Origin of the sequence: Klebsiella sp. CN_Kp100 (assembly GCF_040065315.1) — a bacterium.
In the GTDB taxonomy this organism is placed as follows: domain Bacteria; phylum Pseudomonadota; class Gammaproteobacteria; order Enterobacterales; family Enterobacteriaceae; genus Klebsiella; species Klebsiella oxytoca.
This window is the reverse complement of sequence record NZ_JBEAIJ010000040.1, coordinates 1-56,580: the sequence shown is the minus strand read 5'-3', so window position 1 is coordinate 56,580 and position 56,580 is coordinate 1. Positions and strand designations below refer to the sequence as shown.

Below are 56,580 nucleotides of genomic sequence, written 5' to 3'. Positions count from 1 at the left end.
TCATTCTTTATTCTGCAAACATATCTTCTACAGCGGAGCTGTTTTCTCTTCCTGTCATTCAATAAAAATGCCCGGCTAAGGGCTATGCCGATTTAGCCGGGCGTAGGGTCATTAATTTGGCACAACTCCAGAATAGAATGTTCCAGCCAGATATTGCGTATTGGTTACCGCATAGGCTTGTGTCATCACGCTTGAATCGACATCATCAAACGGGTGACGGAAATAGGCATCGTGCTCTGATTTTGCTTTATCAAAAAACATCACACGCCCGGAAAAATAAAGAACACCATCATCAATATTGCGAAAAACCATCTGAAAGACCGGCGTAATATTGACGCGATCGGCACTTTCATTAGAGGGGTCCCAAAGGTTAATGAAGTTCCCTGCCACACGGACATATTTCCCTTCAACAACCTCACCATTTTTTGCTCTGTAGATAGCCTGCAAAGTTGCCCACGGCAGTGCTATGAATTGCATATTTTCATCCTTAATAAAATTTAGTAATCTGGTTTTCTTGATAGATTAATCATCGACAGATTAACCTTGGGTTATATCATAACGTTGCGATACATTATCGGCTCATCTGCTATTAAAAAAATGAAATTAGCATGGCATACCCTCCATTTGCTGTAGTATAAACTTTGTGCTTTAAGGTAATTCCTGTAAAAGGGAATATTCTGCTTTGGATTAGCAGATTTTATTGTCGGTCAACTCATTACTCGAACCCTGAGCCAACCATATATAAATGATTCATTAGCATCGTTTCTTTCAGCCAACTCCAGATAATATTGCCCTTGACTACAGTTTAATGCTCGTAATAGTACCGTCTCACCTTCACTGCCTCTGCGAATAAGATACTGGCTTAAGGCGTTAATCGTTCTGGGGCCGATAGCACCATCGACCATGAGGTCCGGATACAGCACTCCGCGATGATTAAAGGCATTTAGCCATCGCTGAAGCCACTTACCCGGCAGAATAGTGCCCATATTGACCCCGGCATCACACAGTTTTTCAGCAAGCGGGGTAGATATCTCAGCAACATGGTCGAACCGGGGCGCAATCCAGTAGTCCGCGGTGAGAATATCCAGCGCCTGCTGGCGCGTCAGTTTTTGCATAGGTCCATCATAACCATGCGCGCGGGCAGTGGCCTGAGTAATCCCCCAATTTGTTGGGCCACCTCGATCGTCCGGATGATTTACATAGCCGCCCTCCTTATCCAAAATGGCGTTAAAAATCTCATCTTTATTCATACATCCCTCATTTATCGATTAAATGCGCGATATTCCCCCTGACGAGGAATACGGTAATAAGTATAAAAAAATTGACGCTGACGACTAACCAATGGGTCGATTCATACAGGCCAAAAAGATAGCGAAACGGTATGCTGGCATAGGTAAGTACCAGTAAATATGCCGTGTATGATATCCATGGCCGATGTCTTCGGTAGCACGCGCGGCGATAAAACATCAAGTTCAGAGTGATCAAAGCGCAGACAATTGCGTTAATCAGCGCCGGCAGTTCATTTTCCATTTGGCCGTTCACTATTGTTGCGAGTGAGTATTTTGTACAATTCGGTGAGATCTTGATTATTCAGAAATGTGAGTATCTTAATAATCAGCGCGGATAGCAGTACGGCGCCTAACGCGTCTAAAGACCGTTCACTGTATCCGGTCCAGATTGCCAGCTTCGTACCAATTAACCCGGCGCCCAATACGCCGACAATAAAGGAAGTCATAAAATAGGCAGCCAGTCTGAAACGTGAAATATTTACTGCGGTCGCCACATAAAACACGGCGCCAGCAAATGCGCCGAACACAACGCCATAATCAATACCTGCGATCAGGCCAAATAGACTCGCTGCCATTAATCCTCCAGTAACAATTGCCGACGTACCGGAAACAGGATCGGACATTCACCCTCCCTTCTTTCACTGACATTCCTGATGGTCATAACAAATGGCGAAGGAAAGCAGCATCATGCTAATGCTTTTACTTTGCCGTAATCTTTTTTCTTTTTTGCAAACCCAGCGCATAGATGGCCCTGTGACAGAGCCAGGCCCCTGGTTGCGCATAGTGGTGTGAAAATTCTTGCTGATAAACAATGGTGGCACGCGCAATTTGCCGTTTATATTCCTCAAGCTGCCAAAAAATATCCTGGGCAACAAAGTTAATGGGCAATGCGTCCTCGATACGCGCTGGCGTATGGTGCTTTCCCTTAGCCTGAATCTGAGCGCGAGAAGGCGTAGGCCGGTGGAGGCGTTCTGAACTGAGGGCTTGTGGATTTTGTAAGTGCGAGCGCTGCGCACGGCGACGACCGGCAGCGGAACCATGAAACGCGGTTTTACGGGACATTGCGGTCTCCTTAATGAGCTTTGACGGTGCGTCGGCGATGAATCCTCTCCCGCTGGCTTCACCCCAAAGCGCATTGCGTTATGGTGCTGGCTTTTCAGCCACGTAGATTCATTTTCGAATCGTTGTATTTCACCGACGATAACGCGATGTGTTTCAAGTCGATGAAGAAAGAATACCTCAGGGTTAATTAAAAATAAATACCTGCAGGTATATTTTATGATGCGATTAGAATAACCCTCTGAAAATATTCAAAATTTAGTTACAAGGCAGGGTTTCGGCGGGTGGGAAACGATGCAGGCGGGCGATGCGCCAGATTGCCAACATAAAAAGGGCTGCTGGACATGATTTCTCGCATCCAGCGCAGGTAAACCCGGTGCTTAAAAAGCCTGCCGGGAAATTTTACCTGCTGGACTTGATACTTAAGGCTGGAACGGGAGGAGCGTTTGAACGCTAGTAAAGCGTTAAACAAACCGTTTAACGCTATGGCTGTAGATCACGCGGCCAATAATTTTCAGATACTGTTCATGGCTTTCGCCGATCGTCCAGTCGGCATATTTGCGGTTATCTGAATGCACAAGCAGGCCATCCGCCGTGAATTGAAGACGCTTCACCAACACCGCCCCTTTGAACGAAAAGACATAGATACCGTCACCTTCAAAGTAATCTTTTGAGACATCAACAAAGATGTAATCACCGGTCTCGATGGTGCCGGACATGCTATCGCCGGAAACCGTAATCACCTTGATATGCTCTGCGGGCCGGTTACCAAAAAGCCTCAGCGCGCCGGCAGTGTCATAGGTGATACTGTTGACCGTTTCATCAACCTCGCTTGAGACAATACATCCTGGTCCCGCGCTGGCCTGAGCGTCCAGAACCTCAATGACGTACTGCATCTGAGGTGTGTCTTCCACCGGTTCTCGTTCGATATCAATACTTCCGCTAATGCCGTCCATCCAGCCGCGGGGCAAATTGAAAGAAGATTCAATAAGATCGACCATCTCGTCAGCTATCCTTTTCTTTTGTTTCTTGCCTTCCGGGTAGAGCATCCTGGAAACGTAAGAAGGCTCCCGCCCAAGGGTTCGGGCTACATCAACAGCTTTACCGCCGCATAAATTATCACGGATATAGAGCAAGCGCTGACGTCTGATTTCGTATTTATCCATCGTAATCTGTCTAACACCAGTTACCAGCAGGTATCTAAAATATAGCAAAGTGCCATTAAATTACCTATAGGTAATGTACGCGAAATTATCGTTCTCAACGCTTTGCTCCCCCCACCGTCAACACTGCTACTTATGGAAAAATGGTGCCTGTGATTTTGGTGTAGGCTGTCGTTTATAAGCAAACAACGCTGTAATAAGTTGAATTAATTTATCTAAATTATGGATTTTATCGCTACCGGAGATCAAAAAAGCCTGTTGCTCAGGGGTCTATACTTAAACACGGTATCGCAAACCCTACGCCCTGCGCGAACTGAAGCGGGTCGCGTTTTGAGCGCGCTCAGGCTGATCAGAGATGCATTTTTAGCCAGCGACAGGATCGCGCCGAAAGCGGTTTTAAAGCAGAGATAAGCGAGTGCCCAAGTTGCATCACTGGGCATAAAAAGTTTTTTTCAAATATTTAGCAATGTGAGTATTGATATGATCACTATTGACGGTAATGGCGCGGTTGCTTCAGTCGCGTTTCGCACCAGTGAAGTTATCGCCATCTACCCGATCACGCCCAGCTCCACAATGGCGGAGCAGGCGGATGCCTGGGCTGGCAACGGGCTGAAAAACGTCTGGGGCGATGTCCCCCGCGTCGTCGAGATGCAGTCGGAGGCCGGGGCGATCGGCGCCGTACACGGTGCGCTGCAGACCGGTGCGCTCTCAACCTCTTTTACTTCATCGCAGGGTTTACTGCTGATGATCCCGACGCTGTACAAACTGGCGGGCCAGCTTATGCCGTTTGTGCTGCACGTCGCCGCCCGTACCGTGGCCACCCACGCGCTCTCTATCTTCGGCGATCACTCCGACGTGATGGCCGTACGTCAGACAGGCTGCGCGATGCTCTGCGCCAGCAGCGTTCAGGAAGCTCAGGATTTTGCGCTGATTTCACATATCGCCACGCTGCAAAGTCGCGTGCCATTCATTCATTTCTTTGATGGCTTCCGTACCTCGCACGAAATCAACAAAATCGCTCCACTGGCAGACGATACCATTCGTAGCCTGCTGCCGCAGGAAAGAATTGATGAACATCGCCAGCGCGCCCTGAACCCGGAACATCCGGTTATCCGCGGCACCTCAGCTAATCCGGATACGTATTTCCAGTCACGTGAAGCGACGAATCCGTGGTACAACGCGGTCTATGAGTGTGTCGAAACGGCAATGGATGATTTTGCCACCGCCACCGGACGTCAGTACAAACCCTTTGAGTTTTACGGTCATCCGCAGGCTGAGCGCGTAATCGTCATTATGGGCTCCGCCATCGGTACCTGTGAAGAAGTGGTCGATGAGCTGCTGAGCCGCGGTGAAAAAGTCGGCGTGCTAAAAGTTCGTCTTTACCGCCCCTTCTCTGCCGCGCACCTGCTTGAAGCCTTACCGCCGAGCACCCAAGCCGTGGCGGTGCTGGACCGCACCAAAGAACCGGGGTCCCAGGCCGAGCCGCTCTATCTCGACGTCATGACCGCCCTGGCCGAAGCCTTTAACCGCGGCGAGCGAGAAACACTGCCGCGCACCATTGGCGGACGCTATGGCCTCTCTTCAAAAGAGTTCGGTCCGGAGTGTGTCCTGGCCATCTTCAAGGAGCTGAGCGCCGCTAAACCCAAGCCGCGCTTTACCGTCGGCATCTACGATGACGTCACTAATCTTTCCCTGCCGCTGGTCGAAAACACGCTCCCCTCGGAAGCGAAACTGGAAGCCCTCTTCTACGGGCTCGGCAGCGACGGTAGCGTCTCGGCTACGAAAAATAATATCAAGATTATCGGTAACTCTACGCCGTGGTTCTCGCAGGGTTATTTCGTCTATGACTCGAAAAAGGCCGGCGGGCTGACGGTTTCACATCTGCGCGTCAGCGAGAAGCCGATTCGTTCTTCTTATCTGATTTCGCAGGCCGACTTTGTCGGCTGTCACCAGCTGCAGTTTATCGATAAATATCAGATGGCGGAACGTCTGAAGCCCGGCGGTATTTTCCTGCTTAATACGCCCTACAGCGCCGATGAAGTCTGGTCCCGTTTGCCACAAGAAGTCCAGGCCACCCTCAATCAGAAAAAAGCGCGTTTTTATATCGTCAACGCGGCAAAAATCGCCCGTGAATGCAGCCTGGGGGCGCGTATCAACACCGTTATGCAGATGGCCTTTTTCCACCTGACGCGGATCCTGCCGGGCGATAACGCGCTGGCGGAGCTACAGGGGGCCATTGCCAAAAGCTACAGCAGCAAAGGCCAGGAGCTGGTGGAGCGTAACTGGCAGGCGCTGGCGATGGCCCGCGAGTCGCTGGCGGAAGTGCCGCTACGGCCGGTTGACGGCAACAGCCCGAATCGCCCACCGGTCGTCTCCGACGCCGCGCCGGATTTCGTAAAAACCGTCACCGCCGCGATGCTGGCTGGGCTCGGCGATGCGCTACCGGTATCCGCTCTGCCGCCGGATGGTACCTGGCCAATGGGCACTACCCGCTGGGAAAAACGCAACATCGCCGAAGAGATCCCGATTTGGAAGGAAGAGCTTTGCACCCAGTGCAACCACTGCGTGGCCGCCTGCCCGCACTCGGCAATCCGTGCGAAAGTGGTCTCCCCGGAGGCAATGGAAAATGCGCCGGACAGCCTGCATTCCCTTGATGTCAAATCCCGCGATATGCGCGGTCAGAAATACGTTCTGCAGGTCGCGCCTGAAGATTGTACCGGCTGTAATCTCTGCGTCGAAGTTTGTCCGGCAAAAGACAGGCAGAACCCGGAAATCAAGGCCATCAATATGATGTCGCGCCTTGAGCATGTTGAAGAAGAGAAAGTGAATTATGACTACTTCCTCAACCTGCCGGAAATGTATCGCAGCAAGCTGGAACGTATCGATATCCGCACCTCACAGCTGATCAGCCCGCTGTTTGAATACTCCGGCGCCTGCTCCGGCTGCGGCGAAACGCCATATATCAAACTGCTGACTCAGCTCTACGGCGATCGAATGCTGATTGCCAACGCCACCGGCTGTTCATCGATTTACGGCGGCAACCTCCCTTCCACGCCCTACACCACCGATGCCAATGGTCGCGGGCCGGCCTGGGCCAACTCGCTGTTTGAGGATAACGCCGAATTTGGGCTTGGCTTTCGACTTACCGTCGATCAGCATCGGCAGCGCGTCATGCGTCTGTTGGCGCAGTTCGCCGATAAACTTCCGCCCGAGCTTAACGATGCGCTGCACGCAGAAGCAACGCCTGAGGTGCGCCGCGAGCAGATAGCCGAGCTGCGCAAGGTACTGGCAAATGAAGAAGGCGCGAAGGAGCTGTTAACCGATGCCGACGCGCTGGTGGAAAAATCGATCTGGCTGATTGGCGGCGACGGCTGGGCCTATGATATTGGCTTCGGTGGTCTCGACCACGTGCTGAGTCTGACCGAAAACGTTAATATTCTGGTGCTCGATACCCAGTGCTACTCCAATACCGGCGGTCAGGCATCGAAGGCTACGCCGCTGGGAGCCGTTACGAAGTTTGGCGAGCACGGCAAGCGCAAGGCGCGTAAAGATCTCGGCGTGAGCATGATGATGTACGGTCATGTTTATGTGGCGCAGATTTCGCTTGGCGCCCAGTTGAATCAGACGGTAAAAGCCATTCAGGAAGCGGAAGCTTACCCGGGTCCGTCGCTGATTATCGCCTATAGCCCTTGCGAAGAGCACGGTTACGATTTGGCGCTGAGCCACGATCAGATGCGTCAGCTGACCGCCACCGGTTTCTGGCCGCTGTATCGCTTTGACCCGCGTCGTGCCGATGAGGGCAAACTCCCGCTGGCGCTGGACTCCCGTCCGCCGTCAGATGCGCTGGCTGAGACACTGTTGAACGAGCAGCGCTTCCGTCGCCTGAACGCTCAACAGCCGGAAGTCGCGGAACAACTGTGGAAGGATGCAACGGCAGACCTGCAAAAACGCTACGACTTCCTCGCGCAGCTGGCCGGTAAGGCAGAAAAACCGACTACCGAAAGCTAATCTACTGACGTTTTTTTCAGCCCATAAAAAAAGCCCGAATATGAATTCGGGCTTGTCATTTTACCGATCAATAAAACCATTCTCAGGAACGGGCGGCAACATAAAAATTTGGATGACAATAAAAGGCATATAACGGGTGGATAATACGGCATTAACACCGATATGTATAATTTTTATTTTATATACATTACACGAATTCATTCATTATAATTATCACCATTTCATTCGAATTATTTATTTTAGATTTTACTTATATCGTAACAATTGATATTTACCAGATCTCAATCTGCTCCTTTAGCATGAGTTTACTTCCCTGGAGGAAGCAAAAACAAAAACAGTTAAAGGATTGTCTAAATGAAAAGAAAAGTACTGGCCCTCGTTATCCCGGCATTATTAGCTGCTGGCGCTGCACACTCCGCTGAGATTTATAATAAAGACGGAAATAAACTGGACCTCTATGGCAAGGTGGACGGTCTGCATTATTTCTCTGACGATGCATCAAAAGATGGCGATCAGTCATACGTCCGTCTTGGCTTCAAAGGCGAAACTCAGATTAACGATCAGCTGACCGGCTACGGTCAGTGGGAATATAACGTCCAGGCGAACAACACCGAAGGCGCGGACAACCAATCCTGGACCCGTCTGGCGTTCGCAGGCCTCAAGTTCGCTGATTACGGTTCATTCGATTATGGCCGTAACTACGGCGTGCTGTACGACGTAGAAGGCTGGACCGATATGCTGCCAGAATTCGGCGGCGACTCTTATACCCAGGCGGATAACTTTATGACCGGCCGCGCCAACGGCGTAGCAACCTACCGCAATACCGACTTCTTCGGTCTGGTTAATGGCCTGAACTTTGCCCTGCAGTACCAGGGTAAAAACGAAAATGCCGGCAGCGGAGAAGGCACCAACAATGGCGATCGCAGCGTACGTAACGCTAACGGCGATGGTTTTGGTCTATCCACTTCTTATGATTTCGGTATGGGTATCAGCGCCGCTGCCGCCTACACCTCCTCTGACCGTACCAACGATCAGATGACCCAGACCACCGCGCAGGGCGATAAAGCGGAAGCCTGGACCACCGGCCTGAAATATGACGCCAATAACATCTATCTGGCGACCATGTATTCCGAAACCCGCAATATGACGCCTTACGGCAACGGTAACGGCGTAGCCAACAAAACTCAGAACTTTGAAGTGACTGCTCAGTATCAGTTCGACTTCGGCCTGCGCCCGGCGGTCTCTTTCCTGATGTCTAAAGGCAAAGATCTGACCAATACCGATGGCGACAAAGACCTGGTGAAATATGCTGACATCGGCGCGACTTATTACTTCAACCGCAATATGTCTACCTATGTCGATTACAAAATCAACCTGCTTGACGAAGACGACAGCTTCTATTCCAACAACGGCATCTCTACCGATGACGTGGTTGCTTTAGGCCTGGTTTACCAGTTCTAAGCTGCGGGCCCGCTGGCAACGGCGGGCTCTCTTCCCTTGCCTCTGAAGCTGCATTCAAAGCAAAACAATATATCAATTGCTTTAAAATAATCGTCCGATGAATGATATATTACTGACAGGAACTGCCGTAGCCGTAGAGGACGCCTGCCATGCACCATCATTGCGTAAAATCATCCCGCATCCACTCCATCGCCTATGATGAATCCTCTGGCATTCTTGAAATCCGTTTCCGCGATAACCAAACGCTACAGTATCTCGGCGTCCCGCCACGCATTTTTCGCGATTTTCTCCAGGTTGTTTCTAAGGGCCGTTTTTACGACGGTGTGATTAAAGGCAAATTTACCGAACGCCGCCGCGCCTGATAGCGAAAGTGTGATTGGGTTCAATATACAATATTCGTCCGGATGGCCTACACTTTAAGTGGTTACTTAAACAGGAGGTTATATGAACAGAATGATTCTTGTGCCCATCGATATTTCCGATACAGAATTAACTGACCGTGTTATCAAGCACGTTGAGGCTGAAGCCAGAATCGATGATGCCGAGGTGCATTTCCTGACCGTCATTCCCTCCCTTCCCTATTACGCTTCGCTGGGAATGGCCTATACCGCAGAGCTGCCGGCGATGGACGACCTCAAAGCCGAATCGGAGTCGCGGCTGAAAGAGATTGTGAAAAAATTTACTATTCCGGAAGACCGTGTCCATTTACACGTTTCCGAGGGTTCGCCGAAAGATAAAATTCTCGCTATGGCGAAATCCCTTCCCGCCGATCTGGTGATTATTTCTTCGCACCGTCCCGATATCACTACCTATCTGCTGGGTTCTAACGCCGCCGCCGTTGTCCGCCATGCGGAATGCTCGGTACTGGTCGTACGATAAACCTATCCTGCCCGCCGCCGTGCGGGCTTTTTCCGCAATCTGAAACTTGGATCGTTCCCGAAGCGTCGCAGATAAGGCGATCATTCATCTGGTACTTTAAAAATTTGTACGTTGTGTCTTTTTCATTTTGCTGTATAAAACCCTTGCCCGAATGTGGGGATGTTTTAGAAAATTATAGGGATGAAATGAAAAAGTTAATTATGGTAGTTTTCGCCGCGGCCGCTATTTCTGGTTGCGCCCAGCAGAGCTTCTCGGTAAATCCTGGCGTCACCGTTCAACCTCAGCAGGTGACCACTCACCACTTCTTTGTCAGCGGCATTGGCCAGTCGAAACAGATTGATGCGGCTAAAGTCTGCGGCGGCGCGGATAAAGTGGTTCGTACTGAAGTGCAGCAGACTTTTGTCAACGGCCTGCTGGGTTTTGTGACCCTGGGTATTTATACTCCGCGTGAAGCGCGCGTGTATTGCGCTAAATAATTACCGGCGCATGAGGATAAGTTCCTCCTGCTTCCGGTTTTAAGCGATCCTTGAGCGATTAGCGCTTGTTGCGATATCCTTTTAAGCATTCGGGTATGTCGCGGCGAAAAATGTAGTGTCTCCCGGACAGGGAGACACTACACACTTATGATTGCACACCGTGGGATTAGCGAGTTTTTCTTGCTATATCCGCGGGACGTGATGATTTAGAATCGATATTGTAGACCGGCTGTAATGGTATAGTTTTTATTTGCAATGCCAGCCGCATCTCCTCCTATAGAAGCTGATTCACCGCTATAGGTATCAATAATTTGAGTGCCTCCTTTGCCCTCTTCATATTTGCTGTAGGTGAATTCAGCAAAAACTTTGGCATGAGGCGTGATGTAATATCCGGCATCAACCGTTGTACCGTAATAACGCGAATTAGTTGATTTCTCGCGGAAAGTCAGCTCACGCATATAGTGTTCGTCATTATCATGAGCTCTGACCCAATCACTGAACTTAAACAAGGCATTAAATTCAAAGTCGTTGATACGATACTGACCCGCCAGACCAATGTAGGGCATGGAGAATCGCTGGCTGTACCCAATACCTCGCTCGCCGGTTGGAAAATTGCCAGTCGTCGCACCGTTATCATAATTGTAAGAACCACCGGTAGCTGTCCAGCTGAAACGTGTTTCCTGATAACCCGCAATGACGCCTGCTTTATAATTTTCGTCCTGAAAAATCCATCCTTGTACGCTGAGATCGTATTCATTGGCATAATTGACATTAGTGCTGGGATGCGATGAATGATCTGTCCAACCGGACTGGTTATCGTTCATCCAGTCGTAGTCATCCATATGTCCTGAGCCTGAAGCCATTGACGTCCAGCCTCTGGCGGTCAGCGTCAAAAAGGAGTAGGCATCCCATGAGATATCGCCTTTCACAATGGCGACATTCTTTATTTTCCAGTCAAGTTGACTGACTTTTCGCCCTGTATCCGCGTCATAAACTCTCTCCTGTGATTTCCCACTCAGCATCCCTGCAGACGTTGATACAGTAAAACTTTCTGCAGAAAAGTTTGGGCTTAGCTGTATTGATTCGGCATAAGTTGTACCTGAAAGGGCCGCTATCATCATTACTGCAACGGTACTTTTTTTCATTTTTTTATTCCCATAACCAAAGTTAATCCATGAGTTGCAGTGAAAGTTTAAATCTCATAAAAATATTAGGCAACTGTCAATTTTTGTAATGTTATTATTCCTAAGCAAGACAAAAGGAATGGGGATATGATAAGCACTTCGTTTTACAAGGAAAAATCACATTGTACAGGGATATACTCAGATTATTATTAGGAATAAATCTTACCCCAGTGAAGTTGCAGAGAATCAGCATGGGCTGGGTTATTATTCTCAATATGCACACCTGTTAAGTACTTAAAAAAATATCTTCGCGGTATAATTATCAGGAGACAAATGATTATATCGCGATCCGGGTGGCTTAGGGTAAAGGCTGAACAATAAGTGTGAAAGCAAAAAATCTATATTACCTTGCGCCTGGCTGAGCCCGTCCATTCACCGTGTCACGGGGAGGGAAGAAATCTTACACCGTTTCTCTTCAGTGGTTGCAAAAGCCAGCTGGAGCAAGCTGTACCTATGATTACCTGGTACCTGCTTTAAAAGTGAGACACATTGCCAACGCTAACTGATTATCGCAAAGAGTAAGTTCTCGCCTCCTCTACCTGATACCGTCCATCACCAGGCGTATGGTGTGGCGAGCCTGAAAACGACGTTTTTTTCTTCATGCCAGGTGCATGGAGACCAAAACTCACGACACTAATCGTCAGCAGATGGAAAGCTGCCGTAAAACGCGCTGGTATTCGTCGTCGGAATCCGTACCATACGCGACATACTTTTGCCTGCCGGCTGCGGTAAGCCGGTGCTAACCCTTTGCTAACCAGATGGGGCATGAAAACGTAAAAATGGTGTTCAACGTCGACAATACAGGGATGGAAGAAATCAACGGCGATAGGCTTTAAATGCCTGACGCCAGACTTGCACCGTAATGTTAACTTTGCCCCTTACATGCCTTTTGTTTCAGAGAACGTTTATAATGCTTGATAATCAGCAAGTTACAAAGAAAGAAAAATACAATATCGACAAATTGCAGAAGCGCTTGCGCCGTAACGTCGGCGAGGCTATCGCTGATTTTAATATGATTGAAGAAGGTGACCGCATCATGGTTTGCCTCTCCGGCGGTAAAGACAGCTACACCATGCTGGAAATTTTGCGCAATCTGCAAAAAAGCGCGCCGATATCCTTCTCACTGGTGGCGGTGAACCTCGACCAAAAACAGCCGGGCTTCCCGGAACATATCCTGCCGGAATACCTTGAGCAGTTGGGCGTTGAATATAAGATTGTTGAAGAAAATACCTACGGCATCGTTAAAGAAAAAATTCCGGAAGGCAAAACCACCTGCTCTCTCTGTTCGCGCCTGCGCCGCGGCATTCTTTACCGCACCGCGACTGAGCTGGGCGCCACCAAAATCGCCCTTGGCCACCACCGCGACGACATCCTGCAGACTCTGTTTCTGAATATGTTCTATGGCGGTAAGATGAAAGGGATGCCGCCGAAGCTGATGAGCGACGACGGTAAACATATCGTTATTCGCCCGCTGGCCTACTGCCGGGAAAAAGATATTGAACGTTTCTCTCAGGCGAAAGGTTTCCCGATTATCCCGTGCAACCTGTGCGGTTCGCAGCCGAACCTACAGCGTCAGGTGATTGCCGATATGCTGCGCGATTGGGACAAACGCTATCCCGGACGCATCGAAACCATGTTTAGCGCGATGCAGAACGTGGTGCCTTCTCATCTCAGCGACGTTAATCTGTTCGACTTCAAAGGCATTCATCACGGCTCTGCGGTCGTTGACGGCGGCGACCTGGCGTTCGATCGCGAAGAGCTCCCGACGCAGCCGGCCGGCTGGCAACCGGAAGAAGATGATGCGCAGCTGGACACTCTGCGTCTGAACGTGGTGGAAGTGAAATAATCCTCCTGCGTCTCAGGCAATCGCCTGAGACGCCGCTGCCGGGTCTATTTTAGCAAACGTACCCGGCAGGCCTTGCCTTTAATTTTGCCGTTTTGAAGCTGCCTGAATGCCTTATGTGCTACGCTCTGACGTACGGCAACGTAGACATGCGCCGGATGAACGGCGATCTTTCCGATGTCAGCACCATCAAGACCGATATCACCGGTCAACGCTCCCAGCACATCGCCCGGACGCATTTTAGCCTTTTTACCGCCGTCAATGCACAGCGTGGCCATCTCTGCCTGCAGCGGCGTGATCGAGCTATTCATCGGCCCGTCCATCCAGTTGAGCTTCATTTGCAGCATTTCGGCAAGAATGTTCGCACGCTGCGCCTCTTCCGGCGCGCAGAGGCTAATCGCCAGACCGCTTTCACCGGCGCGAGCGGTACGGCCAATGCGATGCACGTGTACCTCCGGGTCCCAGGCCAGCTCATAGTTCACCACCAGTTCGAGCGATTTTATATCCAGGCCGCGGGCAGCGACATCGGTCGCCACCAGCACGCGCGCGCTCCCATTGGCAAAACGCACCAGCGTCTGGTCGCGGTCGCGCTGTTCAAGATCGCCATGCAGCGATAGCGCGCTCTGCCCGGCGGCGTTGAGCGAATCGCAAACGGCCTGGCAATCCTTTTTGGTGTTACAGAACACCACGCAGGAGGCGGGCTGATGCTGGCTTAGTAGCTTTTGCAGCAGCGCGATTTTACCCTTTTGCGAAGTTTCAAAAAACTGCTGTTCGATAGCCGGTAGCGCATCAACGGCATCAATTTCAATAGTCTGCGGATTATTCTGCACGCGGCCGCTGATTGCCGCTATTGCTTCCGGCCAGGTGGCGGAAAACAGCAGCGTCTGGCGCGACGCCGGCGCAAAGCGGATCACGTCATCAATGGCATCGCTAAAACCCATATCCAACATGCGATCCGCTTCGTCCATCACCAGCGTTTGCAGAGCGTCCAGCGACACGGTGCCCTTCTGCAGGTGATCGAGCAAGCGTCCCGGCGTGGCGACGATAATATGCGGCGCGTGCTGCAGCGAGTCGCGCTGAGCGCCAAAGGGCTGGCCGCCGCAGAGGGTTAATATTTTGATATTCGCCAGGAAACGCGCCAGGCGACGCAGTTCACCGGCCACCTGATCCGCCAGCTCGCGGGTCGGACACAACACCAGAGACTGGGTCTGGAACAGCGAGGCGTCAACGTGCTGGAGTAGCCCGAGGCCGAATGCCGCCGTTTTACCGCTGCCGGTTTTTGCCTGCACGCGGACATCTTTGCCCGCAAGAATCGCGGGTAAAGCCGCTGCCTGAACCGGGGTCATCGAAAGATACCCCAGTTCATTCAGATTAGTGAGCTGGGCGGCGGGCAAAACATTCAGAGTTGAAAAAGCGGTCACAATAATTTCTCGCATTACATTGAGGGGCGGACAATCTGCTGGCGCGTATCCTCGCAGATCTCCGCTCCCGATGCGACAATTTAATCGGCTCATCGTCAGGCGGCGGATCGGGCAACGGGCGCGGACGTGGCTTGGGATCGTGGACCGGCACAGGATCGTTGGGTTCCGGCGGTATGGGTATTGAGTTCAGCGGTTGATAACGCATATTGACTCCCGGTGATGGACGGGTACACCAATTAAGCGTAGAAGCTGGGAAACAGAGCGCAAAAAAAAGCCGACTCATTAAAGTCGGCGTCGTACGAATCAATTGTGCTATGCAGTAATTCAAAAAAGGAAGTAAGACAATATGGAGCGCAACGCCCATCGCTTGACGTTGCATTCACCTGCGAGAGAGATATTGCCCTGAATGGGTAGATGGTTTATTGATTTCGCTCAAACATTGCCGGGTTTTCATCATCGCCATCGCGATAAAAGACGATTCTTTACAACCATTTACTACGATGCAACCACCATGTAACACCCCCAATGAGAACGACTAACATTATGCAGAAAATAGAAAAACCCATATGCCAGCTATTGCCGGGAATGCCGCCGAGGTTAACCCCGAACAGCCCGGTTAAAAAGGTACTGGGCAGAAAAACCATCGCCATGAGCGACATCGTGTAGGTTCTTCGCGATAGCGACTCCTGCATAATCTGCGCGATCTCATCGCTCATAATCGCCGTTCTGGCGATGCAGCTATCAATTTCATCCAGACCGCGGCCAAGACGCTCAGCAATATCCTGCATCCGCCGCCGATGGTCATCGCTCATCCACGGCAGCCGCTCGCTGGCCAGCCTTGCATAGACATCACGCTGCGGCGCCATATAACGGCGCATGACGATAAGCTGTTTACGCAACAGCGCCAGAAAGCCGCGCGGCGGCACCTGCTGATCGAGTAAATCATCTTCCAGATCTATAATCCGGTCATGGAGCTGCTCGATAAATTCGCTGGCGTGATCGGTCAGCGCATCGCAGACTTCCACCAGCCAGCCGCCGCCGTCAACCGGCCCGTTGCCCTCACGCAAATCGCCGAGCACATCGTCCAGCGCCAGCACTTTGCGCTGCCGGGTAGAAACAACTAACCGCTCGTCCATATAAAGACGCATCGCAACCAGTTGGTCCGGGCGCTCATCGGTGCTGCCGTTAATACAGCGCAGCGTAATTAATGCCCCATCGCCAATCCTCGTCACTCTGGGACGAGTGCTCTCCCCACCCAGCGCATCGCGTACGTTATTAGGCAGCAACGGCGTCGATGCCAGCCATTCCGCGCTATCTACATGGGTATAATTGAGATGCAGCCAACAAGGATGCTCTTTATCAATGGTATCGCTGTCGACCAGCGGCTTTACGCCGCCCTGCCCGTCGAACACCCATGCAAAAACGGCATCCGGCACGTTCAGTTCCGATCCTTTTATGGCGTCCACTGGACCTCCGTTAACTCATGCACATTTTCGTAGTCTAGCCTTACGCGACGGTTACGCAAGAGTTAATAAGCCCATCCTGCTGAATTCACTGGCGAAAAGTGGGGACGCAAAAACGAAGAACCCGCCGGCGGCGGGTCGTGGATAAACTTTGCGATACAGCGGCTAATCTGCGCGATCGTCCGTCGCCAGAACGTATGCCGGCGGCAAGACAGGTTAACGGGAGTCGTTCATTTTTTCTCTTCGGCGTATTGACGCGCGTTATCATGCAAATGGGTACACATGCTTTTATCCTCCATTGTTACAAGCAGAATAAACATAGATGAGAAATAGCTTTTTGCAAGTTAGTCATTATGGCCCGCTGAGCTTCTGCGCAAATAATTTAACAACAGCACGAGGTCGACATCATGGCGTAATTTGAATTTTGACATGATGATGCGCTTATGGGAGAAAACCGTTTTTTCGCTCAGCGCCAGCTTGCCGGCAATCTCTTTGACAGAAAGCCCCGCCAGTAGTGCTGCGGCGACTTTTTCCTGCTGTCTTGAGAGTTTGCGATGACGACAATCATGACAGCGCATATCGGATTGATTCATCGAGGGAGTCGCCTCCTGCATCCGGGCCCGCTTAATTTGCGCAATTATCCGGTAAATTTTCTCATCCTGCTGAATAAATATCATCTCCTTCAGGCATGAGGGCAAGATCCCTCCGCGCCTGCGGAACTGCTTACCTACCAGGCCAATAAGGATGCCTCCCCGGCGATGCTGTAACTCGGGATGACAAATGTACTCCTCCCCGCGGCATAAACTCAGCACCATAATATCGGTTGCGGTATCTTTCCCCTTATATATTTTATTCACTGCCGACGAGCTAAACATAGCCGCAGGGAATAAACTCTCCAGTAGAGCGTTAAAACCTAATTTAAAAAAATTATTATCATTTTTATAAATGACATTCAGCATGGTCACGATAGCCTCTGGATACCCTGTGATAGTATATCAAGCATCAGCCAGACGATAGTCGCCAGCGAAATTACGGCGATCGCCGATTTACAAAATAGTGTACAGAAAAGCATGGTACTTCCTTTTATTGCCAGGTAAAGGTCACGGTGACAACTGCATTAATCGTACCGGGCGTAACACCACCTCGCGGGCTGAATGCCCGCGCGCGCAGGCGGTAGCGATATTGATTATTCACAATCGTCCCGCTTACCGTTTTATCCTTACCTAAAGGCTGCCCTTCTGCCGTTTGTAGCTGTATGGCAATATTGTCTGCGCTACCGCTATTCTGATAAAGATCGTCCGGGCCAGCGTTATCAGCATTACCGGAAAACTGCATCGTGGCCGTTGTCGTTCCCGCAGGACAGCGTTCAATATCAAAATCAAAGGGTACCCACTCCGTCGCGGAGCCAGGCGTATAGAGAGAAGACGCCCGGATACCCTGCGAATCGGTCAAGGAAATTGTTCTTGCAACACTATCGCTGCTGATCTGGCAGGGGGCGGCAACTATTTTACCCTTGATATTCAACGAAACCACATCGCCGGCCAGTAGCGGAGCGGAAAACAATACCAGAACCAGACATAAATCATGTAATTTGGCGATCATTGCCTCTCCTATTGATAAGTCATATCCAGAGTTGCGGTCGCGTTAGCTTCGCCGGCTTTAACCACCGGCTTGGTCTGATAATAACGAGCCGTAATCGGCAAACTTTCCAGGCCGCCCGAGGATTGCTTTAGCATCAGGCGATTATTCAGCTGCACTGGCACATTGTTATAAAGCAGCTGAACGCCAACGCCATCCGCAACGGTCTCGCTGCCCTGGCCGGTTAACGCCAGCACGCTGCGGTCGCCGCTGGCGTCCGGATTCTGCGTCCCCTGGAGTTGTATATGGATATTTGCTCCGGCGTTGCAATTAAGTCCCAAATTCTGCGTGTCCGTGTGCGGAGGCGAAAAACCCGCAGCAGACCCAAACTCGGCCGCGCTTACGCTGCCGAGATCAAAACTCAATACCTGGCTCGAAATAGAGCAGCTAAGCACATTTACCTGTGAACTGGCGTCCAGGGAGATTTTGGTAAAATAATTGCCAGGAGAACCAAACCACGCCTGAGCAATTAACCCTGGCGTTAATTGTCCGGAGGTGATATTTCCGGTTTTCACCAGCGACACCGTATAATATCCCAGGTAAAAAATGTAGTTTGCGGTTACCGGAGGTAAGCTAAAATCTCCGGGCATGCCATTTACTTTGATCCCTACCCCTTCAAGGTTGGTTTGATAAACGCCGCTGACTGGCGATTCAATACCCGACAAATACACCATGGAATAATTTCCGGGGCAAGACTCTCCATTATCCGAAGTAATGGCAGCTTGCGCATAGCCCGGGGAGACGGTAGAAGCGATAGTCGCCCCTACCGGGATATCGCATTGAACATTCACCGTACCAAAACCAACGGTATTGATCTGCGCCAGTAATACCTCACAGGTCACCGCGGAACAGCAGCCAGCCGTTAAACTCAACATTAAAATAATGAGAGATATAAACTTTCTCATAGAAGTACTCTTGTGCTTGAAAAAATAACGCTAGCGACAGGTAAACTGCGCCATGCTAATTCCGCTAATGCTATTATCTGCAGCCAGAGAATAATCCACCTGACAGCGCTGCGAGTTTTTCTGGCCCCAGGCAACGTCTAAGGTTCCCTGCGGCGGCATGCCGGTTAAATAGACCTGACCTGCCTCATCGACGATAGCGCTGCGCCCTTCATTACCCATCAGATTAACCAGCGCGCCAAATGGCACCGGCTGTTGATTATTCTGTTTTAGCGTTAACAGCGCCCGCAAACCCACATTAGCAATATAATCGGCGCGGACCACCGCTCCCCGCGTCGGAATAACCGTTTTATTGGTAATCGCCAAATCGACATTCTCCGGTAGGGTTGTCGTATTCAGGCCAATATCGTTTTTACGATAGGGTGATACATTATTCGTTACGGTATAGCCGCGAAAATCGGTCTTCGCGCCATTCTGATTATTAATGTCGACGCCGGAGGCGCCAGGAGCTTTTACCAGCACATTCGTTTCACCCAACGGTTGCGAGAACGTGATGCCGTCGGCATGCGCCAGAACCCCGCCCGCCAGGCCATAGCTCAGCCGCTCGCTATTTCTGTCATAACTGTAGCCGCTCGTCAGTTCACCATAGGTGCTTCGATAATCTGCATTCGCGCTGCCGCTGTATCCGTCGCCTCCGGAACCATACCCCTGCTGAACGCTCCAGTTCAGCGAATTGCCTTCCAGTGCAATGCCGTTTATTCCGACGGAATGGGTCGCACCGCCGCTCTTGCTGCTATTCAGGGCATAATTTGCCCAGGTATTGCTGGCCAGACGCGGCAACGGAACGCTGATATTCAGTGAAATAAGCTGTTCGGCGCTCCCTGTACTGCGGTTTTGTCCACCCGATGCTCCGCCATTTTGACTTCGCGTCCAGTTAATGCCGTAGCTAATCCCTTGCCAGGCGTTGTTATAACCGGCGCTCAGCGATGAGGCTGAGCGACTGGCATGCCAGTAATCTTCACGGATCGCACTCATCATTAATGACCCTGCGCGCTCACCCAGCCCCTGACTCAGCGTCATCTCCATTCTGTTGCGCCGATGTTGGTTCACCGTGCCGGGATTCCCCCACGAGTCCAGCGTTTCCTGCATAGCGTAGTAACCGCCGGTTGAGTAGCGATATCCCGCAATAGCGAAATTGGTGCCGGTGGCGAGCATATTTTTGCTGTAGCGTATGCGCCACGATTGTCCGGCCTGTTTCTTCTCCCCCTGAGGATGCGACCATGCCTGCGTCACATCGCTGGAGAGCGCGCCGATATCGCCGAGGTTTCTTCCTAAGCCGCCGGCAATTGACTGATATTTGGCTGATTCCTGAAAGCCGCCATATAGCGTGAACCCACCGCCTGCCCCTAAAATACCCGTCATCTGGCCGAAGGGAGTTTTATCGACGCGGCGGTCCCAGGAGCGGTACTGGCCGGCCGTCAGGGCATATTTTAATCGTCCTTCGCGTTGCAGAATCGGTAACGAAGCATAGGGAACAATAAAATTTTGCTCGCTGCCATCTGCTTCTTTAATGATCACGTTTAGATCCCCGGAACCGCCGGTGGGATACATATCATTAATTTCAAATGCGCCGGGAGCTACGTAGTCCTGGTATATAACATAACCATTCTGGCGAATAACGATCTGCGCATGCGATCTTGCTATCCCGCGAATCACCGGGGCATAGCCGCGCATCGACTCCGGCAGCATGTCATCATCAGACGCAAGCTGGCCGCCGCGAAAAGGCATACTATCGAAAATATCCGCTGGCGCCGTACTGTCGCCCAGCGTCAGCTGAGCTTTTAACGCAATAATATTGCGCTGCGCGTAGCTGTAAATCGTCTCCCACTTCTCTTCCCCCTGGCTGTCATGATTCCAGGTGGAGTAGTGACGCAGCCGCCATGGTCCCAAATTTATGCCCGGACGCAGGTTGGCATATTGACTGCTGCTCTTTTCGTCCTGATGGCGCCCCCAATCGTTGGCTCCGCTAAGCATATAGTTCAGCATGACAGCGTTAATACCTTCGTCCCAACGTTCCGGGGGGACATAACCTCGTGCTACCGGTGAAAGCGCAGCTTGCGGAATACTTAATCGCAATTTTTGCATGCTAAACAGAAATTCGGACGTTGCCTGCGGGATAGCGGAGAGATCCGCACATTTCCCGGTGCCGGATAAGGCGGCAAATTGCGCCGTTTTCACCCCGTAGCTCTGTAGCAGGTCCACCGTCAGGCAAGGTTTTAGTTCTGGCACTCCGCCCTGGCGCTCAACGGCATAAAAGACGATATCCCGCGCATCAACCACCTTGTCATTTATAATCACATCGACATGATAAGTACCCAGTGCCTGAGCGCCGTTTTCAAAAGCTGAAAGGTCGGCCCCTTTCATTTCGGGGTTATCAATTTCAAGCAGCGCCGGGTTAAAAAAATCACGGCCCTGCGCGTCATTTCCCATAACGGAGAATAACAGCGTGACGCCAACCACCAGGTATGCTGGATAATGCTCCGGCTTTCGCTTTTGTGCTTTCATAAGCATTCACTCCATTACGATAGTTTTTATTGTTATTCTGTCGCTATCGCCTTAATCCTTTTTTTACGGCATGACGTTATGTATTACGCCAATTCCGCCATAGTCATTAATGAGCTTAAATGCAACTGGCGTAGAGGTTCCGCCTGAGGGAATAGCGTATGAACGGGTTGCACCTGGCGCGACGAATGTCACATCGTCTATCTTTACTGTTCCTACTTTTATTTCATTAAAATTCATATAGTACGGAGTGGGATTGGTGACCTGAAGTCGATCGCCCGTTCGCTGCCATCTGAGTTTATCCGCCTGTTCTTCAGGACTACTTTGTTTCAGCGCCGCGGGACGATAAATCAGCTTTATTCGTGTTTTCACGGCCACCTGTAAAGTATTATCCCGAGGCGTCACCGACGGAATAGATTTAATGTTTAGCCAGTACATTGATTCACGATCTTGAGATAACTGTCCGGCCAGAATAATACGCATCACGTTCTGCTGATTTTTATCCAGCCGATAAAGCGGCGGCGTAATAATAAAAGGGGCTTTATTCCCACCCGGTATTGAAGGTTCGACCCAGGACTGGATGAGATAAGCCAGGCCGTCGGGATTGGTCACGCTCAATGAAGCCTCTTTTTTATCACCCGCATAGATCACCCGCGTCCCGCCGATAATCACCCCCGCGTAAGATGTTGAAGTAAGGGTTAAAAGCGCCACCGTCGCCACTGCGGTAAAAAACTTCATTGCACACTCCAGCGATAATCAGGGCCGAGCAGTGGCCCTGATTAACGTTCAAAAATTAGTTGTAGTTAACGGTAAAGTTGGCAACCGCATTTGCCGGACCGGCAGTAACAACTGCCTGAGTCGCCTGATAAGAGGCATAAAAATCAAGATTGTTATCAGCCGTGGTGACCAACGGGTAGCTATAGCTATTGACCTGATTTAGCCCTTGCAAACTTTTATCCGCCGTCATCAGCTTAATAGCGACGCCGCTTGCCGCAGCCGGCCCCTGGGTAATAGCTAAAAGATCGCTATTGTTTAAGTCATTGGCGCCATCAAATTTCACCTTTGCTGAGTTAACGCTCGCCGGGCAGTTAATCAGCTTAATCGTGAATTTAGTTGCGTCAGACTCATCTCCTGTACTCTGGAATGAGGTGCGCGCCACGCGGCCCAAATCGACCGTCATCGTATTATTACTGCCGATATCTACGGTGCAGGCCTGGTCAAGAATTTCACCGGTAAAGTTAATGGTGCCATCAGCAGCGTGAGCGCCTGCCGCCGACAGAGCGGCGCTGATAGCAAATGTCGCCATGATTATTTTATTATTCATTTTGATACTCCTTAATTAATTTACTCTCGTTCCGCGGATAAAAACATGGCATCAAATTCGCCCGTCATCATTTCGCAGACGTTCCATTGCTTCATCATTTGTTTAGACAATAAATTATCCTGCCGGAGGCAATGCACAAGAACATACTTGTATTAAAATCTGCATTCAGGCGATATTGCCCTGTACAAATAGTGATATTAAAAAACCAACCTCATTGCTCCTGATTTAAATTTTGATATAAACCCACCCATTATCTCAAGTGATTTTTCGGTGTAATTTTACACCGCCTGAGATATTCACTCTCCGCTAGCGGTTGGCTCATAATTTCACTCTCAGTTGAATCAGCACATTGATGCCAGGCTATTCTTTTGGAGATATAAAAACGTGTCTGATAGTATAAACACAGTGAAAACAAGTATGTATGGGGCTTTATCTTTCAAACCAACGTCGCATATTGAAAATCTTATTACTCACCTCAAGCCCGGGTCTAACATATTTGAAACACATCCCAGACAAAAAATTAACTACGAGAATGATAGTTCTCGTAAATGTTACTTACTGCTCTCCGGCAGTATTGCGCTTTTTCGCACCCGGGATGGTTTTATGATGAACTCAGAGTCCGCGCCTTACGTTTTTGGCCTAAGCAATCAGCTGGCCGCAGCCGACTATCTTTATATGCAAACGATGGAGCCTTCTCGTATCGCCAGCCTGTCTTTATTTACCGCCAATACCATTATTGCCGAAAAAGACCTGTGGGAAAGCCTCGCGCATTTACTTATTTATACTGCCGGACGCGTTTACGATCACTGTACCCGCATTTCCGCACCAAGCTCATACGCGATTATCCGTTCACAATTATATGAGCTGATGCAGGAGTCCGCTGAGATTCGGCAGAGCATTACTGCGGCAAACTATATCCAGTCGCGGACATTTCTCTCTCGCAGCAGCATTATGAAAATCCTTGCCGAACTAAAAAAAGGCAGTTATATCACCACCGAACGCGGGATTTTGTTGCAGATCAAACAGGGAATCCCGTTGAAATACTGAAAGTTACGCCAAACTTGTGTCCTGTTGCCCAACGACTATCTTCTGCTAGATTTAATGTCATGGCAGATTAAACAGAATGTTCTATGGCTGCGCGCGATCGTCATATCGATATCAAAGTACCGTCACCTCATCTGACGCCTCTGCTTGCCGCGATAACCCACGATGAGGATTACCGCCTATGGAAAAAAAGCAGCAAACTTTTTTTCCGCCGTGGATCGCAACCTTTATGCCACTTCGTGCGTAAAGGCAGTGTGCTGATCGTGCGCAATGAAGATGCCTTCTCCCTCGGCATTCTTTCCGCCCCGCTGGCGTTGGGTTTTACCGTTCCACTGTCGGAACACCTTCATTTGCGTACGATGGCTGAATCTGAAATCGCTACGCTTCCCTATGAACAGGTGATGGCGATAGTCGAAGAAAAGCAGATTTGGGACCTGGTTGCTAAACACGTTATGTTTGTGACAAATAAAATTTTCATTTATAACGAGATGCTGACGGCGCCCACCAGCTTTGATATTTTGCGTTATCAGTTGCTGATGCTGATTCAGGAACCCGACGAAATCCGCGCCAGTACAGCCGCCTATCAGTATATTCTTGACCGTACTCGGTTATCACGCAGCAGTATTATGAAAATGCTCGCCGAATTAAAAAAAGGTCACTATATCCAGCTGGAAAATGGCAAACTCCTGGCCATACACCACCTACCTACCCGATTTTAAATACCGCAGCCGTTACTCAGCCCGATCTGGACTACGCGAAGGATTATTATTCGCCGGGACAAAACGCGGCAGCTGCGTCGTTAGCGCCAGACCGCCGATGCTGCCGATTTCTTTTTGCGCAAAATGCTGTATTATGCGAGTTATTGCAGCATTTTGCGGGGTCATAATAGTGCATAAAACGGCCAGACAAAAATACCTCATTGATATCCTTAGTGAAAAAGGCCAGGTCACCATCAGCGAACTGGTTGATAAACTGCAGGTATCTGCGGATACGCTGCGCCGCGATCTTAGCGACCTTGAAAAACAGGGGCTTGCCCAGAAAAACCACGGCGGCGCTATCGCGCTTAATCTCTCGATAATGAATCGCCAGAACCGCAATACGCTGCTGGCGGATACCAAGCAGCGGATCGGGAAAATGGTGGCGGAGAAGATCCCCGGCGGATCGACGCTGTTTCTTGATGCGGGTAGCACCGTGCTGGCCGTCGCCGCCTGGATACAGGGCCCGATGACGATCATCACCACCTCATTGGATATTGCACAACACTTCAGCGATCGCGCGGATATTGAGCTGATTTTACTGGGTGGAAAATGGGACCGACAGCAGCGCCTGTTTGCCGGAAGCGCGACGGTATCTCTGCTGGAACGCTATCGGGCGGATATCGCGATCCTCGGCGCCTGCGCACTCCACGCCGACCTCGGCCTTAGCGCCAGTCAGGAAGCGGATGCTGAAGTCAAGCGCGCCATGCTGGCGGCCAGCGCAGAACACTGGCTGGTCGCCGATCATCTGAAACTGAATCACTGCGAGCCCTGGCTGGTTGCCGGGCTCGCCGACATCCATCAGCTCTTTCTCGACCGGCCATGGAAAGAATTGCAGGACAACGGCTCAACACAACTTAATATCGCTGAGACTAAATAACGCGGAGATGCTTATGAGTAACGCTAAGACTATTAATATTGCCCTGATTGGCTACGGCTTCGTCGGCAAGACTTTCCATGCGCCGCTGATTCAGTCCGTCGAAGGCCTGAATCTGGCGATTGTCGCCTCGCGCGATGAAGAGAAGGTCAAACGCGACCTGCCGGACGTCACCGTCATCGCATCGCCTGAAGCGGCGATTCAGTATCCGGAAGTCGATCTGGTCGTCATCGCCTCGCCTAACGCGACGCACGCTCCCCTTGCCCGTCTGGCTTTAAATTCCGGTAAACATGTCGTCGTCGATAAACCGTTTACCCTGGATATGCAGGAGGCCCGCGAACTGATTGCGCTGGCGGAGGAAAAACAGCGGGTGCTGTCGGTGTTCCATAACCGTCGCTGGGATAGCGACTATCTGGGAGTGAAGCAGGTTATCGAACAAGGGCTTATCGGCAAAGTGAAACATTTTGAGTCCCATTTCGACCGATTCCGCCCGGAAGTACGTGTCCGCTGGCGGGAGCAGAACGTACCGGGAAGCGGCCTGTGGTTTGATTTAGGTCCGCACCTGATCGACCAGACGCTACAGCTATTCGGTCTGCCTCAGTCGGTCCAGGGAAATATCGCTACCCTGCGTGAAGGCGCGGAAATCAACGACTGGGCGCATGTGGTCCTCAACTATCCGCAACATAAAGTCGTTCTGCACTGCAGCATGCTGGTGGCAGGTGGGGTGGCGCGCTTTACCGTTCATGGCGATAAAGGCAGCGTCGTTAAACAGCGCGCTGATCGGCAGGAGAGCCAGCTGCTGGCGGGGGTGACGCCGGGGAGCCAGGACTGGGGCCAAGACGACGATAGTCTGGTCCTGTACGATGCAGACCTGCAGTCACGTGAAATCAGCGCCCCGCAAGGGGATCAGCGCCAGTACTATATTCACGTCCGCGACGCGCTGACCGGCAAAATCAACAATCCGGTATCGCCGTTAGAGGCGCTGGCGGTAATGGCTGTGCTGGAAGCCGCGGTAAAATCGGCCGAGAGCGGAACGACGCAAACCTTAGCGCTGACCGCAGAGGAACTGGCAGGTCTGAAGTAAGCGCTGCGCTAGCTGTCTGATGGCGGATTCCCGGGTCGGTGCGCCTGCATCGGTTCCGGGAAAGTTCTCTTCGCTCGCTCCCGGCGTTACGCTGACCGGGGTATCCGAGAGGGCTTGTTGGCGACAGCTTGCGGCAGCGAATAAAGCGCCCGTTCATACTGGCTTACAGTTTGACCCGCAGCAGGTCGCTGAACCGGGTGGTGTAGGCTGGAGACAGCCTGTGCCGTTTCATCTCCCAGCTACGCGTAATCCCCTGCCCGGCAAACCAGAGCCGACCTTTTTCACGCCGATTCACAAAATCAAGCACCTCCATCAGCTGTTCGCTGTTGGCGCGCGGGCGATAGTCATCAAACAGGCCTAACTGGGCCACGCCCCGGCTAAAGAAATCACCCAGCATCACACCGCACTTTTGATATCGGTGTCCCTCCCGCCAGATAGTCTCCAGGCATTTTACCGCCGCGGCGACGATATCCCGGCTATCCTGAGTCGGAATGTGAATTTCTGTCCCGGCATCGTTACCGTAATAGACGTCATTGCCGGCGAAAGGACTGGTTTTCAGGAATACCGAAACATAGCGGCAATACTGATGCTGCGCGCGCAGCCTTTCCGCCGCGCGTACCGCATGGCTGCATATGGCTTCGCGCATCGGCCCATATTCGCTTACCTTCTGACTGAATGAACGCGAACTAATGATTTGCTGTTTCGTGGGCATATACTCTTCAGGTTCAAGGCAGGACTCACCTCGTAGCTCACGCACGGTGCGTTCCATCACCACGCTGAAATGTTTTCTGATGAGGGAAGCGGGCATTTCGGCAAGTTCAAGGGCCGTGGTAATTCCCATATCATTCAGCTTTTTCGCCATGCGCCGCCCCACCCCCCAGATTTCGCCGACGGCAACCTTCGCCAACAGTTTCCTCTGCCTGGCTTGTAAAGAGAGATCGACAACACCCTCGAATTTTGGCCATCTTTTGGCCGCATAATTAGCCAGCTTGGCCAGCGTTTTCGTCGGCCCGATCCCGACCCCGACCGTCAATCCTGTACACTGCAGCAGCGTACTTCGCACGTGGCGCCCGAATGCTTCAAGCTCCTCAGTGCGATGGATGCCGCTGAGATTCACAAACGCTTCATCAATGGAATATTGATACACCGCGGGAGACAGCTCCTCAAGAAGGGTCATAACGCGCTGGGACATATCGCCATAAAGCGCATAGTTGCTGCTAAATACCGCCACCTGATGACGCTCAAACTGTGATTTCATTTTGAAATACGGCGCGCCCATCGGGATCTCCAGCAGTTTAGCCTCGTGATTCCTCGCGATTACGCAGCCGTCGTTATTGCTTAACACCACCACGGGGCGCCCACGTAAATCAGGACGAAAGACCATTTCACAGCTGGCATAAAATGAATTCACATCGACCAGAGCAAACATCAGCGCAGCCTGTTGATGCTGAAAGTGACTACGCCAAAAATCTCCAGCTCTTCACCGTCGTTGTGCAGCACAATCGGCGGAAAATCCGGATTCATCGGCAGCAGTTGCATCGTAGGGTGCGTACACAGGCGTTTAACCGTGTATTCGCCGCCGATAGCGGCAATGATGATATCACCATGCTTCGCCTTCAGGCCGCGATCCACCACCAGCAACGTACCTTCATAAATGCCGGCATCTACCATCGACATGCCGGTCGCCATAACAAAATAGGTTGCCGCAGGATGGCTGATACAAAGCTCATTGAGGTCTATCCCCTTCTCGATGTAATCCTGCGCCGGGCTGGGAAAGCCGCACGACACAAGGTCGCTAAACATCGGAATCGACAAGATTTCACGTATTTCAGCCGGTTTACTGAACATCATAATAGATCCTCTCACACCAATACTGTATTTATATACAGTATTAATTTTTCAGCTGAGTTTATCAAGCCGCCCGGCAAACATTGAGGCGAAAACATAAAAAGACGTAAAATTCTGCCTGAGACCATGACTGTCGCAGGCAGGCCACTTCCGGACCTACGTATTCCAGATGGTTTTGCACTGCGCGCTGGAAATTTCCTCAATTTGGGAGGAGGATAGAATCCGTAGATGCGCTCTTTGCACATAACCTGCTGTTGTCCACCCGACATACTGAACTGGAGATTCATATGTATTACACGTTAGGAGATAAGACTCTCCACTTTTATCGTTATCAGTGCCGCTTTTATGTTGCCCACTGGGATGGCGGCCATGTGATGACGGAGAAGTTCAAGCCGTTTGTTGCTTCTATCACCGAGAAAACGGGCATTGATGCAAAGAACGTTGAGGCGGCGGCGCGGGACTACTTCAATAACGTTGATTGAGAATGTACTTAATACCATCGCTATCGGCTCAGCCATAGCGATGATTTCCGTGGGCAAACGGCAGAAGTTCAGGCAATAGTCATGTCACGGTAACGTAAAATAAAGGCTGTAAGCTAAACCCCGGATCCCACCAGCGCTAAAACGAGGTGAAGAGATGGCCATGTTAAAAGCCAGCAATCTGGAACAGGCAAAGCAGCTACTGCAGTCCGATGATACCGTTAAAATAGAACTGGATTTCGAGCTCGACTCCGATGACTTCTTTAATTTTGCTATTGAGTACTGTACACATGGAGCAAAGCTTACGCGAGTTGGCGATCGCTTCGTAATTTCACGGAAAATAAAGTAGTCTGCGCGTTAACCTCCTGCCATTCACAGCGTCACAGAGGCCGTCGATTGATGTATCTGTGATGCTCTCAGACACAAGAAATATCTGCATAAATTGCCATGAAAAATTAATGCAGCGCGCATTTTCGTTAATCAGAGAGGAATAAGGTAGCTACGGTTACTCACCGAGGGTTAAAACGTGAAAAAACGACTAATCTGCTGTCTGTTCGGCGAAACGGCAGGTATTATTGCCCGAAGGATGCAAAAAATAGCCGATGACCGACAATGCGATCGCTTAATCAGCGCCGTTGGGGTTGAAAACTTCTTTAGCATCGCCCCCGCCGTTGATGGCGTTCTGATCGCGCCACATATTCAGTATAAAATTGCCGAATTTATTGCTGCGTTGCATTTACCTCAGGAAATTGCTGTTATTGAAAGCTTGCCCTACGCTACATTTGATGGCGAAAAGATCCTCAATTTCGCGCTGAATACAATGCCGCGTGCTCTGGTTTAGTCTGACAGTCCTGGCCACAAGAACCCGTGGAAACACGGGTTCCTGCGGAGCCAATTATCTGAAGGGCGCATCCAGAGGCACTTCGGCGTCAGGCTGGTGAGTAATGCGGTTGCGAAGGTCGCGACGAATCATCTCAATCGCCCAGAACCAAAAAATATGCCCCACTAACTCCGAAATATACTCATCTGCAGGAATATTCAATAAGGAAGGCGTCAGGCCCAGTAACGGAAATGAGATCCAGTGAACGGCAATGGTAGCAACAATCCCTGCCCACGCCCCCTGCCATAATTTGACTTTCGGAAAGATTTCAGCAACAACGCAATATCCCACCGCAAACACCAGAGAGAATATAATATGCGTCACCATAACCGGATTAATGATATGCTCGGAAAAAGTATATACCGTATGCGTGGGGTCAATTCCCAGATAGTCGCGCAAGAAAAGATACGGCGGATTAAACTCATCCCTGCCACCGGAAAAGGTTCGAGGGGGTAAAGGAACTTCCGCACCCCATTTAACGAACGCAGACATAATCCCTGCAACCACCCCGACAAATAGCGCTACGCCATAACGGCGCCTTTCCGGTTGTGTCTGAATAAAAAACTCTTTAATCGCCATATTAATCACCATTAATCCATTACATTTATTTTTCTTATCTCATTTTTAATGGCATTACGGGCAGGCAACATTGATCAAGATCACACTTTCCGGATGCCGGTGCTACCAGTTATGTACTGTAATTATGGCCATAATGCTTTCGCCTGCGAATCGTAAGCGATTTTTTTACACAAAAAAGCCGCCCGCAGGCAGCTTAGTGACAAAAGGGTGACAATATTGAATAATTTAAGATTAATGGCCCCTTTCAGGGCCGCCAGGTTACTTGCGTAACTCGAGCGATGCCGAGTTTCTGGCAATATGCGGGGCGATATTATCGAATGTAATCATTGCCGATTTACAAAAAATGCATTTCGCGCCAAACGGATTTTTTTCAGACACATCGTAAGTCGATGTTCTGTACTGTGACCCATGACAGCATGGGCACCTAAAATGAATGTGGTCAATCATGATGTTAGCCTCTTTTTGCTACAACATTCTCTACCGCAGGAACATTCACAGAAATCACCTTCCCGGCTTTCTGTTACAGCGTCATCGCGCTGCTCTGAATGGTTGAGAATAACAATGACTCATTGTCATTACTTCTGATAGATACCTCTGAAGCTTAGTCCAGATTGAGCTCTATTACTGCACCAGCGATTTTTTAATGTTGTTGTTTGCTTAATTTGCCCTCAGGGCACGTAATGTTCGGTAAATTTCAATAAAAAGTTGCGTGCTTTCAGGATAGCGATATCTCTTTTGCACTTTTTCACGCTAAACGGCGATACTAAAACTACCACTTTTGCTATCACCGTTCGCGTCAGCTTCTGAACTTGTCTACTCGGGCTTAGACCGTCATCGTTGTCGCAGGTTCAAAAAACTTAACACTATTTGCTTCACAGAATTAATTAATAACGAAAAGGAGACTCTAAAGAAGGATTATCGATGGATAACGCTTGAGATGAGAACTGCTTTACTACTCGTTTCATTACTGGATCTGTGGAGTAAATCAACTATATATTGATCGCACAAAAGTAGTTTGATAGCAAGTTTTATTTTGCTCGCGTGGCGGAAGCAAGGTTACGGCGCTCACATAATCGCGGCTTAATGGCCCGAATATTAACGCCCTGGATAGCGATTATTCGTCAGTGACCGCCTGCTGTAACAGCGCTTTGCTCCACGCATAGAAGACCCGTACCGAAGGAGGAAGGTATCTGTTTTGCGGATAAACCAGCGAAAGGGGCAAAGCGGAAGAGAAGTTCTCCAGACAGGAGACCAGCGCGCCGCTGCGCAGGTACGGCATAGCCAGATAGCTGGCAACCCGAATGAGCCCAAGCCCTTGTATTCCGGCCTGAATGTAGGAATCCGTGTCGTCGACGACCAGCGTCTCTTTCATGCGAAGGGCATAATCCCCCTCAGCAAGCGAAAAATGCCACTCGATACTCCGACCGGTACGGTGGTTCAGGTAGCCAACGGCGCGATGCTGTTCCAGTTGGTCAAGAGTTTCCGGCCGACCATGAGCGGCAATATAGTCTGGAGATGCGAGAATCGCCCAGCGAAAGCTGGCAAGCGGTCGGGCAACCAAAGTGGTCGAATCGTCGATTCTGCCCGTTCGTATCGCGCAGTCATACCCTTCCTGAATAATATCTTCTACGTCATCACTTGAACAAATCGTGATATCCAGACCGGGATACTGCTGCAGAAATTCCGGCAGCCCTGGGATAATACAATGTCGGGCAAGGGACTGCGGCATACCCACTTTAAAGCGTCCTCTGGGCTGCGCAAATCTACCGGGGAAAGAGGACTCCAGGGTGGCGATCTCAGCCAGAAGCCTTTTGCACTCTGTATAATAACTGCGGCCGTCTACCGTCACGCTAAGCTTACGGGTGGTACGCTGTAAAAGCTGAATTCCCAGGTATGCTTCAAGCTCTTTAATCACCCGCGATACCGTTGAGCGCGGCAGCCCCAGCACTTCAGCCGCTCTGGCGAACCCGTGTGAATCCACCACGCAAACATAGACCTGCATTGATTCCAGCTTATCCATTTTGCCCCTTCACCCACGAGATTGTTCCATATTTGTGAACAGTTTAACCCAATGTTGAGTCCTTATCGAATGTAGCTGATCGACCTAAACTTCCGTAAACCCAATCGATAGTGTGATCTGATCAGTAAGGAGTCAGAATGAGAGAATCTCATATTAATGCAGGTGAAAAGGTATTAGTGCTGGGAGCGGGACAGTTGGGCGCAGCCGTACTCAGCTCATTAATCCCGGCGGTCAAGCGACAAAATGGTACCGTCGCGGTTATCGTGTCGCCAGGATCGTGGGGCGATCGGGGGGAGTTGCTTTCTGCTAGCCATCAACAACTGGCGGCGGCGGGGGCAGAATTTATTGCCTGCGACGTAGCCGCTGGTACGGTTGCATCGTTAACGGGCCCGTTTGCAGAGTTTGATACCATCATCAACTGCATGGGCTTTATTGCTGGCACAGGAACCCAGATAAAGATTACCCGTGCGGTACTGGAGGCCGGAGTGAAGCGCTATTTTCCCTGGCAGTTTGGCGTAAATTACGATGTAGTCGGAAAAGACAGCGGTCAACCCGTCTGGGACGAACAGTATGATGTCAGAACATTATTACGGGAACAAATCGCCACAGAATGGGTGATTATTTCGACCGGTATGTTTACCAGTTTTCTTTTCGAGCCTGCCTTCGACGTGGTGAATTTATCGCAAAACACGATTAATGCCCTCGGCAGCTGGGATACCCTGGTTACCGTAACAACACCCGCGGATATTGGCCGTCTGACCACCGCGATTTATTTGCAACAACCGCGGGTGAGAAATGACGTTATCTTTATCGCCGGAGAAACCACTTCCTATAGAAAACTGGCGGACACCGTTGAGCGGGTAACTCAAAAATGCTTTTCAAAAAAGGTACTCACGTTGCCCACTCTACTGGAACAACTACGTTCAAACCCGGACGATGGAATGCTTCGCTATCGCGCAGCTTTTGCCAGGGGAGACGGTATGTGGTGGCCAATGAATAAAACGTGGAATGCACAAAATAATATACCTACCCAGGATATTGCCTCGTGGCTCAAAAGTAGTATTTATTAAACGCCACAGTCGTCCCGAAGAAGTCGCAGCAATGGTCGCGGGGCTGGCAGGCCCGAAAGCCTCGTTCGTAACAGGAGCCATGCAGACCATTGACGGCGCGTTTGGTGCGTGATGCCATGACGGGGTTTGGCAACCGCGAGATCCCGTCATGATTTTGTTGCGTCGGTTTTCAGCCTACGGCTAACTCGTTCACAACACTGGCGGCGCTTTTGATGCTGCGGATAGTGCCGATCCCCGTACCGAGTGAGATATAGCCTTCTTCAGCATTCCCCTCCAGCATGCCAATACGCAAGCCACGCAATCCCCCCATTGCTCTGCCGAGCTCTTCATGACTTGCGCCGGCCTTATCCATTGCGACCAAAGTTTCAGCGAGCCTGCCCGGCAGGGAGCGATAGTAGTGCGGCTGCGTGCGGAACAGCAGCAAATCAAGACCGTTGGCGGCAATAATTCTGTTTTTAATCGACAGCGGTACCCTGCTCTCTTCCGTTCCGATAAACACCGAACCGGCAAATACCCCTTCTGCGCCTAATGCGTGCGCCGCTCTGGCGGTGCGGTTATCAGTAATACCACCCGCAGCCATTAGCGGAATATTTTTCACCGCATCGGCAATCAGCGGCACGATTGAAAAAGTACCCAGCGCGGTGCCCGGCAAGGTTCCCCCTTCATCAAAACCGGTCGCGACAATGATATCGGCGCCGGCCTCTTCAGCAAGACGAGTATTTTCAGGCGTTGGATTGATATCGCGATAAATAATAGCAATGCCCGCCTGTTTAAGTTCATTAAATAACGACGGAATGATCGCCCCTTCACCGTAGCCGGTATAAACCACAGCGCTGACGCCCTCTTCTTTAATTACCTGCAGAATGGGTGGGGTCCAGATGTCATTGTCTGGAGAGGGGATCAGGTTCACACCAAAAGGCTTTTCGGTCAGTTGCTTAGTTTTACGAATCTCTTCGCGCATTTTTTCAGCGGTTTCTTCGGGCGTTGATACCGCAGTCGCGGCGGTTAATCCGGCATTAGGGCCAAGTACGCCAAGTCCCCCGGCATTGCTGACTGCGGCGACTAGACGGGCATCGGTCAACCAGGAGAGAGGGCCCTGAATCACCGGTTTTTCAATATGCAGGATCTGGCAGATACGGTTAGTTTTCATAATGGATTATCCTTCGCAGTGGCGCTACGGCGCGGGTCGTTTTTGCTGGAAGGAGTGTATGACGTTAGATTATTTAGAAAAATAGCTAAAAAAGTTCATCACTATTATAAAATTGATAACAATATCTACTCTGGCATCAGGCAAAAGAATACAGCCATGCAATTAAATCTCTTTGAATCTATAAGAATTTTTATTGAAATTGTCGAATCAGGCAGCTTTACTCAGGCAGCAGAAAACCTGCAAGTTCATCGCCCCGCCGTGACGAAAGCCTTACAGCTGCTTGAGCAGCACTGCGGTACGCGTTTGCTGCAGCGAACCACGCGTCGCATTAGCCTGACGCCTGACGGGGAAACGTTTTATCACCGGAGTAAACCTTTACTCTCCCAGGCGGATGAGCTGCTGGAGTCTTTTGGCGCCGATCGCGTACTGCGCGGCCAGCTGCGGGTTGATATGCCCATCGCTTTTGCAACTTTACTGGTTGTCCCCAGGCTTCCTGATTTTTATCGCCAGCATCCTGACCTCGAAATCATTCTTAGTAGCTCAGATCGCCGGAGAGATATGCTGCGCGATGGTCTTGACTGCCTGCTCCGCGTCGGGGAACTGGATGACGGAGACTATATCGCCCGTAAGCTGGGCAATATTAAAATGACGACCTGCGCCAGCCCGGCCTATATTGCCCGCTACGGCGCGCCGAACACGCTGGAGGATTTACAGCAGCATCAGGCGATCAACTGGATTAACAGCAACAGCCGACAAAGCATGCCGTGGACGTTTACCACGCCAGAAGGCCCCGTTGAAATGACGCTTCCCGGTAAGCTGGTCGTGGATAACTCAGAAACCTATTTATCTGCGGGGCTGGCAGGCCTGGGATTAGTCCAGGGGATGAACGTGTTTTTACAGCCTTATCTCGACCGGGGGCTGTTAGTGGAAGTCTTACCCGACAATCCTACCCCCGATCGCAAACTGTCACTTTTGTATCCGCACCGCCATCTTTCCCGCAAAGTTCGGGTGTTTACCGAATGGTTAGAGAGCTTATTGTGAAAAACAAATTTAATACCGTCCTCCTGGGTGAAATTAACAGGATTAATTCACAGCAGGACAGGCGTGCCGTCAGTAAACCTTCGCCAGGCCATAGGCTCTGCGTTGGCTGGCGGCGGCACGACAGCAGATACTCATTCCGGAAAGATTAATGCGTTCAGGACGTGATCCTGCCAGATACCATTAATTTTCAGATAAGAGTGCGCATAGCCCTCTTGCACAAAACCCAGACTTTTAAGGGTATTGCTGCTCCGCACGTTATCAGGCAGATGATTGGCCATGATCCTGTGTATCCCGTAATTCTCACGCACGTACCGAATCGCCTGCTCTAACGCTTCGCGCATCAGGCCCTTTCCCTGGCAGGCGCGATCGAGGGAAAAGCCCAGATAGCATGCCTGAAAAACGCCGAAGACAAAGTTAGTGAAGTTGATACTGCCGATGATTTGCGGTTCATTTTTTTAGGGTGAAAACCAGCATCAGGCTACGTTTTTCGTCATACTCTCTGCGCGCGCTGCTGATTCTTTGCGCAATAGTGTCTAACGTAAAATAGTCGTCATTTCGCAAGGGTTCGAATGGCGCAAGGTGAGAACGGTTTTCCAGCAAATAATGCTGTAAATGCCGTGCATGATCGGGCGCCAGTAAACAGATATCGGTGCGCTCCGTAGATAATAACTTCATCGCTTAGCCCTACTAACATGTTGGGCGATGATTATAGGAACTGGCGCAAAAATTAACAAATACAACCATAACATTTAACATCAAAACCACATACCCTTATTTCTCTAATAACTTCGCATTCGGCGCTGCGCCGGTCACTGACCGCCACGGGCACCGCTCCTCTCCTCGTGCCCGTCTCCCGTATCAGGCATCCTCGTACCTGCTCAAGTTCGCAATGTATCTATCACCGCCCGCAGCGCGGGGGAGACGTTGCGATGAGGATAATAGAGAAAAGAGCCTTCCAGCCGCTGGCTGTAACGCTGCAGGACTCTGATAAGCGCGCCCCGCTCCAGGTCGTCGGCGACCAGCTCCTGCGGAACATAGGCCAGGCCCAGTCCCAGACGGGCGGCTTTCGCTTCCATATAGCTGTCGGCAAAAGCCCACTGCCCCTGAGGCCGGTGGGTAATTTTTTTACCCTGCTCATTCAGCTCCCAGGCGTAAAGGCTACCGTCGCCAAACTGGTAAGCGATACAGGGATGGACGACCAGATCCGCTGGCGTTTGCGGGAAACCGTAGCGGCGAAAATGCTCGGGCGTGCCGACAACGGCCATCTCCATATCGGGCGAAATGCGCACTGCGACCATGCCGCCGCCGACCTCCGGCCCAAGACGCACCCCGGCATCAAACCGCTCTGCAATAATATCGACAAACCGACTTTCGCTAATAAGTTCCAGCCGGATATCAGGATAGCGCTGCTTGAACACCGCCAGCTTCGGCAGAAGGACTTTATCAATCGCATGCTGGCTGGCGTTAATGCGGACGGTGCCGGAAGGCGTGTTGCGATAATACGCCAGAGTGGAAAGCCCCGAATCCAATGCATCAAAGCCCGCTTCTACCGTTCGATAGAGCTGCTCGCCGGCCTGGGTAAGTGAAAGTTTACGGGTCGTGCGCACCAGAAGCTGTACGCCGAGCCTTTCTTCAAGTTCGCGTACGGCGCGGCTGACGCCGGATTGCGCCAGCCCAAGCCGCTGCGCGGCGGCGGTAAAGCTCCCTTCCCGCACCACCAGCATGAAAAGGTAAAGATCGTTATAGTTTTCCCGCCTCGCCATCATTCTCCCCGCTACCGTTTCGCTATTTATCACAATTTGATATGAATCTTAGCACTTTCCCCCCGCTAATCAGCACTCTGACTGCTAACTATAATCAGCGCACTGCAACAAAGCACAGCAGCGTTGTCCGTATGAAACCTGTATCAGGAACCTGTTTTAGGGGAAATATTGATGAAAGCGTTCACCAGAAAACTGACGGCCGTCATGCCAGCCATGCTGCTATGCGCATCATTAAGTGGAGTAACAACCATGAGCTATGCCGATACAACCAATCCGAACGCGCCCGTTTCGCTGATCGAAACCTGGGACAAAACCTTTACGAAAAGCGCGAAAGTCGATCACCGCAAGGTGACCTTCCAGAACCGCTACGGGATCACCCTGGTCGGCGATCTCTACATCCCTAAAGATCGCGGCGAGCGCAAGCTGGCGGCGATTGCCGTAAGCGGCCCCTTCGGCGCGGTGAAAGAGCAGTCCAGCGGGCTGTATGCCCAGACCCTGGCAGAACAGGGCTTTGTCACCCTCGCCTTCGATCCTTCGTACACGGGGGAAAGCGGCGGTCATCCGCGTAACGTCGCCTCGCCGGATATCAATACTGAGGATTTCAGCGCGGCGGTGGATTTTTTAGGATTGCAAAACGAAGTGGATCGCAACCGAATCGGCCTGCTCGGCATCTGCGGCTGGGGCGGCATGGCGCTCAACGATGCCGCGATGGATACCCGCGTCAAAGCGGTGGCCACCAGCGTTATGTACGATATGAGCCGCGCGATGGGCCACGGCGTTGGCGACGGTAAAGATCGTTATACCACCGCCGATCGCCGCGCCGTACTGCAATATCTGAACGCGCAGCGCTGGAAAGATGCGGAAAACGGTACCTTCGCACCGGGCGGACATGACATTTATGTCGATGAGAAAGGCAACGCCAGCGCGGGCGATCGTATCCTGCCGGAAATCCTGCCTGCCAATCCGAACCCGGTATTGAAAGAGTTCTTTGATTATTACCGCATGCCGCGCGGTTTCCACGCCCGCTCCGTCAACTCAACCGGCGCGTGGAACGCGACCATGCCGCTGTCGTTTATGAATATGCCGCTGCTGAGCTATGCCAATGAAGTCACCATCCCGACGCTGATCGTAACCGGTGAAAATGCCCACTCACGCTATTTTGCCGAAGACGCTTTTAAGGCTATCGGCAGTAAAGAGAAAGAGCTGGTCATTGTCCCAGGGGCGAACCATGTCGATCTGTATGATAATGCGGCCGGTAAAATCCCGTTTGCCAGATTTGAACAGTTCTTCAAAACCAGCCTGAGATAACGCCCCCGAGCCGCCCGTCTTTGCGGGCGGCTGACCCTCGCGCCCATGACTTTTCACCGCCTTTTTTGCCGCTATTCCATGCCAGGCGTCCTTTGCGGCAGGGCCTGAATCTGGCCGAAAAAATATCCAGAGATGTCCATCATGTCCATATTGAGTCGTAATACACCACACCCTCAACCCCCCGCCCACTGGGGCGGCGTCTTTGCCATGACGCTGTGCGTTTTTGTCCTTATCGCTTCCGAATTTCTGCCGGTCAGCCTGCTGACGCCGATTGCCAGAGAGTTAAATATCACCGAGGGGCTGGCAGGCCAGGGCATTGCGATTTCCGGCGCCCTGGCGGTGCTGACCAGCCTGACCATCTCTGACCTTGCCGGCAGTCTGAATCGTAAATATCTCCTGCTGGGGCTGACGGTGCTGATGGCGGCGTCGGGAATGATTGTTGCCCTCGCCCACAACTATGCGGTTTATATGGCGGGAAGAGCCCTGATTGGCGTCGTTATCGGTGGCTTCTGGTCCATGTCGGCGGCCACCGCTATCAGACTGGTGCCGGCGCACCAGGTTCCCCGTGCGCTGGCGATTTTCAACGGCGGTAACGCGCTGGCAACCGTCGTAGCGGCGCCGCTTGGCAGCTACCTGGGAGCCACCGTCGGCTGGCGCGGCGCTTTTTTCTGCCTCGTGCCGCTGGCGATAGCTGCATTCATCTGGCAGTGCGTCAGCCTGCCAGCGATGGAAAGCGCCACAGCGAGTCGGCCACGCGGTGCTTTGCTTCGTCTGTTCAGCCGCCCCATCGTCGCCATCGGCCTGCTGGCCTGCGGACTTTTCTTTATGGGCCAGTTTGCCTTATTTACCTACGTGCGGCCATTTCTGGAAACGGTAACCCATATCAGCGCCTCAGGTCTGTCACTGATTCTGCTCGCTATCGGCGTCGCGGGTTTTATCGGCACTCTGTGCGTTTCGACGCTCCTCAACGCCCGGTTTTATCAGACCTTAATCACCCTCCCGTTGCTGATGGCGGCGATTGCCGCAACGCTGCTTCTGGTCGGCCACCACGTCTGGCCCGTTGCCGTACTGTTAAGCTTATGGGGAATGCTGGCGACGGCGGCGCCAACCGGCTGGTGGACCTGGATAGCGCGGACCCTGCCCAATGATGCCGAGGCGGGTGGCGGCCTGATGGTCGCCGTCATTCAGCTGTCGATCGCGCTGGGTTCAACTGCTGGAGGTTGGGCATTCGACCGCCTGGGGTGGCAAAGCGCGTTTGGCTTAAGCGGCATTTTGCTGCTTGCCGCGGTGGGTATGACTTTGCTCACCAGCCGTCAACCGGCGAAATAAGCTCACGGAATCCGATACGAGCAGCGGAGTTTTCTCGTCGCGGGTAATGCGTATAATGCGGCTTGCATTCACGCTGAAAAATAACCGCGGCTCATATTATGCATCTCAACCGGTGTTGCTGGCTGCTACTGATCTTCGCAGCGATCGGTAGCTTTTTTACCTCCTGGCCCTTTGCTGTCTGGCTGCTGCTGATTAACGTACTGACGCTGGTGATTTATGGCGTGGATAAAATGGCGGCGCGCAGGGCCTGGCGTAGAGTGCCCGAGGCCACTTTACTGACATTTGGCCTGTTGGGCGGCTGGGCTGGAGCCATAGCGGGCCAAAGGCTGTTCCGCCATAAAACGCAGAAGCAGCCGTTCAGGACCTGGTTCGTCATCAGTACGATGGTCAGCATCGCAGGGATGGCGGCGATTTATGGGTTGTATGCTTTTTCCGCTCACTGAGCGATGGCAACGCTGGCGGCGGGTAAACGGGGCAAGCCATTCAACCCGCCGCTATTCGTAGTATATTATTGAGAGTATTGTTGATTATCAGGTGTACCTTATGACCTACTCCATCGGTGAATTTGCGCAGCTTTGCGGCATTAACGCGACCACGCTTCGCGCCTGGCAGCGTCGCTACGGCCTCCTTAAGCCACAGCGTACCGATGGCGGCCATCGTCTGTACAGCGATGACGATATTCAGCAGGCGCTCAAAATTCTCGACTGGGTCAAAAAAGGGGTGCCGGTCAGCCAGGTCAAGCCCCTGCTGGCCCGTCCCGGCGCGCGACGGACAAATAACTGGCTCACCTTGCAGGAAAGCATGCTGCAGCGACTGAAAGAGGGAAAAATCGAATCACTGCGCCAGCTGATTTACGACGCCGGTCGTGAATATCCCCGCCCCGAGCTGGTCACCGAAGTGCTGCGCCCGCTGCGTAGCCAGGTTTCCGCCAATGTCCCGGCAATCATGACGCTGCGCGAAATCCTCGATGGCATCATTATCGCCTATACCTCCTTTTGCCTCGAAGGGGACAAAAAAGCGCCCGGCGATAACTATCTGATCACCGGCTGGCACCTGACGGACGCCTGCGAAATCTGGCTTGAAGCGCTCAAGCGCACCGGCAAGGGTCACCGCATCGACGTCCTTCCCACCCCTCCCGCAACCCTTGCACCGGAGATCCTGCCAGAACGCAAATGGCTGCTGGTGACGATCGGTAAACTCTCGCCTGCCCGGCAGAGGCAGATTGAACGCTGGCAGCAGCAGGTTGTCTCGCTGGAGATTGTCGCGCTGTAATGGCATGCGCCACACCCCGTGGCGCAGCGAACAGGCCCCTCAGTATCGCCCCAATAAAAATCCCCCTCTCCTTTTTCGTACAACTTTTTCGCACCCGCTCGCAGACGCCTCTTTTCTCGCTAACGCCTCCAGAACCACGCATCAAAGTTTCAATAATAACCACATGATAAATAACAACAATAAAAAATATTTTCACCAAAACTTGGACAAATATTATTAATTGTGTAAGTTTTAACTATGCCACATTGTTTACTCAGGAAGTGACCTATGCGTCCCTCGTCGTCCGCCATCAGTCGTTTTAGCGCGTACTATGCCACGCTTGATACCCAGCCGCCCTCAGCGCTGGCCGAGCTGTACCATGCCCATGCCGTGCTGATCGATCCTTTTGGCCAACATCAGGGACTGGCCGCAATCCAGGATTACCTTTCACACCTGCTGGCTAACGTGGATCACTGCCATTTCACCCTCGATGCCCCGCTCTGCGCCGGTCAACGCTTTGCCGTCGCCTGGACCATGCACTGGTCGCATCCGCGACTTGCCGGCGGAGCGGCGCTAGAGCTTGCGGGATGTTCAACGGTCACCATTGAGGACGAACGCATTATTCATCAGCGTGACTACTACGACGCCGGAGAGATGCTGTATGAACATCTTCCCCTGCTGGGATCGGCGGTGCGCGGCGTCAAGCGGAGGGTGCAGAAATGATGACTGTTCTGATCACCGGCGCCAGCTCCGGCATTGGCGCCGGGCTCGCCAGATCCTTTGCTGCGGATGGTCATCTTGTCATTGCCTGCGGCCGCGATCCGTCTCGTCTGGCGGCGCTACAGCAGCACAGCCCCAACATCCGCGTTCTCTCATTCGATATGACGGACAGGGATGCCTGTCGCCAGACGCTCGCTAACTGCCGCGCCGATTGGGTCATTCTCTGCGCCGGGACCTGCGAATACCTCGATCGCGGCATGGTTGATGCAAGACTGGTTGAAAGAGTCATCACCACCAATTTTCTCGGGCCGGTGAACTGCCTGGCAGCGCTTCAGTCGCAGCTGTCAGCCGGGAATCGCGTGGTGCTGGTGAGCTCGATGGCGCACTGGCTGCCCTTTCCACGGGCCGAGGCCTATGGGGCATCGAAAGCGGCGCTGACCTGGTTTGCCAACAGTCTGCGCCTGGACTGGGAGCCACGAGGGATCGCCGTCACGGTCGTTTCGCCAGGGTTTGTTGATACCCCACTAACGCGTCAGAACGATTTTTCAATGCCTGGACAGGTGAGCGTGGAGCAGGCGGTGAAAGCCATTCGCCGCGGCCTGGCGAAAGGTCACGATCGTATTGCCTTCCCGACTGGCTTTTGTCTGCTTCTGCGCCTGCTGGCCGGGCTTCCTGAAAGTCTTCAACGCAAGCTGTTACGCAGGATGGTACGGTCATGAAAATCGCGATTATTGGCAGCGGGATTGCCGGGCTGACCTGCGCATGGCGTCTTGCCGCGCAACACCAGGTAACCCTGTTCGAAGCTGCATCCACGCCGGGAGGGCACACCGCAACGGTGGATATCGCCACGCCGCAGGGTACGTGGGCCATCGATACCGGATTCATTGTGTATAACGATCGCACCTATCCGCACTTTATCGGCCTGCTGAGCGAGCTGGGGATCCGCGGCCAAAAAACGCAAATGAGCTTTTCGGTCCATAACCCGCAGAGTGGCCTGGAGTATAACGGTCATAGCCTGAGTTCGCTTTTCGCCCAGCGACGCAATCTGCTTAAGCCGGCCTTCTGGGGGCTGCTGAGAGAAATCGTCCGTTTTAATCGGCTGGCGAAGCAGGCTCTGGGAGGCGCGTTCGACCCGGCTGCCACGCTACAGACCTTCCTCGAGCGCCACCGCTTTAGCCCTTTTTTTGCGCGCCACTACATTCTGCCGATGGGGGCCGCTATCTGGTCTTCGTCGCTACAGGAGATGCGTCGCTTCCCGCTGGCGCTGTTCTTACGCTTCTTTGATAATCACGGCCTGCTGGATATCCGCCAGCGTCCGCAGTGGTACGTGGTGCCCGGCGGCTCGCGCGAATACGTCCGCGCCCTGCTTGCCCGGTCTGGCGATCGCCTGAGCCTCCGCCTCAATACGCCGGTGCAAAACGTTATCCGCGGTCAGGATGGCGTGACGTTGCAACTGGCAACGGGAGAGGAGCATTTCGATCAGGCTATCTTCGCCTGCCATTCGGCCGATGCGCTGGCCATGCTGGCGGAACCCACCGTCGCCGAACGCGAGATTCTGGGCGATATCGGCTGGCAGCGCAACGAGGTGGTTCTGCACAGCGATCCCCGCTGGCTGCCGGTGCGTAAGCGCGCCTGGGCCAGCTGGAACTATCGCCTGAGCGAGCAGGATCAGGCCAGCGCCTGCGTCACCTACAACATGAATATTCTTCAGGGCCTGCCTGCCGACGCCCCGCTGTTCTGCGTCACCCTCAATCCGCCGACGCCGGTGGACCCGCGCTTCGTCTGGAAACGTATGGTCTATGAACATCCGTTGTTTAATCCACAAAGCGGGTCGGCTCAGCTGCGGCGCGAGGAGATCAACGGCCGCCAGCGGAGCTGGTTCTGCGGCGCGTACTGGTATAACGGCTTCCATGAAGATGGCGTGCGCAGCGCCCTCGATGTGGTCAACGGCATCGCCGCGACGGAGAATCGCTGAAATGAACAGCTGCCTGTATGAAGGGGTATTACGCCACCGCCGTCTCCAGCCGAAAGCACACCATTTTCGCTATCGCATCTTCATGGCCTGGCTCGATCTGGATGAACTGGACCTGCTCAGTGAAGTGGGTATCCGCCGCAATAGTTTTGCTGCCGCCTCTTTTTACGATGCGGATTACCCGCTGGGTACGCCGCTGAAAGCGCAGGTTCTGAATCGGCTGGAAAGCCTGACCGGCGCGCGTCCGGATGGCCGCGTTATGCTGCTGACCCAGCTGCGCTATCTGGGCTTTCATTTTAACCCGGTCAACTTTTACTACTGCTATGACGGCGCAGGCGCCCTGCGCTGGGTACTGGCAGAAGTGCGCAACACGCCGTGGAATGAACGGCATTACTACGCCGTGGACGGCCAACGGACGCGTCCGCTGGATAAGGCATTTCACGTCTCGCCGTTTAACCCGATGGACATGGTCTATCACTGGCGATTCAACCGGCCCGGTAAAACGCTGCATATGCATATTGAGAACCATCAGACGGCAAAAGTCTTCGATGCCACGCTGGCCCTGAGCCGTGAACCCTTAACCCGGGCCAACCTGCGAGGGCTGCTGCTGCGCATTCCGCTGATGACGCTGAAAACCGTTCTCGCGATTTACTGGCAGGCGCTACGGCTGTGGCTCAAGCGCGTGCCGCTGTACAATCATCCTGTCAGCAGGAGTGAACGCTCATGACCGATCCCGTTTTTGCGCTTGAGCCCGATATCCCGCGCAACGTGCGTATCGCGCGCTGGTTGCTCTTTCGTCTGTTGAGCGGCATTCGTGAAGGCTCGCTCACCGTTCGCGAAGGGGCGCAGACCTTTCACTTTGGCGACCCCGCCGCGACGTTACGCGCCGACGCGCACGTCCTCTCCGCGTGCGTCTACTGGCGCTTACTCACTGGCGGCAGCCTTGCCGCGGCGGAGGCCTGGATGGACGGCGAATGGGAGAGCCAGCAGTTGACGCAGTTGCTGCAGATCCTGGCGCGCAACGGCCAGGTGCTGGGACGGCTGGAGCGCGGCTTCCGGCTACTGGGCAAGCCCGTAGAACGACTGCGCCACTGGACGCGCCGCAACTCGCGCGCGCAGGCGAAGGAGAATATCGCCGCCCATTACGATCTGGGCAACGACTTTTACACCCGCTTTCTTGACGACGAGCTCCTCTACTCCAGCGCGCTGTTTACCGATGACGGTCAGGATCTCACCCAGGCCCAGCGGGCCAAAATGGCGCGCCTGTGCGAGCGTCTGGCGCTTACGCCCGGCGATCATTTGCTGGAGATCGGTACCGGCTGGGGAGCAATGGCCGAATTCGCCGCTCGCCATTACGGCTGTCGGGTCACCACCACCACCCTGTCGCAGGAACAGTTTCAGTGGGCCAAAGCGCGGATTGCCCGCGCCGGGCTTCAGGATCGCGTCGACGTGCTGCTCTGCGATTATCGCGATCTTACCGGCCAGTACGACAAGCTGCTGTCGGTGGAGATGATTGAGGCCGTGGGCCAACGCTATCTGCCGGCTTTTTTCCGCACCTGTCAGGCGCGCTTGCGTCCGGGCGGCAGGATGGCGATCCAGGCAATCACCATCCAGGACCAGCGCTATCGCGGCTACAGCAAAAGCGTGGATTTTATTCAGCGCTATATCTTTCCGGGCGGATTTTTGCCCAGCATTACAGTGATGAACGGACTGATGACGCGCCATACCGATTTTGTGATGCGCGATCTGTTCGATATGGGCCCGGACTACGCCCGTACCCTGGCCCACTGGCGGCAGCGTTTTCTCCACGCCTGGCAGGATATCGAGAAGCTCGGCTTTGATGAACGTTTCCGCCGCATGTGGCTTTATTACTTCGGCTACTGTGAGGCCGGATTTAACGCCCGCACCATCAGCGTCGTGCAGCTCACCGCGGAGCGAACATCATGAAACGCATTTTGACCCTTGGCCTCGCGCTGCTGATGCTGGCGCTGGCGGGCTGCAGCGCCGAAGTGACCGATTATCGACAGCAGCAGCCGGCGCTGGATATCTTCCACTATTTTCAGGGTAAAACCGAAGCATGGGGGATGGTGCAGGATCGCAATGGCAAGCAGCTACGCCGCTTTCATGTTGAGATTGACGGTGAGGTTGTTGGCGACACGCTGACGCTACATGAACGCTTTGTCTACGATGATGGCGAAAAGCAGCAGCGGGTATGGCGCATTCGCCGCACCGGCGACAACCGTTATCAAGGCACCGCTGGCGATATTACCGGCGTGGCGCTTGGCCAGGCATCGGGCAACGCTTTTCACTGGCGCTACAGCATGAACGTAAAAGCCGAGGGTAGCCGCTGGCGACTCGATTTCGACGACTGGATGTTCCTGCAGGACGGCGTGCATCTGTTCAACAAAACGGAGATGAAGAAATTTGGCGTTACCGTCGCCACCGTCACCCTTTTCTTCACCCGGACAGCACAATAAAAGAGGATTATGCCATGAGCACACAACCTGTGATTGGGATCAGCGGATGTTTGACCGGTGCGGCCGTGCGATTCGACGGCGGGCATAAGCGAATGGGATTCGTGATGGATGAGCTGGCGCAATGGGTCGCGTTTAAGCCCGTCTGTCCGGAGATGGCGATCGGCCTGCCCGTTCCCCGGCCTGCGCTGCGGCTGGTCCAAACTCGCGAAGGGGATATCCGCATGCGCTTCACCCATGCTCCGCACGACGACGTAACGGAGAAAATGGCCGATTTTGCCAGCGCCCACCTTACGACGCTGGGCGAACTATCGGGATTTATCGTCTGCGCCAAATCACCGAGCTGCGGTATGGAGCGCGTGCGGCTGTATGATGATAAGGGCAATCGCGGACGTAAAGAAGGCACAGGGTTATTTACCGCCGCGCTGCTGGAGAAATATCCCTGGCTACCGGTAGAAGAGGACGGTCGCCTGCACGATCCGGCGCTGCGTGAGAATTTTGTCGAAAGAGTTTTTGCCCTGCACGAGCTCAACTGCTTGCACAAAAGTGGCCTGACGCGCCGTGGGCTGCTGGATTTCCATAGCCGCTATAAGCTTCAGCTGCTGGCTCACCATCAGGCGGGTTACCGGGAAATTGGCCCGTTCGTTGCCTCGCTGCATGAATGGGAGGATCTGGAGGCTTTCTATGTGGCGTACCGCGACAAATTGATGGCGATCCTGAAAAAGCCCGCCTCGCGTAAAAATCACACCAACGTACTGATGCATATTCAGGGCTATTTCCGTAACCAGCTGAACAGCCGCCAGCGCGGCGAGTTACGCGACGTGATCCTTAACTATCGCTCCGGACTGCTGCCGATCCTCGCACCGCTAACGCTGCTTAAGCACTATCTGGCGGAATACCCGGATCGTTACCTGCAGACGCAGAACTACTTTGATCCCTATCCGCAGGATCTGGCCCTGCGCCTGACGGTGAATTAAGTCTACAGAACCCGCGATCAGGCCGGCGCAGGCCAGCCTGTTCGCGTAGATGCCGACAGACCTGGAACCACGCCTCAAACATCCCGCCGACATTTAACGAATGCAGCCGTTCGACGCTGCTGTCGTTCACTTTGGCGATGTGCTTATTGTCCTCCCGGCCGCCGGGGACGTAGAAGCGCAGCATCGGGCGGCTCTCCGCCCCCATGCCAATGGCGATGTTTTGCGACAGCGTCAGCTTCCAGCCTTGGTTATCGCCGCCCCGATCGTAATCGACGCGCTGATAGCTTGCTTCCAGCCAGGTCGAATGCACATCGTTCCAGAAGTACACTGGCCGCACGATGGCGCCATCGTTTTACGGTTGTCGCTAGTGTCCTTGCCGTTGTCATAGTCGCGGAAGGCCAGCGGCGATAACCGCCATCGTTGATGTAAGTTTTTTATCATTGTCATGTTTATCTCAAGACAGGTTAATTTTATTCAGATAATAACAATCCCATTCCGGGCAGGCAGAATATGCCGCTATCATGAGAGCAATTTAATTTTTATTTTGTCCGGCCACTGAGATTTTTTCACTATTCGGGTTGTCGCACCTCCCTAATAAACGAGTCATCATTAACGCTAATCCGCATAAATCCACCCTAAGGATAATTCGCGGACCAGCAGTGAACTCAGTAACGGCTCTGGCATTTGCGACGGAACGTATATCCTTATTCCAACAGCCCCCAGCTATTTTTCATAGGGTATAAGGAAAACCCTGCAGATATATCCTTACGATTATTGCGGCATATACCCGGCAAGTCTTCATCGGCTGCATAAATGCAAAACAGTATGGGTAAAAACGTTATTGTCCCGGCCCTCTCCTTTTCGACTGCATGCCTTTATTGCAGTGCAAGCGTCCACAAGGCTTGCGGATCGGCCAACCACCCGCCGGCAGTGATGGACGTATTAACCTGCGCTACCGCCAGGAACACCGTAACGACTCGACTGCGACAGCGCCGCGCTGGTGGTAAAAACGCTGACCGTGCCCCTCGCAAAATACCGTTGCATGCTAAACGCCAAAATCAAGGGAAAAGTAAATTAATAATTGTGACACATCCTCTATTCTCCTGCCCGGTCATTGAATTACGTTATTTCACTCAGCGATTAAGAAAAGCCCCAAATGTGAGCCATCTCGCAAATAACAGCTTTATATATATAATACTCGGGGAGCTATCTGGCGTACATTTTATGCAGGAATGCAAGTTGTAAGGGATAAAATGGTGGTTTTAGAAAATTCCAACGCAGGCGGAATAGCATTTTTGTGTAGCGACTCAACATACTCTGGAGTTGCCTTTGCTTTGATGATCACAGAAGTAAAAAAACATAATAAATTAATTTAAAAACGTAATAGATTCTTCGAGATCATTTATGTCAGAAAGTGTTACACATCTACACAACAAGCCGGAGTCTGCTCAGCATGGGTAAAAACATAATGCAAAGTCGCCATGACGAATATCATAAATTAACTCGCGGGGAACGTATTGGTTATGGGATGGGCGACTTTGCTCAAAACCTGGTTTTTGGCACAATTGGCGGTTTTCTTGCTTTGCACATGCTGACGGTTAATACCATCAGTACAGCAACGGCAGGGTTTATATTCCTTTTTGTCCGCATCATCAATGTCTTTTGGGATCCGATGGTGGGAACTTTCGTTGACAAGAGAACATCGAACGCCGGGAAATACCGTCCCTGGCTGCTCAGAGCCGGCGCGCCGCTGGTGATCCTTTCCGCTTTACTTTTTGCCCCGATCCCCGGCGTCCGCGGTTCAGTCCCTTTTGCTTTTATCATCTATCTGGCGCTGGATTTAGTCTATTCGCTCGTGAATATTCCTTATGGTTCACTTAACGCTTCACTGACGCGCGACCCGGAATCGATTGATAAGCTCACCAGTACGCGAATGATGCTGGCCAACAGCGCCAACCTGCTTGTCTATACTCTGTTCCCGATGTTTGTACAAATGGCTTCGCCTAAAGATCGCAGCCTGAAGGACACCGGTTTTTTTGGTATTGAACTCAATCTGGGTAACTATACCGATCCTTCTGCGAACTATGCCTGGTTTGGCGTTTACTCAATTTATATGTTTATTGGCGCGCTGGCGCTTTTCATCTGCTATAAATTCACCAAAGAACGTGTGGTGGCGACAGCGGAACAGACGGCTAACGTCAAAACCACCGATCTTTTTCTTGAGCTCAAACATAATCGCCCGCTGGTTATTCTCGGACTGTTCTTTATGCTGGCCTTTACGTTCATGTTTTTTATGAACACGGTAAATGGCTTTTTCAATCAGTACGTTGTTGGCCATTCAGAATGGATGGGGGCAGTTGGCCTGGTCGCCTCTATTCCGGGCATTGCTTTCCCCATTTTCTGGCCGCGACTCAAGAAAATTTTTGGCAAAAAAGGGTTCTTCCATCTTTTTCTGGCCATGTTCATTGTCGGTGAATTATTAACCTATATTTGGTCGCGCGAGGGTATGCACGATGCGCTGTGGCTTGCTTATATCGCGACATTTATTAAACAGTGGGGCTTAACGTCAGCGACCGGCTTCATGTGGGCGCTGGTGCCGGAAGTGATTGCATATGGCGAACTAAAATCGGGCAAACGAAACGCTGCCATCATTAACGCTATTATGGGGCTCTTTTTTAAGATTGGCTTTACTATCGGCGGCGCGATTCCTCTGTGGTTGCTGGCCGTTTATGGCTTCAATGAAACCGGCGCCCGGCAAAGTGCCAGCGCAATCGAGGGGATTATAATGACCGCAGTTTGGATCCCGATTGCTTTGGCGATTATTTCAATGATCATTATCCAGGTTTATCCCATCTCGGACAAAAACGTGACCGATATCAATCGTCAGCTTGATGAGATACGCGTGTAGTTAAAAATATAAATCTGACGCAGTTGGAACTTTTAAATAAAAAAGGTGTAATGATATGTCTCTTATTCAAAACCCTATTTTACGTGGATTTAATGCCGACCCCAGTATTATCCGTGTTGAGGACACTTACTATATCGCCAACTCTACATTTGAGTGGTTTCCTGGCGTTCGTTTACATGAGTCAAAAGACCTTGAGCACTGGAATCTTCTCCCTGCGCCTTTGTCAACGACCACCCTGCTGGATATGAAAGGCAACCCCTCATCCGGCGGCATTTGGGCGCCGGCGCTCTCCTGGGCCGACGGTCAATTCTGGTTAGTGTATACCGATGTCAAAGTCACCGAAGGCGCCTTTAAAGACATGACTAACTATCTGACCACCGCAACCGATATTCGCGGCCCCTGGAGCGATCCTGTCAAGCTTAACGGCGTGGGTTTTGATGCCTCTCTTTTCCACGATGATGATGGCCGAAAATATATCGTGCAGCAAACCTGGGATCATCGCGAATATCACCACCCTTTTGACGGCATTACGTTAACCGAACTGGATACCAAAACCCTGAAATTAATGCCAGGAACCGCGCGTACCATTTATCGTGGGACTGCCGTTGGCCTCGTTGAAGGGCCGCATCTCTATAAACTCAACGGATATTATTATCTTTTTGCCGCTCAGGGAGGGACCGTATTTACCCACCAGGAAGTGGTTGCCCGCTCAAAAACGCTGGAAGCCTACAGTTTTACCACCGAACCGGGAGACGTCTTCTTAACGAATGTTGATACGCCAGACAGCTATATCCAAAAGCAAGGGCATGGCGCCTTAGTTTCTACCCCAGGAGGCGAATGGTACTATGCCTCGCTCTGCGCTCGTCCGTGGAATCGCCCTGGCGAGTCGGTCTACGATCCTCGCGGCTGGTCAACCCTCGGCAGAGAAACGTCGATCCAAAAAGTGTACTGGGATGAAGATGGCTGGCCGCGTATTGCGGGCGGTCACGGCGGTAAAACATTCGTCGAGGGGCCGAAAGACGCCATTTATACCGAAATTGCAGAGGATCGTAGCCAGCACGACGACTTTACCACGCCGACGCTCGATCCCAACTGGAATACGCTGCGGGTGCCCTTTAGCGAGAAAATGGGTACTACCGGACACGGAAAACTCACCTTAATCGGCCAGGGCTCTTTAGCCAATACGCACGATCTGTCGCTGATTGCCCGCCGCTGGCAAGCCTTTTATTTTGATGCCCAGGTAAAAGTAAAATTTGATCCGTTCAACTACCAGCAAATGGCAGGATTAACGAATTACTATAACGATCGCCACTGGAGCTTTGTGTTTGTTACCTGGAATGAAATTAATGGAAGGGTCATTGAGATAGGGGAAAATAATCGCGGAAAATATACTTCCTATCTGAAAGATAATGCCATTAAGGTGCCAGAGCATGTCGAATATGTCTGGTTGCGCAGCAAAGTCAGGAAGGAAACGTATAGCTATGAATATAGCTTTGATGGCGTCGCGTTCACTGAAATCCCGGTCAGGTTAGATGCCGCTATCCTTTCAGATGACTATGTCTTGCAGAGCTATGGCGGTTTCTTTACCGGAGCGTTTGTTGGCCTTGCGGCAGTCGACTACTCCGGCTATGGCGCCAGCGCTGAGTTTTATCATTTTGATTATCAGGAACTTGGCGATTCGTTAGTTGGTAATGAGGTTTATAGCTGGGAAGCCAGTGAGTTACGTAGTTATTAAACGGCCCGCAGGTCAGGGGTAGCCAAACGTCTCTGCAGGCGGAGCTGGCGCGGCGGACCGCGCCAGCTCGCAAGAAAAGCGTCGATGGCGCGTTTTCATCTTTAACGCGCATCATTCCCCGGCGGGCACGGGCCGTCGCCGGTTCTCATCAAACTTCAGCGTTGGACGAGCTGATGATACCAGCCTGCAAAACCTGGATTGCGGAATGTGCCTCCAGGTAATGCTGCTGCTTCAGATGACGAATAAGCACCCTTCCCTCGGGCATAAATACGGTACCATAACGTACCAGGCCAATACCCCTCAGCTCAGCATCAAGCCCATAGCGCAGCTCGCCCGCCATCGCCTGCGCCAGCAGAACCACCTTCACTTTCTTTAGCCTGGGCTCATATTTAAGCAACACGGTCGACAGGATGCTCATCAGTTCATGGGCCGTCCCTGGCATACCCTGCAGAATTTTAGTCATATCCGGCAGGCCATAATCCGGAAGATGCGCCAGCGTCCCTGCGCGACAGTTAAGAATGCGCTGCATATTATCCAGAACCGACAGAATCACCTGGGTTTCTTCGCTCACCTGGTCCAGTGCAGTCCCTCCGGCAAAATTGCCGTAGAGCATTTCATACAGAGAAGTTCCCCCCATCATCAGTCATCCTTCTTCGGTTGCAGCGTCAGACGATGTTGGCTGGCTTCAATAACGCGCGGTTTGTCCGGATCGAGGTCGTCGCGTCTCAGTACCAGCTTCCAGTCATTCCTCACCATATCCGGCGCCCGAAACAGCCCCACCACCGCGATAAACTGCGTTCTTTCATCCATCGGCATGTCGAGGCTGGCGTCTGCGCCGGGTTTCACCACCAGGCTATGGCTGGCAAGCAGTTCGTTTCCGGCAGCATTATCGCCTTCCGAAGCCAGCTGCTGATAGAGCAATTGATCAAACGCCTTACGGTCCCTGAGCTGGTACACCCATACCATCACCGGCTGGGAGAATGAGGCATTTTCCCGCTCATCGGTGTTCAGCTCTGCCCGGCCAGTCACCTCCAGATGCAGGGTTTTTACCGGTTTATAAAAGACCGATTTCACTACCGATGAGGTGCCGTCGCTAATTTTCTGTGTCAGGCCACACCCCGTCAGCATTAACGGTATAAGTAGTAAGGTAGATCGCTTAATCGAAGTGATACGCAACACGTTGGTTTCCTTGTTGTAAAGTTGCAGACGGCATTCCGTTATAGTTGCCTGGCTCAATAGTAAAAGCGGCGGGGATATCGGGCGGGATCGTTTCCCCCTCCACACCCAGTACTCCCGTCATGCCGAGCATAAAAGGGGAGTCGCCCAGCACCGGCGCAGCCAGTAGCTGAACAGGAACGGTCAGCTGTATCCGCGCCTTATAGCGCCACCCGAGATAGACCCGCAGCAGGACCACAAAGTCCTGATATAGCTGCCCTTCCGGTAACCATCCCTGCGTCTCGGCAATATCATCCGTATACAGCGCAATCAACAGCTGGCTGCTGACCTCTGTCGTTTCATCGCCCAGCACGCTATAGCCATCAAGCAGAAAATCGTCATTGTCGTAAAACCCCAGAGGATGGCTGATGGAAAACGGGCGCGGAGAGTGCGGCGTGACGCGGGCCTGCGTGCGGGGAGCCAGCAGCCGTACCAGCGCCTGCACGCCCTCTTCGGTACGCGCAGGCAGGCGCATGATGCCGAGCAGCGCCAGAAAACGCGACGTCGGAGTGGCGATATGCTTTGCGGTACCCGGTATACCCAGACCGATAAGTCCCAGTAGACTCTGCGAGGTGCTGTCCCTGCCGCCCGCTTCAAACGTCGCCGGGTACGAATATTTTCGCCAGATGCGATAGAACTGCGTCAGAATGCGGTGGTTAAAGATATCGAGAAAGGCCTCCTGCGCTTCGTGCCCTTCCCGCTGTCGGGCGATATCATCGAGCCATGCGGTGGGCAGGGGTGAGTCGACGCCGTAGAGCCCCATAAACGTCGTACGCACCGTCGGCGGCGCATCAGGATGATACTCATCATATTCCACCGCTTTTAGCTCGCTAACCGGGAAGCCCATTCCCGGATGCGGGCGAAAACGTACCGGATCGCTGGTCGGGTTCAGAGTACCGCCCAACGGGGAGGCTTCCGGGTGACGCTTTTCCAGTAACTGGCAGAAGCGGTAGAAGTTAATGCGATGGATTTCCCGCTCCAGCCGGGGGCTCAGCCGGGAATACGGCGGTTGTGGTTCTCCTGCCATTCGAGACGTTCTCCCCCAGGTTGTAGTATCAGAATCAGATGGTTGAACAGATGAATATCGGTATAGAGCGCGAAAAAGCGGTTCAGCATTTCGCCAAACAGGCAGATATCGCCGTGCCCGGCGAAGCCGCTGCTGTCGAGGGTCACCTCAATCTGTACGCCGCGCAGAAAATGGCCCTGCGCAAAACGTTCCACCTCGCTGTGCCTGACATCGACAATCGCCTCCAGGCGGCGGCGATTCATCTCGTTATCGGTCCAGTCATAGAGGGCCAGCGCGCCGCGCAGCACGTCGGCGTTATCCATCATCCACAGGAAGCTGCTGCCGAGATGACTCAGTACTCGCCAGTGAAATCGGTCGCGATCCGGCGGATAGCACGGCAGCGTCGGGGCGCAAAGATTGCGCACCTGGATAGGCGTGGCGGTGGATTTCACCACCGTATCCAGCAGCGCGCTCTGTAGCGCCCGGCGCGGCAGTTGACCATTAGTGCCGGTCAGGCTGAGCGATAGCTTTTCATGCTCAGGTACGCTGTGGTTATCAAACGCCTCGCCGCCGAGCATCAGCCAGGTGTCGTGCAGTCCGGAAGGACCGGGCTTCACCCGCGTATGATAGTAATATTCCGGCGCATCATGGCGCAGCATGCCCCCTTTGTGACGGAAGCTGGTAAAGGGCACATACGTCTGATGGCCGGAATGGCGCGAGGAAGTGACCGAATCCACGGAATAAATCTCGGTATGCCCATCCTGGATACGCATCGGGCGCAGCAGATATTCGGTCTGCAACGAGTCCAGGTGCAGCGGATCGGACTCCAGAGGGAACAGATTAATCACCGGCGCGCAATGCAGGCGCAGATTTTTCTCCGACAGCGCATATTCGTGCGGCCACTGTTTCTCCAGCACGATATCAATTTCAAACCACGCCAGAACCTCAGGGAAATTCACATTTTCCAGGCCGCGCAGCGACACCGACATAAATTTTTCCCGGAAGGAAAAATACTCCAGCAACAGCTGATAACCGCTGAAGCTGCCGCTCTCCGGCAGTAGCGCCTCATCCTGACTGAAACCGCAGACGGCAAAACGGGCATCCAGCGGCCAGCGTTCGGCATTGCCGGGGAGGCGAACATACGTTTTCGCCACCCGGAGCGTCAGCGCCTCATGCAGAGCGCAGGCCAGCGGCGCATCGGCATTCAGATACAGCGGGACGCGGCTTACATCGATGCGGCTCCAGTCTGCCAGCGAGCTGCACTCAAAGCGCAGGCGGATAAGCGAGCGCCCGTCCGCTTCCGTCGACATCCCCGCCCGGACAAGCGACATGGGGAGCAGGGTCAACGGTTGCGTAGTGGTGTAATGGCAACGGGTGCGCTTTTCGCCAATAGGCTGCGAAAGTATGCCAAAGCCCTTTTCTATGCGTAGAGGTTCTTTCAGTTCATGCCAGTCCGCGGTGAATTCGACAATGGAGAGCGAAGGAATGGTACGCAGGTAATGTGGCCAGATCATGCTGACCAGACCGCCGGTCAGTTCCGGCAGATCGTCGTCGAGTTTTTCCCGCAGGCGGCCCATCAGAAAGGCGAAGCCTTCAAACAGGCGTTCCACATACGGGTCGCGCGCGCCCGCTTTGTCGAGATTTAAGGCCGCTGCCCGGTCAGGATGGGCGCGGGCGAATTCTTCACCTGCTTCACGCAGGTAACGCATTTCGGCGTCAAAATAACGCAGAGTTAAGTCATCCATAGAATTTTATGCTGTGCCTTGTAGCAACGTGAACGCGTTTTGTTAAAAGCGCGGGAAGGAAGAACGATCTGATACACCTTTAGCAGCATCACAGCTCATAGGTATCGTTCATCATTGAGGCGATAAACCGAACCGGGCCAGGACAGGAACTTTTATTGTGCAACGTTCCGGCCTACCCCAGGCCATCAAGACTGTCTCCAGGAATAGAGCCAGCGATCGTGTATATGCCCGGATGTTGACCACCCGTTACCCGGTCTATTTCACGCGCAACCGGTACGCCCAGAATAGTGAACCGGCAGATAAATCCGCCGCAGGTAGTTCTGTCAACGCGAATCAAGTCACTCCCTTTCGCCATTGCGCTCTCCTTAATGGGTCGATATTCAGATTACTGACGCACTACCCGCCGTTCTGAGCGATAAGACAGATCTCAGTACGCCAGGTAACAATTCTCTCTCCGGCCGTAACCGGATTTGTTCTGCTTCGCCGCGTCCCGTCTCCGACACAATAGCTTCATACGAGGGGGGGCATTTCCAGCCACGCCGAAGAGGTCTTAAGACCGTCAAATATCGTCGCGGCTGGCCGCCGCCAGGTTCATTATTCACTCACCTTCCCCGCGTCATATTCCTCTTCATCCGTGCGGCCGGCTGCCGGGACACCGGCGCTGAATATCTGCGCCGG

The 56,580-nt window shown here is 52.5% G+C and carries 54 protein-coding genes and 4 pseudogenes; 28 read left to right on the top strand and 30 right to left on the bottom strand.

Translation table 11 applies throughout. The annotated features are described in order from the left end of the window. Positions 1-111: 111 nt before the first annotated feature. The 6 genes from ABLV12_RS16570 to ABLV12_RS16545 form a co-directional block, all read right to left on the bottom strand. Positions 112-477, bottom strand: coding sequence for a hypothetical protein (locus ABLV12_RS16570; RefSeq protein ID WP_160887445.1), 366 nt, complete (start codon positions 475-477; stop codon positions 112-114). Between the two features lie 230 nt (positions 478-707). Continuing rightward, positions 708-1,250: a glycosyl hydrolase 108 family protein gene (locus ABLV12_RS16565; protein ID WP_064396145.1), complete on the bottom strand. Its 543-nt coding sequence runs from the start codon at positions 1,248-1,250 to the stop codon at positions 708-710. 7 nt (positions 1,251-1,257) lie between these two features. Further along, a complete protein-coding gene (locus tag ABLV12_RS16560) occupies positions 1,258-1,530 on the bottom strand; it encodes a phage holin family protein (RefSeq protein ID WP_004101614.1) in 273 nt (90 codons plus the stop codon). After that, positions 1,520-1,912: a phage holin family protein gene (locus ABLV12_RS16555; protein ID WP_004101612.1), complete on the bottom strand. Its 393-nt coding sequence runs from the start codon at positions 1,910-1,912 to the stop codon at positions 1,520-1,522. Before ABLV12_RS16555 ends, ABLV12_RS16560 begins: the two co-directional genes overlap by 11 nt. A gap of 76 nt (positions 1,913-1,988) precedes the next feature. Then, positions 1,989-2,351, bottom strand: a complete 363-nt coding sequence (locus tag ABLV12_RS16550; RefSeq protein ID WP_064396147.1) for a hypothetical protein — start codon at positions 2,349-2,351, stop codon at positions 1,989-1,991. Between the two features lie 461 nt (positions 2,352-2,812). Next, a complete protein-coding gene (locus ABLV12_RS16545) occupies positions 2,813-3,514 on the bottom strand; it encodes a S24 family peptidase (RefSeq protein ID WP_004112598.1) in 702 nt (233 codons plus the stop codon). A gap of 477 nt (positions 3,515-3,991) precedes the next feature. On the opposite strand from ABLV12_RS16545, the gene nifJ reads away from it, so the two are divergent. From nifJ to ABLV12_RS16520, 5 genes are all read left to right on the top strand, one after another. Next, positions 3,992-7,519 carry a pyruvate:ferredoxin (flavodoxin) oxidoreductase gene (gene nifJ, locus ABLV12_RS16540; RefSeq protein WP_348867169.1) on the top strand — a complete coding sequence of 1,176 codons (3,528 nt, stop codon included), beginning with the start codon at positions 3,992-3,994 and terminating at the stop codon, positions 7,517-7,519. Positions 7,520-7,873: 354 nt separating this feature from the next. Continuing rightward, entirely contained in the window at positions 7,874-8,980 is a 1,107-nt protein-coding gene (ompC, locus tag ABLV12_RS16535; protein WP_004101605.1) for a porin OmpC, read from the top strand. A 149-nt stretch (positions 8,981-9,129) separates the two neighbouring features. Continuing rightward, positions 9,130-9,342 carry a KTSC domain-containing protein gene (locus ABLV12_RS16530; protein ID WP_004112591.1) on the top strand — a complete coding sequence of 71 codons (213 nt, stop codon included), beginning with the start codon at positions 9,130-9,132 and terminating at the stop codon, positions 9,340-9,342. 82 nt (positions 9,343-9,424) lie between these two features. After that, complete coding sequence (uspF, locus tag ABLV12_RS16525) at positions 9,425-9,859, top strand: universal stress protein UspF (protein ID WP_004101601.1); 435 nt, start codon at positions 9,425-9,427, stop codon at positions 9,857-9,859. Between the two features lie 185 nt (positions 9,860-10,044). After that, positions 10,045-10,335: a Bor family protein gene (locus ABLV12_RS16520; protein WP_014229121.1), complete on the top strand. Its 291-nt coding sequence runs from the start codon at positions 10,045-10,047 to the stop codon at positions 10,333-10,335. Positions 10,336-10,541: 206 nt separating this feature from the next. On the opposite strand, the gene ABLV12_RS16515 is transcribed toward ABLV12_RS16520, so the two are convergent. Continuing rightward, positions 10,542-11,480, bottom strand: a complete 939-nt coding sequence (locus ABLV12_RS16515; protein ID WP_023320857.1) for an omptin family outer membrane protease — start codon at positions 11,478-11,480, stop codon at positions 10,542-10,544. 949 nt (positions 11,481-12,429) lie between these two features. Here ABLV12_RS16515 and ttcA point away from each other — a divergent pair. Beyond that, positions 12,430-13,365, top strand: coding sequence for a tRNA 2-thiocytidine(32) synthetase TtcA (gene ttcA, locus ABLV12_RS16510; RefSeq protein WP_160887441.1), 936 nt, complete (start codon positions 12,430-12,432; stop codon positions 13,363-13,365). Between the two features lie 44 nt (positions 13,366-13,409). Here ttcA and dbpA read toward each other — a convergent pair whose 3' ends face one another. The 9 genes and pseudogenes from dbpA to ABLV12_RS16465 form a co-directional block, all read right to left on the bottom strand. Then, positions 13,410-14,783 carry an ATP-dependent RNA helicase DbpA gene (gene dbpA / locus ABLV12_RS16505; protein ID WP_160887439.1) on the bottom strand — a complete coding sequence of 458 codons (1,374 nt, stop codon included), beginning with the start codon at positions 14,781-14,783 and terminating at the stop codon, positions 13,410-13,412. A 40-nt stretch (positions 14,784-14,823) separates the two neighbouring features. Then, a pseudogene (locus tag ABLV12_RS16500) lies at positions 14,824-14,988 on the bottom strand (hypothetical protein); the annotation flags it as partial. Positions 14,989-15,265: 277 nt separating this feature from the next. Next, on the bottom strand, positions 15,266-16,249 hold the full coding sequence (zntB, locus tag ABLV12_RS16495) for a zinc transporter ZntB (protein ID WP_348867168.1): 984 nt from the start codon (positions 16,247-16,249) through the stop codon (positions 15,266-15,268). Between the two features lie 341 nt (positions 16,250-16,590). Further along, positions 16,591-17,205, bottom strand: coding sequence for a helix-turn-helix transcriptional regulator (locus tag ABLV12_RS16490; RefSeq protein ID WP_335269904.1), 615 nt, complete (start codon positions 17,203-17,205; stop codon positions 16,591-16,593). Positions 17,206-17,329: 124 nt separating this feature from the next. Then, on the bottom strand, positions 17,330-17,848 hold the full coding sequence (locus tag ABLV12_RS16485; RefSeq protein WP_049127388.1) for a fimbrial protein: 519 nt from the start codon (positions 17,846-17,848) through the stop codon (positions 17,330-17,332). An 8-nt stretch (positions 17,849-17,856) separates the two neighbouring features. Then, a complete protein-coding gene (locus ABLV12_RS16480; RefSeq protein ID WP_348867167.1) occupies positions 17,857-18,789 on the bottom strand; it encodes a fimbrial protein in 933 nt (310 codons plus the stop codon). Between the two features lie 30 nt (positions 18,790-18,819). After that, entirely contained in the window at positions 18,820-21,351 is a 2,532-nt protein-coding gene (locus tag ABLV12_RS16475) for a fimbria/pilus outer membrane usher protein (RefSeq protein ID WP_348867166.1), read from the bottom strand. 63 nt (positions 21,352-21,414) lie between these two features. Then, positions 21,415-22,086, bottom strand: a complete 672-nt coding sequence (locus ABLV12_RS16470) for a molecular chaperone (RefSeq protein WP_016807754.1) — start codon at positions 22,084-22,086, stop codon at positions 21,415-21,417. A gap of 55 nt (positions 22,087-22,141) precedes the next feature. Next, positions 22,142-22,672, bottom strand: coding sequence for a fimbrial protein (locus ABLV12_RS16465; RefSeq protein ID WP_004101580.1), 531 nt, complete (start codon positions 22,670-22,672; stop codon positions 22,142-22,144). 417 nt (positions 22,673-23,089) lie between these two features. On the opposite strand from ABLV12_RS16465, the gene ABLV12_RS16460 reads away from it, so the two are divergent. The 4 genes from ABLV12_RS16460 to ABLV12_RS16445 all read left to right on the top strand — a co-directional run bounded on the left by ABLV12_RS16460 (position 23,090) and on the right by ABLV12_RS16445 (position 26,432). Beyond that, positions 23,090-23,719: a winged helix-turn-helix transcriptional regulator gene (locus tag ABLV12_RS16460; protein ID WP_032742579.1), complete on the top strand. Its 630-nt coding sequence runs from the start codon at positions 23,090-23,092 to the stop codon at positions 23,717-23,719. 83 nt (positions 23,720-23,802) lie between these two features. Then, positions 23,803-24,435 carry a winged helix-turn-helix transcriptional regulator gene (locus ABLV12_RS16455; RefSeq protein WP_004101576.1) on the top strand — a complete coding sequence of 211 codons (633 nt, stop codon included), beginning with the start codon at positions 23,803-23,805 and terminating at the stop codon, positions 24,433-24,435. 169 nt (positions 24,436-24,604) lie between these two features. Further along, a complete protein-coding gene (locus ABLV12_RS16450; protein ID WP_049592037.1) occupies positions 24,605-25,351 on the top strand; it encodes a DeoR/GlpR family DNA-binding transcription regulator in 747 nt (248 codons plus the stop codon). Positions 25,352-25,364: 13 nt separating this feature from the next. Continuing rightward, entirely contained in the window at positions 25,365-26,432 is a 1,068-nt protein-coding gene (locus ABLV12_RS16445; RefSeq protein ID WP_064396164.1) for an oxidoreductase, read from the top strand. 163 nt (positions 26,433-26,595) lie between these two features. Here the strand turns inward: ABLV12_RS16445 and umuC are convergent, their stop codons facing one another. Together umuC and umuD are read right to left on the bottom strand one after the other, a co-directional pair. Then, positions 26,596-27,861 carry a translesion error-prone DNA polymerase V subunit UmuC gene (gene umuC / locus ABLV12_RS16440; RefSeq protein ID WP_004112576.1) on the bottom strand — a complete coding sequence of 422 codons (1,266 nt, stop codon included), beginning with the start codon at positions 27,859-27,861 and terminating at the stop codon, positions 26,596-26,598. After that, complete coding sequence (gene umuD, locus ABLV12_RS16435; RefSeq protein WP_017146019.1) at positions 27,861-28,283, bottom strand: translesion error-prone DNA polymerase V autoproteolytic subunit; 423 nt, start codon at positions 28,281-28,283, stop codon at positions 27,861-27,863. Before umuD ends, umuC begins: the two co-directional genes overlap by 1 nt. A 284-nt stretch (positions 28,284-28,567) precedes the next feature. Between umuD and ABLV12_RS16430 the strand changes: the two genes are divergently transcribed. Further along, positions 28,568-28,762, top strand: a complete 195-nt coding sequence (locus ABLV12_RS16430; protein WP_004101565.1) for a hypothetical protein — start codon at positions 28,568-28,570, stop codon at positions 28,760-28,762. Positions 28,763-29,285: 523 nt separating this feature from the next. Continuing rightward, positions 29,286-29,600: a PTS cellobiose transporter subunit IIB gene (locus ABLV12_RS16425; RefSeq protein ID WP_017146020.1), complete on the top strand. Its 315-nt coding sequence runs from the start codon at positions 29,286-29,288 to the stop codon at positions 29,598-29,600. 54 nt (positions 29,601-29,654) lie between these two features. On the opposite strand, the gene ABLV12_RS16420 is transcribed toward ABLV12_RS16425, so the two are convergent. The 3 genes from ABLV12_RS16420 to ABLV12_RS16410 all read right to left on the bottom strand — a co-directional run bounded on the left by ABLV12_RS16420 (position 29,655) and on the right by ABLV12_RS16410 (position 32,238). After that, a complete protein-coding gene (locus tag ABLV12_RS16420; RefSeq protein ID WP_004112567.1) occupies positions 29,655-30,218 on the bottom strand; it encodes a DUF1440 domain-containing protein in 564 nt (187 codons plus the stop codon). A 258-nt stretch (positions 30,219-30,476) separates the two neighbouring features. Further along, the gene (locus ABLV12_RS16415) at positions 30,477-30,665 is read right to left on the bottom strand and encodes a hypothetical protein (protein ID WP_004101558.1); all 189 of its coding nucleotides are present in this window, start codon (positions 30,663-30,665) and stop codon (positions 30,477-30,479) included. 667 nt (positions 30,666-31,332) lie between these two features. After that, positions 31,333-32,238: a LysR substrate-binding domain-containing protein gene (locus ABLV12_RS16410; protein ID WP_348867165.1), complete on the bottom strand. Its 906-nt coding sequence runs from the start codon at positions 32,236-32,238 to the stop codon at positions 31,333-31,335. Positions 32,239-32,375: 137 nt separating this feature from the next. Here ABLV12_RS16410 and ABLV12_RS16405 point away from each other — a divergent pair, with 137 nt between their 5' ends. Beyond that, positions 32,376-33,308, top strand: a complete 933-nt coding sequence (locus ABLV12_RS16405; protein WP_348867164.1) for an aromatic alcohol reductase — start codon at positions 32,376-32,378, stop codon at positions 33,306-33,308. Next, positions 33,298-33,420 (top strand): annotated as a pseudogene (locus ABLV12_RS16400) (oxidoreductase); the annotation flags it as partial. The gene ABLV12_RS16405 and the pseudogene ABLV12_RS16400, both read left to right, overlap by 11 nt. Before the next feature lie 57 nt (positions 33,421-33,477). On the opposite strand, the gene ABLV12_RS16395 reads toward ABLV12_RS16400, so the two are convergent. Continuing rightward, positions 33,478-34,458, bottom strand: coding sequence for a nitronate monooxygenase (locus ABLV12_RS16395; RefSeq protein WP_004101551.1), 981 nt, complete (start codon positions 34,456-34,458; stop codon positions 33,478-33,480). A 156-nt stretch (positions 34,459-34,614) separates the two neighbouring features. On the opposite strand from ABLV12_RS16395, the gene ABLV12_RS16390 reads away from it, so the two are divergent. Further along, positions 34,615-35,499, top strand: a complete 885-nt coding sequence (locus ABLV12_RS16390) for a LysR family transcriptional regulator (protein ID WP_024274075.1) — start codon at positions 34,615-34,617, stop codon at positions 35,497-35,499. A gap of 131 nt (positions 35,500-35,630) precedes the next feature. On the opposite strand, the pseudogene ABLV12_RS16385 reads toward ABLV12_RS16390, so the two are convergent. Both ABLV12_RS16385 and ABLV12_RS16380 read right to left on the bottom strand, forming a co-directional pair. After that, positions 35,631-36,174 (bottom strand): annotated as a pseudogene (locus ABLV12_RS16385) (GNAT family N-acetyltransferase). 203 nt (positions 36,175-36,377) lie between these two features. Beyond that, positions 36,378-37,262, bottom strand: coding sequence for a LysR family transcriptional regulator (locus ABLV12_RS16380; RefSeq protein WP_004101545.1), 885 nt, complete (start codon positions 37,260-37,262; stop codon positions 36,378-36,380). Between the two features lie 171 nt (positions 37,263-37,433). On the opposite strand from ABLV12_RS16380, the gene ABLV12_RS16375 reads away from it, so the two are divergent. From ABLV12_RS16375 to ABLV12_RS16325, 11 genes are all read left to right on the top strand, one after another. Beyond that, positions 37,434-38,570 (top strand): alpha/beta hydrolase, encoded by a 1,137-nt coding sequence (locus tag ABLV12_RS16375; RefSeq protein WP_071786774.1) that lies wholly within the window; start codon positions 37,434-37,436, stop codon positions 38,568-38,570. 141 nt (positions 38,571-38,711) lie between these two features. Continuing rightward, positions 38,712-39,899 carry an MFS transporter gene (locus ABLV12_RS16370; protein ID WP_023320840.1) on the top strand — a complete coding sequence of 396 codons (1,188 nt, stop codon included), beginning with the start codon at positions 38,712-38,714 and terminating at the stop codon, positions 39,897-39,899. A 98-nt stretch (positions 39,900-39,997) separates the two neighbouring features. Next, positions 39,998-40,342: a DUF1294 domain-containing protein gene (locus ABLV12_RS16365; protein WP_016807654.1), complete on the top strand. Its 345-nt coding sequence runs from the start codon at positions 39,998-40,000 to the stop codon at positions 40,340-40,342. 100 nt (positions 40,343-40,442) lie between these two features. Continuing rightward, positions 40,443-41,171 (top strand): MerR family transcriptional regulator, encoded by a 729-nt coding sequence (locus tag ABLV12_RS16360; RefSeq protein ID WP_348867163.1) that lies wholly within the window; start codon positions 40,443-40,445, stop codon positions 41,169-41,171. A gap of 267 nt (positions 41,172-41,438) precedes the next feature. Continuing rightward, on the top strand, positions 41,439-41,873 hold the full coding sequence (locus ABLV12_RS16355; protein ID WP_023320838.1) for a nuclear transport factor 2 family protein: 435 nt from the start codon (positions 41,439-41,441) through the stop codon (positions 41,871-41,873). Further along, positions 41,870-42,589, top strand: coding sequence for an SDR family NAD(P)-dependent oxidoreductase (locus tag ABLV12_RS16350; protein ID WP_064349109.1), 720 nt, complete (start codon positions 41,870-41,872; stop codon positions 42,587-42,589). Before ABLV12_RS16355 ends, ABLV12_RS16350 begins: the two co-directional genes overlap by 4 nt. Further along, complete coding sequence (locus ABLV12_RS16345) at positions 42,586-43,845, top strand: FAD-dependent oxidoreductase (protein ID WP_004101531.1); 1,260 nt, start codon at positions 42,586-42,588, stop codon at positions 43,843-43,845. The genes ABLV12_RS16350 and ABLV12_RS16345 overlap by 4 nt, the downstream gene beginning before the upstream one ends. Position 43,846: 1 nt before the next feature. Continuing rightward, a complete protein-coding gene (locus ABLV12_RS16340; protein WP_004101529.1) occupies positions 43,847-44,569 on the top strand; it encodes a DUF1365 domain-containing protein in 723 nt (240 codons plus the stop codon). Continuing rightward, complete coding sequence (locus ABLV12_RS16335) at positions 44,566-45,789, top strand: cyclopropane-fatty-acyl-phospholipid synthase family protein (protein WP_348867162.1); 1,224 nt, start codon at positions 44,566-44,568, stop codon at positions 45,787-45,789. The genes ABLV12_RS16340 and ABLV12_RS16335 overlap by 4 nt, the downstream gene beginning before the upstream one ends. Next, on the top strand, positions 45,786-46,319 hold the full coding sequence (locus ABLV12_RS16330) for a DUF3833 domain-containing protein (RefSeq protein ID WP_032744894.1): 534 nt from the start codon (positions 45,786-45,788) through the stop codon (positions 46,317-46,319). Before ABLV12_RS16335 ends, ABLV12_RS16330 begins: the two co-directional genes overlap by 4 nt. Before the next feature lie 14 nt (positions 46,320-46,333). Beyond that, positions 46,334-47,293 carry a DUF523 and DUF1722 domain-containing protein gene (locus ABLV12_RS16325; protein WP_196090570.1) on the top strand — a complete coding sequence of 320 codons (960 nt, stop codon included), beginning with the start codon at positions 46,334-46,336 and terminating at the stop codon, positions 47,291-47,293. 64 nt (positions 47,294-47,357) lie between these two features. On the opposite strand, the pseudogene ABLV12_RS16320 reads toward ABLV12_RS16325, so the two are convergent. After that, positions 47,358-47,695, bottom strand: a pseudogene (locus tag ABLV12_RS16320) (carbohydrate porin); the annotation flags it as partial. A 1,066-nt stretch (positions 47,696-48,761) separates the two neighbouring features. On the opposite strand from ABLV12_RS16320, the gene ABLV12_RS16315 reads away from it, so the two are divergent. Together ABLV12_RS16315 and ABLV12_RS16310 are read left to right on the top strand one after the other, a co-directional pair. Then, entirely contained in the window at positions 48,762-50,201 is a 1,440-nt protein-coding gene (locus ABLV12_RS16315; RefSeq protein ID WP_160887467.1) for an MFS transporter, read from the top strand. A 55-nt stretch (positions 50,202-50,256) separates the two neighbouring features. Beyond that, complete coding sequence (locus ABLV12_RS16310; protein ID WP_142478538.1) at positions 50,257-51,936, top strand: glycoside hydrolase family 43 protein; 1,680 nt, start codon at positions 50,257-50,259, stop codon at positions 51,934-51,936. A 148-nt stretch (positions 51,937-52,084) separates the two neighbouring features. Here ABLV12_RS16310 and tssE read toward each other — a convergent pair whose 3' ends face one another. The 5 genes from tssE to ABLV12_RS16285 all read right to left on the bottom strand — a co-directional run bounded on the left by tssE (position 52,085) and on the right by ABLV12_RS16285 (position 56,257). Beyond that, positions 52,085-52,573, bottom strand: a complete 489-nt coding sequence (gene tssE / locus ABLV12_RS16305) for a type VI secretion system baseplate subunit TssE (protein ID WP_187326131.1) — start codon at positions 52,571-52,573, stop codon at positions 52,085-52,087. A gap of 2 nt (positions 52,574-52,575) precedes the next feature. Further along, positions 52,576-53,115: a type VI secretion system lipoprotein TssJ gene (tssJ, locus tag ABLV12_RS16300; protein WP_348867161.1), complete on the bottom strand. Its 540-nt coding sequence runs from the start codon at positions 53,113-53,115 to the stop codon at positions 52,576-52,578. Beyond that, positions 53,093-54,178 (bottom strand): type VI secretion system baseplate subunit TssG, encoded by a 1,086-nt coding sequence (gene tssG / locus ABLV12_RS16295; protein ID WP_348867160.1) that lies wholly within the window; start codon positions 54,176-54,178, stop codon positions 53,093-53,095. The genes tssJ and tssG overlap by 23 nt, the downstream gene beginning before the upstream one ends. Next, positions 54,142-55,902 carry a type VI secretion system baseplate subunit TssF gene (gene tssF / locus ABLV12_RS16290; protein ID WP_348867159.1) on the bottom strand — a complete coding sequence of 587 codons (1,761 nt, stop codon included), beginning with the start codon at positions 55,900-55,902 and terminating at the stop codon, positions 54,142-54,144. Before tssF ends, tssG begins: the two co-directional genes overlap by 37 nt. 172 nt (positions 55,903-56,074) lie before the next feature. Next, a complete protein-coding gene (locus ABLV12_RS16285) occupies positions 56,075-56,257 on the bottom strand; it encodes a hypothetical protein (protein ID WP_004101508.1) in 183 nt (60 codons plus the stop codon). Between the last annotated feature and the right edge of the window lie 323 nt (positions 56,258-56,580).

What these genes read in the sequence shown, in the direction of transcription:
- ABLV12_RS16550 (WP_064396147.1), bottom strand. Translation starts at nt 2,351, where the DNA reads ATGTCCCGTAAAACCGCGTTTCATGGTTCCGCTGCCGGTCGTCGCCGT.
- umuC (WP_004112576.1), bottom strand. Translation starts at nt 27,861, where the DNA reads ATGTTTGCTCTGGTCGATGTGAATTCATTTTATGCCAGCTGTGAAATG.
- ABLV12_RS16390 (WP_024274075.1), top strand. Translation starts at nt 34,615, where the DNA reads ATGCAATTAAATCTCTTTGAATCTATAAGAATTTTTATTGAAATTGTC.
- ABLV12_RS16470 (WP_016807754.1), bottom strand. Translation starts at nt 22,086, where the DNA reads ATGAAGTTTTTTACCGCAGTGGCGACGGTGGCGCTTTTAACCCTTACT.
- uspF (WP_004101601.1), top strand. Translation starts at nt 9,425, where the DNA reads ATGAACAGAATGATTCTTGTGCCCATCGATATTTCCGATACAGAATTA.
- nifJ (WP_348867169.1), top strand. Translation starts at nt 3,992, where the DNA reads ATGATCACTATTGACGGTAATGGCGCGGTTGCTTCAGTCGCGTTTCGC.
- ABLV12_RS16545 (WP_004112598.1), bottom strand. Translation starts at nt 3,514, where the DNA reads ATGGATAAATACGAAATCAGACGTCAGCGCTTGCTCTATATCCGTGAT.
- ompC (WP_004101605.1), top strand. Translation starts at nt 7,874, where the DNA reads ATGAAAAGAAAAGTACTGGCCCTCGTTATCCCGGCATTATTAGCTGCT.
- ttcA (WP_160887441.1), top strand. Translation starts at nt 12,430, where the DNA reads ATGCTTGATAATCAGCAAGTTACAAAGAAAGAAAAATACAATATCGAC.
- ABLV12_RS16380 (WP_004101545.1), bottom strand. Translation starts at nt 37,262, where the DNA reads ATGGCGAGGCGGGAAAACTATAACGATCTTTACCTTTTCATGCTGGTG.
- ABLV12_RS16375 (WP_071786774.1), top strand. Translation starts at nt 37,434, where the DNA reads ATGAAAGCGTTCACCAGAAAACTGACGGCCGTCATGCCAGCCATGCTG.
- umuD (WP_017146019.1), bottom strand. Translation starts at nt 28,283, where the DNA reads ATGATGTTCAGTAAACCGGCTGAAATACGTGAAATCTTGTCGATTCCG.
- tssF (WP_348867159.1), bottom strand. Translation starts at nt 55,902, where the DNA reads ATGGATGACTTAACTCTGCGTTATTTTGACGCCGAAATGCGTTACCTG.
- ABLV12_RS16405 (WP_348867164.1), top strand. Translation starts at nt 32,376, where the DNA reads ATGAGAGAATCTCATATTAATGCAGGTGAAAAGGTATTAGTGCTGGGA.
- ABLV12_RS16325 (WP_196090570.1), top strand. Translation starts at nt 46,334, where the DNA reads ATGAGCACACAACCTGTGATTGGGATCAGCGGATGTTTGACCGGTGCG.
- ABLV12_RS16370 (WP_023320840.1), top strand. Translation starts at nt 38,712, where the DNA reads ATGTCCATATTGAGTCGTAATACACCACACCCTCAACCCCCCGCCCAC.
- ABLV12_RS16365 (WP_016807654.1), top strand. Translation starts at nt 39,998, where the DNA reads ATGCATCTCAACCGGTGTTGCTGGCTGCTACTGATCTTCGCAGCGATC.
- ABLV12_RS16315 (WP_160887467.1), top strand. Translation starts at nt 48,762, where the DNA reads ATGCAAAGTCGCCATGACGAATATCATAAATTAACTCGCGGGGAACGT.
- ABLV12_RS16285 (WP_004101508.1), bottom strand. Translation starts at nt 56,257, where the DNA reads ATGGCGAAAGGGAGTGACTTGATTCGCGTTGACAGAACTACCTGCGGC.
- ABLV12_RS16455 (WP_004101576.1), top strand. Translation starts at nt 23,803, where the DNA reads ATGGCTGCGCGCGATCGTCATATCGATATCAAAGTACCGTCACCTCAT.
- ABLV12_RS16350 (WP_064349109.1), top strand. Translation starts at nt 41,870, where the DNA reads ATGATGACTGTTCTGATCACCGGCGCCAGCTCCGGCATTGGCGCCGGG.
- ABLV12_RS16485 (WP_049127388.1), bottom strand. Translation starts at nt 17,848, where the DNA reads ATGATCGCCAAATTACATGATTTATGTCTGGTTCTGGTATTGTTTTCC.
- ABLV12_RS16310 (WP_142478538.1), top strand. Translation starts at nt 50,257, where the DNA reads ATGTCTCTTATTCAAAACCCTATTTTACGTGGATTTAATGCCGACCCC.
- ABLV12_RS16460 (WP_032742579.1), top strand. Translation starts at nt 23,090, where the DNA reads ATGTATGGGGCTTTATCTTTCAAACCAACGTCGCATATTGAAAATCTT.
- ABLV12_RS16480 (WP_348867167.1), bottom strand. Translation starts at nt 18,789, where the DNA reads ATGAGAAAGTTTATATCTCTCATTATTTTAATGTTGAGTTTAACGGCT.
- ABLV12_RS16335 (WP_348867162.1), top strand. Translation starts at nt 44,566, where the DNA reads ATGACCGATCCCGTTTTTGCGCTTGAGCCCGATATCCCGCGCAACGTG.
- ABLV12_RS16570 (WP_160887445.1), bottom strand. Translation starts at nt 477, where the DNA reads ATGCAATTCATAGCACTGCCGTGGGCAACTTTGCAGGCTATCTACAGA.
- ABLV12_RS16415 (WP_004101558.1), bottom strand. Translation starts at nt 30,665, where the DNA reads ATGATTGACCACATTCATTTTAGGTGCCCATGCTGTCATGGGTCACAG.
- ABLV12_RS16420 (WP_004112567.1), bottom strand. Translation starts at nt 30,218, where the DNA reads ATGGCGATTAAAGAGTTTTTTATTCAGACACAACCGGAAAGGCGCCGT.
- ABLV12_RS16555 (WP_004101612.1), bottom strand. Translation starts at nt 1,912, where the DNA reads ATGTCCGATCCTGTTTCCGGTACGTCGGCAATTGTTACTGGAGGATTA.
- tssG (WP_348867160.1), bottom strand. Translation starts at nt 54,178, where the DNA reads ATGGCAGGAGAACCACAACCGCCGTATTCCCGGCTGAGCCCCCGGCTG.
- ABLV12_RS16515 (WP_023320857.1), bottom strand. Translation starts at nt 11,480, where the DNA reads ATGAAAAAAAGTACCGTTGCAGTAATGATGATAGCGGCCCTTTCAGGT.
- ABLV12_RS16345 (WP_004101531.1), top strand. Translation starts at nt 42,586, where the DNA reads ATGAAAATCGCGATTATTGGCAGCGGGATTGCCGGGCTGACCTGCGCA.
- ABLV12_RS16340 (WP_004101529.1), top strand. Translation starts at nt 43,847, where the DNA reads ATGAACAGCTGCCTGTATGAAGGGGTATTACGCCACCGCCGTCTCCAG.
- ABLV12_RS16560 (WP_004101614.1), bottom strand. Translation starts at nt 1,530, where the DNA reads ATGGAAAATGAACTGCCGGCGCTGATTAACGCAATTGTCTGCGCTTTG.
- ABLV12_RS16330 (WP_032744894.1), top strand. Translation starts at nt 45,786, where the DNA reads ATGAAACGCATTTTGACCCTTGGCCTCGCGCTGCTGATGCTGGCGCTG.
- ABLV12_RS16475 (WP_348867166.1), bottom strand. Translation starts at nt 21,351, where the DNA reads ATGAAAGCACAAAAGCGAAAGCCGGAGCATTATCCAGCATACCTGGTG.
- ABLV12_RS16360 (WP_348867163.1), top strand. Translation starts at nt 40,443, where the DNA reads ATGACCTACTCCATCGGTGAATTTGCGCAGCTTTGCGGCATTAACGCG.
- ABLV12_RS16410 (WP_348867165.1), bottom strand. Translation starts at nt 32,238, where the DNA reads ATGGATAAGCTGGAATCAATGCAGGTCTATGTTTGCGTGGTGGATTCA.
- ABLV12_RS16520 (WP_014229121.1), top strand. Translation starts at nt 10,045, where the DNA reads ATGAAAAAGTTAATTATGGTAGTTTTCGCCGCGGCCGCTATTTCTGGT.
- ABLV12_RS16565 (WP_064396145.1), bottom strand. Translation starts at nt 1,250, where the DNA reads ATGAATAAAGATGAGATTTTTAACGCCATTTTGGATAAGGAGGGCGGC.
- ABLV12_RS16430 (WP_004101565.1), top strand. Translation starts at nt 28,568, where the DNA reads ATGTATTACACGTTAGGAGATAAGACTCTCCACTTTTATCGTTATCAG.
- ABLV12_RS16445 (WP_064396164.1), top strand. Translation starts at nt 25,365, where the DNA reads ATGAGTAACGCTAAGACTATTAATATTGCCCTGATTGGCTACGGCTTC.
- ABLV12_RS16395 (WP_004101551.1), bottom strand. Translation starts at nt 34,458, where the DNA reads ATGAAAACTAACCGTATCTGCCAGATCCTGCATATTGAAAAACCGGTG.
- ABLV12_RS16530 (WP_004112591.1), top strand. Translation starts at nt 9,130, where the DNA reads ATGCACCATCATTGCGTAAAATCATCCCGCATCCACTCCATCGCCTAT.
- tssE (WP_187326131.1), bottom strand. Translation starts at nt 52,573, where the DNA reads ATGGGGGGAACTTCTCTGTATGAAATGCTCTACGGCAATTTTGCCGGA.
- ABLV12_RS16490 (WP_335269904.1), bottom strand. Translation starts at nt 17,205, where the DNA reads ATGCTGAATGTCATTTATAAAAATGATAATAATTTTTTTAAATTAGGT.
- ABLV12_RS16355 (WP_023320838.1), top strand. Translation starts at nt 41,439, where the DNA reads ATGCGTCCCTCGTCGTCCGCCATCAGTCGTTTTAGCGCGTACTATGCC.
- ABLV12_RS16465 (WP_004101580.1), bottom strand. Translation starts at nt 22,672, where the DNA reads ATGAATAATAAAATAATCATGGCGACATTTGCTATCAGCGCCGCTCTG.